55 protein-coding genes (1 of these 55 cut by a window edge) are annotated in these 57,671 nt (G+C 62.3%); 28 read left to right on the top strand and 27 right to left on the bottom strand.

Going from position 1 to position 57,671, the window contains the following annotated elements; translation table 11 throughout:
• The 4 genes from recF to dnaA all read right to left on the bottom strand — a co-directional run.
• Positions 1-660 carry the 5' portion of a DNA replication/repair protein RecF gene (gene recF, locus ACFQ6H_RS16990; protein ID WP_378647408.1) on the bottom strand. Its footprint begins 570 nt before the window's first position, so the window shows 660 of its 1,230 coding nt (coding positions 1-660); it begins with the start codon at positions 658-660; its stop codon lies beyond the left edge, outside the window.
• The gene (gnd, locus tag ACFQ6H_RS16985; RefSeq protein WP_378647406.1) at positions 661-1,569 is read right to left on the bottom strand and encodes a phosphogluconate dehydrogenase (NAD(+)-dependent, decarboxylating); all 909 of its coding nucleotides are present in this window, start codon (positions 1,567-1,569) and stop codon (positions 661-663) included. It lies immediately after the preceding gene.
• A gap of 44 nt (positions 1,570-1,613) precedes the next feature.
• Positions 1,614-2,798, bottom strand: coding sequence for a DNA polymerase III subunit beta (gene dnaN / locus ACFQ6H_RS16980; RefSeq protein WP_007729165.1), 1,185 nt, complete (start codon positions 2,796-2,798; stop codon positions 1,614-1,616).
• A 584-nt stretch (positions 2,799-3,382) separates the two neighbouring features.
• Positions 3,383-4,945, bottom strand: coding sequence for a chromosomal replication initiator protein DnaA (gene dnaA, locus ACFQ6H_RS16975; protein ID WP_003942491.1), 1,563 nt, complete (start codon positions 4,943-4,945; stop codon positions 3,383-3,385).
• A gap of 780 nt (positions 4,946-5,725) precedes the next feature.
• Here dnaA and rpmH point away from each other — a divergent pair.
• The 7 genes from rpmH to ACFQ6H_RS16940 all read left to right on the top strand — a co-directional run bounded on the left by rpmH (position 5,726) and on the right by ACFQ6H_RS16940 (position 9,553).
• Complete coding sequence (rpmH, locus tag ACFQ6H_RS16970; RefSeq protein WP_003942540.1) at positions 5,726-5,869, top strand: 50S ribosomal protein L34; 144 nt, start codon at positions 5,726-5,728, stop codon at positions 5,867-5,869.
• Positions 5,870-5,895: 26 nt separating this feature from the next.
• Positions 5,896-6,276, top strand: coding sequence for a ribonuclease P protein component (gene rnpA / locus ACFQ6H_RS16965; protein WP_003942450.1), 381 nt, complete (start codon positions 5,896-5,898; stop codon positions 6,274-6,276).
• The gene (yidD, locus tag ACFQ6H_RS16960) at positions 6,273-6,653 is read left to right on the top strand and encodes a membrane protein insertion efficiency factor YidD (protein ID WP_378633070.1); all 381 of its coding nucleotides are present in this window, start codon (positions 6,273-6,275) and stop codon (positions 6,651-6,653) included. The genes rnpA and yidD overlap by 4 nt, the downstream gene beginning before the upstream one ends.
• Positions 6,654-6,657: 4 nt before the next feature.
• Positions 6,658-7,764 carry a membrane protein insertase YidC gene (yidC, locus tag ACFQ6H_RS16955; RefSeq protein ID WP_378539897.1) on the top strand — a complete coding sequence of 369 codons (1,107 nt, stop codon included), beginning with the start codon at positions 6,658-6,660 and terminating at the stop codon, positions 7,762-7,764.
• Positions 7,765-7,784: 20 nt separating this feature from the next.
• Positions 7,785-8,348, top strand: a complete 564-nt coding sequence (locus ACFQ6H_RS16950) for a protein jag (RefSeq protein WP_003942504.1) — start codon at positions 7,785-7,787, stop codon at positions 8,346-8,348.
• A 273-nt stretch (positions 8,349-8,621) separates the two neighbouring features.
• Positions 8,622-8,795: a hypothetical protein gene (locus ACFQ6H_RS16945; RefSeq protein ID WP_378647404.1), complete on the top strand. Its 174-nt coding sequence runs from the start codon at positions 8,622-8,624 to the stop codon at positions 8,793-8,795.
• Positions 8,796-9,052: 257 nt separating this feature from the next.
• Complete coding sequence (locus ACFQ6H_RS16940) at positions 9,053-9,553, top strand: DUF6301 family protein (protein ID WP_378647402.1); 501 nt, start codon at positions 9,053-9,055, stop codon at positions 9,551-9,553.
• 177 nt (positions 9,554-9,730) lie between these two features.
• On the opposite strand, the gene ACFQ6H_RS16935 is transcribed toward ACFQ6H_RS16940, so the two are convergent.
• Positions 9,731-9,982, bottom strand: coding sequence for a hypothetical protein (locus ACFQ6H_RS16935; RefSeq protein WP_378647400.1), 252 nt, complete (start codon positions 9,980-9,982; stop codon positions 9,731-9,733).
• 728 nt (positions 9,983-10,710) lie between these two features.
• On the opposite strand from ACFQ6H_RS16935, the gene rsmG reads away from it, so the two are divergent.
• The 4 genes from rsmG (at position 10,711) to ACFQ6H_RS16915 (ending at position 14,455) form a co-directional block, all read left to right on the top strand.
• Entirely contained in the window at positions 10,711-11,391 is a 681-nt protein-coding gene (gene rsmG, locus ACFQ6H_RS16930; protein WP_019746204.1) for a 16S rRNA (guanine(527)-N(7))-methyltransferase RsmG, read from the top strand.
• Positions 11,392-11,472: 81 nt separating this feature from the next.
• On the top strand, positions 11,473-12,474 hold the full coding sequence (locus ACFQ6H_RS16925; RefSeq protein ID WP_378633057.1) for a ParA family protein: 1,002 nt from the start codon (positions 11,473-11,475) through the stop codon (positions 12,472-12,474).
• 1 nt (position 12,475) lies between these two features.
• Positions 12,476-13,516, top strand: coding sequence for a ParB/RepB/Spo0J family partition protein (locus ACFQ6H_RS16920; protein ID WP_003942563.1), 1,041 nt, complete (start codon positions 12,476-12,478; stop codon positions 13,514-13,516).
• Positions 13,517-13,771: 255 nt separating this feature from the next.
• Entirely contained in the window at positions 13,772-14,455 is a 684-nt protein-coding gene (locus ACFQ6H_RS16915; protein WP_283305626.1) for a GNAT family N-acetyltransferase, read from the top strand.
• A gap of 20 nt (positions 14,456-14,475) precedes the next feature.
• Here the strand turns inward: ACFQ6H_RS16915 and ACFQ6H_RS16910 are convergent, their stop codons facing one another.
• The 4 genes from ACFQ6H_RS16910 to nox form a co-directional block, all read right to left on the bottom strand.
• Complete coding sequence (locus ACFQ6H_RS16910; protein ID WP_020909860.1) at positions 14,476-15,666, bottom strand: N-acetylmuramoyl-L-alanine amidase; 1,191 nt, start codon at positions 15,664-15,666, stop codon at positions 14,476-14,478.
• Between the two features lie 128 nt (positions 15,667-15,794).
• Positions 15,795-16,118, bottom strand: a complete 324-nt coding sequence (trxA, locus tag ACFQ6H_RS16905) for a thioredoxin (protein WP_003942530.1) — start codon at positions 16,116-16,118, stop codon at positions 15,795-15,797.
• 38 nt (positions 16,119-16,156) lie between these two features.
• A complete protein-coding gene (trxB, locus tag ACFQ6H_RS16900) occupies positions 16,157-17,188 on the bottom strand; it encodes a thioredoxin-disulfide reductase (protein ID WP_378647398.1) in 1,032 nt (343 codons plus the stop codon).
• A gap of 131 nt (positions 17,189-17,319) precedes the next feature.
• A complete protein-coding gene (nox, locus tag ACFQ6H_RS16895) occupies positions 17,320-18,531 on the bottom strand; it encodes a 4,4'-dithiodibutanoate disulfide reductase (RefSeq protein WP_378541184.1) in 1,212 nt (403 codons plus the stop codon).
• 98 nt (positions 18,532-18,629) lie between these two features.
• On the opposite strand from nox, the gene ACFQ6H_RS16890 reads away from it, so the two are divergent.
• Entirely contained in the window at positions 18,630-19,196 is a 567-nt protein-coding gene (locus ACFQ6H_RS16890; RefSeq protein WP_378541186.1) for a helix-turn-helix domain-containing protein, read from the top strand.
• A 9-nt stretch (positions 19,197-19,205) separates the two neighbouring features.
• On the opposite strand, the gene ACFQ6H_RS16885 is transcribed toward ACFQ6H_RS16890, so the two are convergent.
• From ACFQ6H_RS16885 to ACFQ6H_RS16865, 5 genes are read right to left on the bottom strand one after another with little or no spacing between them, the layout of a single operon-like run.
• Positions 19,206-19,922, bottom strand: a complete 717-nt coding sequence (locus ACFQ6H_RS16885; RefSeq protein ID WP_378647396.1) for a hypothetical protein — start codon at positions 19,920-19,922, stop codon at positions 19,206-19,208.
• 53 nt (positions 19,923-19,975) lie between these two features.
• Positions 19,976-20,602, bottom strand: a complete 627-nt coding sequence (sigM, locus tag ACFQ6H_RS16880) for an RNA polymerase sigma factor SigM (protein ID WP_378445246.1) — start codon at positions 20,600-20,602, stop codon at positions 19,976-19,978.
• 47 nt (positions 20,603-20,649) lie between these two features.
• A complete protein-coding gene (locus tag ACFQ6H_RS16875; RefSeq protein WP_378647394.1) occupies positions 20,650-24,675 on the bottom strand; it encodes a lipid II flippase MurJ in 4,026 nt (1,341 codons plus the stop codon).
• Positions 24,672-27,026 (bottom strand): DUF6049 family protein, encoded by a 2,355-nt coding sequence (locus ACFQ6H_RS16870; protein WP_378647392.1) that lies wholly within the window; start codon positions 27,024-27,026, stop codon positions 24,672-24,674. Before ACFQ6H_RS16870 ends, ACFQ6H_RS16875 begins: the two co-directional genes overlap by 4 nt.
• A complete protein-coding gene (locus ACFQ6H_RS16865; protein WP_378633022.1) occupies positions 27,023-27,610 on the bottom strand; it encodes an NUDIX hydrolase in 588 nt (195 codons plus the stop codon). Before ACFQ6H_RS16865 ends, ACFQ6H_RS16870 begins: the two co-directional genes overlap by 4 nt.
• 111 nt (positions 27,611-27,721) lie before the next feature.
• Between ACFQ6H_RS16865 and ACFQ6H_RS16860 the strand changes: the two genes are divergently transcribed.
• Positions 27,722-29,173: a CCA tRNA nucleotidyltransferase gene (locus ACFQ6H_RS16860; protein WP_378539882.1), complete on the top strand. Its 1,452-nt coding sequence runs from the start codon at positions 27,722-27,724 to the stop codon at positions 29,171-29,173.
• On the opposite strand, the gene ACFQ6H_RS16855 is transcribed toward ACFQ6H_RS16860, so the two are convergent.
• From ACFQ6H_RS16855 to ACFQ6H_RS16840, 4 genes are read right to left on the bottom strand one after another with little or no spacing between them, the layout of a single operon-like run.
• On the bottom strand, positions 29,157-30,464 hold the full coding sequence (locus ACFQ6H_RS16855) for an MFS transporter (RefSeq protein WP_378647390.1): 1,308 nt from the start codon (positions 30,462-30,464) through the stop codon (positions 29,157-29,159). The genes ACFQ6H_RS16860 and ACFQ6H_RS16855 overlap by 17 nt on opposite strands.
• A gap of 23 nt (positions 30,465-30,487) precedes the next feature.
• The gene (locus ACFQ6H_RS16850; RefSeq protein WP_378647388.1) at positions 30,488-32,125 is read right to left on the bottom strand and encodes an acyl-CoA dehydrogenase family protein; all 1,638 of its coding nucleotides are present in this window, start codon (positions 32,123-32,125) and stop codon (positions 30,488-30,490) included.
• Positions 32,109-32,732, bottom strand: coding sequence for a TetR/AcrR family transcriptional regulator (locus ACFQ6H_RS16845; RefSeq protein WP_378647386.1), 624 nt, complete (start codon positions 32,730-32,732; stop codon positions 32,109-32,111). The genes ACFQ6H_RS16850 and ACFQ6H_RS16845 overlap by 17 nt, the downstream gene beginning before the upstream one ends.
• A 54-nt stretch (positions 32,733-32,786) precedes the next feature.
• Positions 32,787-33,728, bottom strand: a complete 942-nt coding sequence (locus ACFQ6H_RS16840; RefSeq protein WP_378647384.1) for an NAD-dependent epimerase/dehydratase family protein — start codon at positions 33,726-33,728, stop codon at positions 32,787-32,789.
• Positions 33,729-33,862: 134 nt separating this feature from the next.
• Between ACFQ6H_RS16840 and ACFQ6H_RS16835 the strand changes: the two genes are divergently transcribed.
• Positions 33,863-34,558: a TetR/AcrR family transcriptional regulator gene (locus ACFQ6H_RS16835; RefSeq protein ID WP_378647382.1), complete on the top strand. Its 696-nt coding sequence runs from the start codon at positions 33,863-33,865 to the stop codon at positions 34,556-34,558.
• 54 nt (positions 34,559-34,612) lie between these two features.
• Positions 34,613-35,218 carry a YqgE/AlgH family protein gene (locus tag ACFQ6H_RS16830; RefSeq protein ID WP_054831849.1) on the top strand — a complete coding sequence of 202 codons (606 nt, stop codon included), beginning with the start codon at positions 34,613-34,615 and terminating at the stop codon, positions 35,216-35,218.
• 266 nt (positions 35,219-35,484) lie between these two features.
• Here ACFQ6H_RS16830 and ACFQ6H_RS16825 read toward each other — a convergent pair whose 3' ends face one another.
• Positions 35,485-36,465 (bottom strand): bile acid:sodium symporter family protein, encoded by a 981-nt coding sequence (locus ACFQ6H_RS16825; protein WP_003942582.1) that lies wholly within the window; start codon positions 36,463-36,465, stop codon positions 35,485-35,487.
• A 4-nt stretch (positions 36,466-36,469) separates the two neighbouring features.
• The gene (locus tag ACFQ6H_RS16820; RefSeq protein WP_378647380.1) at positions 36,470-37,639 is read right to left on the bottom strand and encodes an MFS transporter; all 1,170 of its coding nucleotides are present in this window, start codon (positions 37,637-37,639) and stop codon (positions 36,470-36,472) included.
• 162 nt (positions 37,640-37,801) lie between these two features.
• Between ACFQ6H_RS16820 and ACFQ6H_RS16815 the strand changes: the two genes are divergently transcribed.
• Positions 37,802-38,497, top strand: coding sequence for a FadR/GntR family transcriptional regulator (locus ACFQ6H_RS16815; protein ID WP_378647378.1), 696 nt, complete (start codon positions 37,802-37,804; stop codon positions 38,495-38,497).
• Here ACFQ6H_RS16815 and ACFQ6H_RS16810 read toward each other — a convergent pair.
• On the bottom strand, positions 38,466-39,425 hold the full coding sequence (locus tag ACFQ6H_RS16810) for a DUF1648 domain-containing protein (protein ID WP_378647376.1): 960 nt from the start codon (positions 39,423-39,425) through the stop codon (positions 38,466-38,468). The genes ACFQ6H_RS16815 and ACFQ6H_RS16810 overlap by 32 nt on opposite strands.
• Positions 39,426-39,430: 5 nt before the next feature.
• Entirely contained in the window at positions 39,431-39,925 is a 495-nt protein-coding gene (locus tag ACFQ6H_RS16805) for an SdpI family protein (RefSeq protein WP_378632977.1), read from the bottom strand.
• 101 nt (positions 39,926-40,026) lie between these two features.
• Between ACFQ6H_RS16805 and leuS the strand changes: the two genes are divergently transcribed.
• The 3 genes from leuS (at position 40,027) to ACFQ6H_RS16790 (ending at position 45,226) form a co-directional block, all read left to right on the top strand.
• Positions 40,027-42,873, top strand: a complete 2,847-nt coding sequence (gene leuS / locus ACFQ6H_RS16800; protein ID WP_378647374.1) for a leucine--tRNA ligase — start codon at positions 40,027-40,029, stop codon at positions 42,871-42,873.
• 424 nt (positions 42,874-43,297) lie between these two features.
• Positions 43,298-44,803 (top strand): MFS transporter, encoded by a 1,506-nt coding sequence (locus ACFQ6H_RS16795; RefSeq protein WP_378647372.1) that lies wholly within the window; start codon positions 43,298-43,300, stop codon positions 44,801-44,803.
• A gap of 63 nt (positions 44,804-44,866) precedes the next feature.
• Complete coding sequence (locus tag ACFQ6H_RS16790) at positions 44,867-45,226, top strand: hypothetical protein (RefSeq protein WP_378647370.1); 360 nt, start codon at positions 44,867-44,869, stop codon at positions 45,224-45,226.
• Here ACFQ6H_RS16790 and ACFQ6H_RS16785 read toward each other — a convergent pair.
• Together ACFQ6H_RS16785 and ACFQ6H_RS16780 are read right to left on the bottom strand one after the other, a co-directional pair.
• Positions 45,114-45,599: a Fic family protein gene (locus ACFQ6H_RS16785; protein WP_378647444.1), complete on the bottom strand. Its 486-nt coding sequence runs from the start codon at positions 45,597-45,599 to the stop codon at positions 45,114-45,116. The two genes, ACFQ6H_RS16790 and ACFQ6H_RS16785, sit on opposite strands and share 113 nt — an antisense overlap.
• Positions 45,600-46,783: 1,184 nt before the next feature.
• Positions 46,784-47,200 (bottom strand): DUF732 domain-containing protein, encoded by a 417-nt coding sequence (locus tag ACFQ6H_RS16780; protein ID WP_378647368.1) that lies wholly within the window; start codon positions 47,198-47,200, stop codon positions 46,784-46,786.
• Positions 47,201-48,049: 849 nt separating this feature from the next.
• On the opposite strand from ACFQ6H_RS16780, the gene ACFQ6H_RS16775 reads away from it, so the two are divergent.
• The gene (locus ACFQ6H_RS16775; RefSeq protein WP_378647366.1) at positions 48,050-48,775 is read left to right on the top strand and encodes a DUF4352 domain-containing protein; all 726 of its coding nucleotides are present in this window, start codon (positions 48,050-48,052) and stop codon (positions 48,773-48,775) included.
• Between the two features lie 243 nt (positions 48,776-49,018).
• Here ACFQ6H_RS16775 and ACFQ6H_RS16770 read toward each other — a convergent pair whose 3' ends face one another.
• Complete coding sequence (locus ACFQ6H_RS16770) at positions 49,019-49,282, bottom strand: hypothetical protein (RefSeq protein ID WP_378647365.1); 264 nt, start codon at positions 49,280-49,282, stop codon at positions 49,019-49,021.
• A gap of 7 nt (positions 49,283-49,289) precedes the next feature.
• On the opposite strand from ACFQ6H_RS16770, the gene ACFQ6H_RS16765 reads away from it, so the two are divergent.
• The gene (locus ACFQ6H_RS16765) at positions 49,290-50,990 is read left to right on the top strand and encodes a hypothetical protein (RefSeq protein WP_378647363.1); all 1,701 of its coding nucleotides are present in this window, start codon (positions 49,290-49,292) and stop codon (positions 50,988-50,990) included.
• Between the two features lie 165 nt (positions 50,991-51,155).
• On the top strand, positions 51,156-51,647 hold the full coding sequence (locus tag ACFQ6H_RS16760; protein ID WP_378647361.1) for a hypothetical protein: 492 nt from the start codon (positions 51,156-51,158) through the stop codon (positions 51,645-51,647).
• A 439-nt stretch (positions 51,648-52,086) separates the two neighbouring features.
• Here ACFQ6H_RS16760 and ACFQ6H_RS16755 read toward each other — a convergent pair whose 3' ends face one another.
• Entirely contained in the window at positions 52,087-52,245 is a 159-nt protein-coding gene (locus tag ACFQ6H_RS16755) for a hypothetical protein (protein ID WP_378647359.1), read from the bottom strand.
• A gap of 191 nt (positions 52,246-52,436) precedes the next feature.
• Here ACFQ6H_RS16755 and ACFQ6H_RS16750 point away from each other — a divergent pair, with 191 nt between their 5' ends.
• The 6 genes from ACFQ6H_RS16750 to ACFQ6H_RS16725 all read left to right on the top strand — a co-directional run bounded on the left by ACFQ6H_RS16750 (position 52,437) and on the right by ACFQ6H_RS16725 (position 57,436).
• Entirely contained in the window at positions 52,437-53,117 is a 681-nt protein-coding gene (locus ACFQ6H_RS16750) for a hypothetical protein (protein ID WP_378647357.1), read from the top strand.
• 65 nt (positions 53,118-53,182) lie between these two features.
• Positions 53,183-53,557 carry a nuclear transport factor 2 family protein gene (locus ACFQ6H_RS16745; RefSeq protein WP_378647356.1) on the top strand — a complete coding sequence of 125 codons (375 nt, stop codon included), beginning with the start codon at positions 53,183-53,185 and terminating at the stop codon, positions 53,555-53,557.
• Between the two features lies 1 nt (position 53,558).
• Positions 53,559-54,515, top strand: a complete 957-nt coding sequence (locus ACFQ6H_RS16740; protein ID WP_378647354.1) for an alpha/beta fold hydrolase — start codon at positions 53,559-53,561, stop codon at positions 54,513-54,515.
• Positions 54,516-54,548: 33 nt separating this feature from the next.
• Positions 54,549-55,505: an SMP-30/gluconolactonase/LRE family protein gene (locus ACFQ6H_RS16735; protein WP_378647352.1), complete on the top strand. Its 957-nt coding sequence runs from the start codon at positions 54,549-54,551 to the stop codon at positions 55,503-55,505.
• Between the two features lie 81 nt (positions 55,506-55,586).
• Entirely contained in the window at positions 55,587-56,645 is a 1,059-nt protein-coding gene (locus ACFQ6H_RS16730; RefSeq protein ID WP_042447536.1) for a Dyp-type peroxidase, read from the top strand.
• Positions 56,642-57,436, top strand: a complete 795-nt coding sequence (locus tag ACFQ6H_RS16725) for a family 1 encapsulin nanocompartment shell protein (protein ID WP_230816233.1) — start codon at positions 56,642-56,644, stop codon at positions 57,434-57,436. The genes ACFQ6H_RS16730 and ACFQ6H_RS16725 overlap by 4 nt, the downstream gene beginning before the upstream one ends.
• On the opposite strand, the gene ACFQ6H_RS16720 is transcribed toward ACFQ6H_RS16725, so the two are convergent.
• Positions 57,425-57,671, bottom strand: a 247-nt coding sequence (locus tag ACFQ6H_RS16720) for a hypothetical protein (RefSeq protein WP_378647346.1), incomplete at its 5' end; no start/stop codon positions are given. The genes ACFQ6H_RS16725 and ACFQ6H_RS16720 overlap by 12 nt on opposite strands.

The raw sequence follows: 57,671 nt of genomic DNA, 5'->3' as shown, positions 1-57,671 counted from the left end.
CGACTCTGCCAGGTGCGGCGCCAGATCGTGGACCAACTCGAGGCGCCCGGCCAACAATTGTGCGCCGTGAGCGGCCAGATGCCCGTCCCACACCTCGAGGGTGGAGAGGACGTTGTCGGACTCGCCACCTCGAGAACCTCTGCGCAAAGCCGCACCGGCAGTTTTGAGCAGCGCCGAACGCTGGCGCAACACCTTGTCGTAATCCGCACGGACAGCGGCCATTCGGGGAATCCGGGACGTCAACAACTCGTCTAGATAGCGTCGACGATCACCAGGATCGCCGCGTACCAACGACAAATCCTCCGGCGCGAACATCACCGACTGCAGAATCCCCAGCACTTCACGCGGACGACGCGTCGGAGACTGATTTATCCTGGCGCGGTTGGACTTTCCCTCGATCAGTTCGACATCGATGGTCAGTTCGCGCCCGTTGTTGACCACCGTTGCACCGGCAAAGGCACTGGCGGAACCGCTGCGGATCATCGGTGCATCCGCGGACACTCGATGTGACGACAGCGTCGACAGATACCCGAGCGACTCGAGGACGTTCGTTTTTCCGTGCCCGTTCGAACCGAGAAACACGGTTGTTCCCGGCGTGAGGTCGAGCGTCAGCGAATCCCAGGATCGGAAGTCACGCAGCGAAAATCTACGAACGAACACTTAGCTTCCAGAAGCCGAATTCTTGGGCGAAGCACTCTTGACCGCGTGACCACCGAACTGATTGCGCAAGGCCGACACCGCCTTCATGGCCGGTGAATCATCCTGTCGTGAAGCAAATCTCGCGAACAGAGCAGCGGAGATGACTGGAGCGGGGACCGCGTGCTTGATGGCTTCCTCTACCGTCCAGCGGCCCTCACCGGAATCCTCGGTATAGCCCGTGATCTGCGCGAGCTCCGGATCTTCCTCGAGGGCGTCGACAAGCAGATCGAGCAACCACGAACGTACGACGGTTCCCTTCGACCAAGCTCGGAGCACGCCCGGAACGTCCGCGATCAGGCTTTCCGCCTCGAGGAGCTCGTACCCTTCGGCATACGCCTGCATCAGCCCGTATTCGATGCCGTTGTGCACCATTTTCGCGTAGTGACCAGCACCGACCGGGCCGGCATGGACAAAACCGTCGGCAGCGTCGCCGTCGGGGCGCAGAGCGTCGAAGATCGGCATTGCCTTCGCCACGTCGGGCTCGGATCCGCCCACCATCAGGCCGTAGCCGTTCTCACGGCCCCAGATGCCACCGGAGACACCGCAGTCGAGGAAACCGATCCCACGGGCGCCCAACAGCTCCGCATGGACAGCGTCGTCGGTGTAGCGAGAGTTTCCACCGTCGATGACCAGATCGCCGCCCTCGAGGGAATCCGCCAGTTCGGCAATGGTGCTCTGGGTGATTTCACCAGCCGGAACCATCACCCAGACGACTCGAGGTCCCTCGAGGGAAGCAGCGAGTTCGGCAAGTGACCCGACATCGGTGACCTCCGGTCGAGGGTCGTATCCGACTACCTCGAGGCCATGCGCGCGCAAGCGCTCACGCATGTTGAAACCCATCTTGCCGAGACCTACGAGTCCGATCTTCATACTGTTCTCCCTGGTCAGGCGCGAACTGAAGTGCGGGGTACCACTCAGCCCGGAAGGCGAACCGGCATCAGCAGGTACGTGTATTCGCTCGAGGGCGCAGCGAAGTTACCGGACTCGTCTGCCGTGGGCTCTTCCTCGGCCGCGGGGCGAAGAACAGCCGGACGGCTGGGAGTGGTGAAGCCGAACAGAACATTTTCGCTGTGAAGCGAGTTCAACCCGTCGATCAGGTAACCGGGGTTGAAGGCAATGGTGAGTGCTTCGCCCTGGAACGACGCGTTGAGCGTCTCTTCTGCGCGGCCGGCGTCGTCGCCACCAGCGGAGAGGAGCAGGCCGTCAGCGGAGAACTGCATGCGAACCTGTGCGCCACGCTCGGCGACGAGTGCTACACGCTTGATGGCCTCGATGAGAGGCGTGACCTCGACGGTTGCCATCGCGGTGTGCTGAGCGGGCAGCAGCTGACGGAACTTCGGGAACTCGGCGTCGAGGAGACGCGTCGTGGTGCGGCGTCCGTCGTTGACGATGCCGAGGAGTCCGTCGTTTCCGATGGTCGTACCGGAACCGAGAGCCAACTCGACCGGCGAATTTGCATTGCCGGCAAGCGTTTTCGCGGACTCGGACAGAGTCTTGGCCGGGATGAGAACAGCAGCTTGGACGTCGGGATTGGCCGGAGTCCACTCGAGTTCACGCACAGCGAGACGGAAGCGGTCGGTAGCGGCGAGGACGATCGAATTCTGTTCGATCTCGACACGGATACCCGTGAGCATCGGAAGGGTGTCGTCCTTGCCGGCTGCAACGGCTACCTGGCTGATGGCTTCGGAGAACAGGTCGACGGGAATGGACCCGGACTGCTGCGGAAGCGTCGGAAGCTGCGGGTAGTCCTCGACCGGCATCGTGGGCAGGGAGAACTTGGCGCTTCCGCACGAGATGAGCACGCGAGTGCCCTCGAGGGTCACATCGACCGGCTTGTTGGGAAGCGACTTGGTGATATCGGCAAGGAGGCGACCGGAGACGAGTGCCTGACCTGCAGTTGTGACATCTGCCGAGACGCGGACCTGCGCGGATACCTCGTAGTCGAACCCGGAAACAGTGAGGCCGGCTTCGGTTGCGTCGAGAAGAACTCCGCCGAGAACCGGCACGGGCGGCCTCGAGGGCAGGCTACGAGCAACCCACGCTACTGAATCAGCGAACTCTTCCCGGGAAACGCGAAACTTCAGGCTTCCAAGCTCCATCGCCGGGTTATTCCTCTCGGTAGGCATGTTCGTCTGCTGCGGATCTGCATCAGCTCACTTGAAGTCTGACACAGACCAAGCGATGCCCACCGTATGCCCTCGAGGGCGCAAGTGGAAAGCCGAAGCCGGGATGAGCGCAGCCTGAGGCGAGGTTCTCAACAGGAGTTGTCCCCAGAACTATTTTCAAAGAGCTTTTCCTAGGAAATTCTCAGTAGTAGTAATAAGTCCTGTGCAATCTGTGGAGCAACGGTTGTCGACGCTGGTAGGTCCCCTCGAGGGCCTGTGCACTTCTCGAGGACAGACTCGAGGACCAATCGACCCCCTCTGTGCACTCTCTGAAAGTTTTCGGATTCCTCCTCGAGAACTCCACAGACTTCGAGAGTTATCAACACAGTTATCCACAGATGTGAATACTTTTCACAAGAAACGAAGAGTTTGTTCTCATCGGCGTGTCCAACTCCGGCGTGTCGTCCCTCGAGGCGGACAACCGCCCTCGAGGGGATCGCACATAAACCCTTCGAATACACCGATGCCGCTCGAGGGAAACCTCTGCCTCGAGCGGCATCGATCGAAATAAGTGCAGGTCAACGCTTGGAGCGCTGCTTGATCCTTGCGGTCAACTCCTGAACCTGGTCGTACACCTTGCGGCGTTCCGTCATTTCCTTACGGATCTTCTTGTCGGCGTACATGACCGTCGTGTGGTCACGGCCGAACGTCTGACCGATCTTCGGCAATGACAAATCAGTGAGCTCACGGCACAGATACATCGAGATCTGGCGGGCCTGAGCGAGCGGCCGGGCCTTACCCGGCCCACACAGGTCGTCGATCGACATGTTGAAGTATTCGGCCGTCACAGCCATGATCGTCGCCGCGTTGATCTCGAGGCTCGACGAATCGGGCATCAGATCTCGCAGGACCACCTCGGCCAACGTCAGATCCAACGGCTGACGGTTGAGCGAGGCAAAAGCGGTGACGCGGATCAACGCGCCCTCGAGTTCACGAATGTTGCGCTCGATACGGCTGGCGATCAGCTCGAGGACGTCGTGCGGGACCTCGAGGCGATCCATCCTCGCCTTCTTGCTCAGAATCGCGATACGCGTCTCGAGCTCAGGCGGCTGAACGTCGGTGATCAGGCCCCATTCGAAGCGCGTTCGCAGACGCTCCTCGAGGGTTGCCAACTGCTTGGGCGGACGGTCCGAGGAAACGACGATCTGCTTGTTCGCGTTGTGCAAGGTGTTGAAGGTATGGAAGAACTCCTCCTGGATACCTTCCTTGCCCTCGATGAACTGGATGTCGTCGACCAGCAGGACGTCCGTTTCCCGGTAGCGACGCTTGAACGCGACCTTGCGGTCGTCACGAAGACTGTTGATGAAGTCGTTGGTGAATTCTTCGGTCGAGACGTACTTGACCCGCATTCCGGGGAACAGACGCTGTGCGTAGTGGCCGGCGGCGTGAAGAAGGTGCGTCTTGCCCAGTCCCGAAGCTCCCCAGATGAACAAGGGGTTGTAGGCACGCGCCGGCGCCTCCGCGATCGCGACCGCAGCGGCATGGGCGAATCGGTTGGACGAACCGATCACAAAAGTGTCGAAGGTGTACTTCGCGTTGAGGCTGTTGGCGCCGGACCCCGAAGCAGAAGGAGTAGCGGGCGGCTTCGTGAAGTACGACGGCCACGATTCGTGAACGCTCGCGAGTGCTTCGCGGTCGTCGTCGACTTCTTCGGTCTCGGCGGTCTCGGAGTCCGAGGGTTCGCCGTCACCTTCGGTGAATCTGCGACGACGGTATGCGCCCGAGCTGTTGACCGACTCGAACTGACGGCTGCCCGTGCGCTCCTCGACCGGTTCGGCGGGTGCGTCGGCATCGTCTTCGAGTGCGATGCGGACACCGAGTCCTTCGACCTGGCCGCCGAGATGGCGTCCGAGTGCCTGCAGGATCGGCTCGCGTAGATCGCGCTCGATCGTTTCTTGAGCAAATGGCGATGGAACCGAGAGGAGTGCAAAACCCTGAGCAAGTGTGAGAGGCCTCACCAGACGGACAAACGCCTTCTGCTTACTGCTCAAAGCCGGAAGATTACTTCCGGGGTCATCACTCGTGAGTTCTGCAACCACGTCGACCCAGACCCGTGCGAGCGCGTTGGGATCGTCGTTCACGTGGTTCCTTCCCGTGTTTCGCCGACAGTGGGTGTGCTGCAGCTGCCGAGCGTATGGCTGCGGCGTCGAATGATTCGGTGGATTACCACCCGGGGTGAGAACCCCGTAACAGGCTACGAATATGCCACCTGGGCTGTGTTTCCACACAATTATCCACAGATGTGGACAAACCTGCACTGAGTCGGTTTTTTCGTCAACCAAATTCGCTGAAGTGACCGAGAAATTGATCTACCTGCAACTTTGTCGGAACTCGAGGCGTTCGCCACTTGGTGTCGGGGATGCGTCAACACTCACAGCCCTGTGGATGAATGTGGAAACTCGGGATTCGGGGTCGCGTCCGGCACTCGTGCCCGTATGTGCTGATGAGGCCTTGTCGAGAGCATGCGCAGGTGGAACTGTCCGGCTTGCCTTCAGGCCGCCTGCAGTCCGTAGCGGAACTGTTGCCAAGGTCACACTTGCCGCCTCGCTCGAGGTCACGGCCGTATGCACACGGGAATTGGAATCTGCGGAATAATGCAACTATCGGCGTGTCGTCGCTGTTGCCGCGGAAGGACCTCGAATCGGGCTGGTTTGACCTTGGCAACGGTGGTAAGTAACCTCGAACGGTCACCCGCTGGTGGTGATCGCTTCGTGCTGGCTACATATGTCAGGTCGGATCGGTCTTCCAAGCCACAACGAGTGAAGTTGATTGTTCTGTACCTGTTGGATCCAAAGGCGCCGTAAGGCGTCGATCACTGAATGACGCCGGGAGGCGTCAATGAACTTCGAGGAGTGTTGACCGTGGCCAAGGGCAAGCGGACGTTCCAGCCGAATAATCGCCGCCGCGCGCGTGTTCACGGCTTCCGTCTTCGTATGCGTACCCGTGCGGGTCGTGCAATCGTTTCGGCGCGTCGCCGTAAGGGCCGCGATTCCCTCACCGCCTGATCTGATTTCGAGTTCAGGAGCTCGGGGTGTTGCCTGAGCCGTTCCGGTTGCGTCGCCACGCGGATTTCTCCGTGGCGGTGCGACGTGGGCGTCGTATGGGAAGACGCGACCTTGTCGTGCACGCGTTCGATCGCGAGCAAGTAGAGGCGCTGGTAGTAACAAATCACGGTCCCCGGTTCGGGCTGATCGTGAGCAAGGCTGTCGGGCCGGCGGTGATTCGACATCGAGTCGCACGCCGGCTTCGTCATATCTGTGCAGATTTCGTCGGACAGGTTTCGCCGGAGACAGACGTGGTTATCCGCGCACTTCCGGGCGCAGCTACCGCCAGTTCAGCCGAACTGGCCAAGCAGTTGCGTGGGGGCCTGACCAAAATGAACCTATTGGTGTCGGTAAGTGAAGAGCCATGAGTACTCCGCTCTCTGAGCAGATCGAGACTCCCAGAGCCTCCCGTGTCATCACGGTGTTGAAGGCTGTGCGTCGCGCTCCCGCCACTGTTCTTATCTTCTGTATCGAGTTGTACCGGACGTATGTGTCGCCCTTGAGGATGCCGACCTGCCGGTTCACCCCCACCTGCAGTGAATACGCGGTCGAAGCGTTGCGCACTCACGGGGCGATCAAAGGCCTTTTCTTGACTGTGGTGCGGTTGGCGAAGTGTGCCCCCTGGCATTCTGGAGGGTGGGACCCTGTCCCTGCCCGTCGTGACCGTGATGCGGGTAGCCGCCATAGCTGTCCGGAAGCACGCGCAGCGTGTCACAGTCCGACGGAAGAACAGAGGAGTACTTAGAGCCGTGCTCAATTTCATCTACTATCCGGTATCCGCGATTCTGTGGGTCTGGCACAAGGTCTTCGGGTTCATTCTCGGCCCGGACAACGGAATAGCCTGGGCGCTCTCCGTGGTGTTCCTGGTGTTCACCTTGCGTGCGGTTCTGTACAAGCCGTTCGTGAAGCAGGTCCGCACGACCCGCCAGATGCAGGAACTGCAGCCGCAGATCAAGGCATTGCAGAAGAAGTATTCGGGCGACCGTCAGCGCCAGGCCGTCGAGATGCAGAAGCTCCAGAAGGAGCACGGATTCAACCCGATCATGGGCTGTCTCCCGGTCTTGGCTCAGGCTCCGGTGTTCATCGGTCTGTTCCACGTCCTGCGCTCGTTCAACCGCACCGGCACCGGCATGGGCCAGCTGGGCATGAGCGCCGAGGACAACCTCAACACCCCGAACTACGTCTTCTCGGCCACTGACGTCCAGTCGTTCCTGGATGCTCGTCTGTTCGGCGCGCCCATCTCGGCCGCGATCACGACGCCGGTTGCGCAGCTTCAGGCTTACGTCACCGAGAACGTTCCCGAGCTTCCGTCACGGCTGAACATCATTCTCGTGGCCGCTCCGCTGATGATCATCGCCAGCATCGCGACGCACTTCAACTCACGCGCTTCCGTTGCCCGTCAGAGCGAAGCAGCTGCCGCGAACCCGCAGTCCGCGATCATGAACAAGCTCGCGCTGTACGTCTTCCCGCTCGGTGTTCTGGTCGGTGGACCGTTCCTCCCGATCGCGATCCTCCTGTACTGGGTGTCGAACAACATCTGGACCTACGGTCAGCAGCACCTCGTCTTCCGCAAGATCGACGCCGAAGAAGAAGCCAAGAAGCAGGAAGCGATCACTCGCCGAAACGACAATGCGCCCAAGCCCGGTGCCCGTCCGGATCCCAATAAGAAGAAGGGATCCCCGGCTGCGCTGAAGACCGCGGAATCAGCTGACGACGACGGCGACGCCCCGGAAGTTTCGCTCAAGAAGCCACAGCCGAAGCCCTCGGGTTCCAGTGGTGGTTCCACGTCGAAACCCAAACAGAACCGGCCACAGAGCAACCGCGGCAACTCCCCCAAGCGCAATAAACGGCGCTGATCCAGGAAAGAGAACGACCAATGTCCAGTGAAGCTGACATCGTTGTGGATGGAGAGAACGCAGACGTGAGCACCGAGACCACTGCGCCGGTTACCGATGTGGATGTAGACATCGACGATTCCGATGACGACCTGATCGAAGAGGGCGAGATCGCCGGCGACTACCTCGAGCAGTTGCTCGACGTGCTCGATTTCGACGGAGACATCGACCTTGACGTCGAGGGCGATCGGGCGATCGTCAGCATCGACGGCGGCGACGACCTGACCAAGCTCGTGGGACGCAAGGGTGAGGTTCTGGATGCCCTCCAGGAGCTGACTCGTCTGGCAGTTCAGCAGTCGACCGGAGAGCGCAGCCGCTTGATGCTCGACATCGCCGGCTGGCGTGCGGGCCGTCGTGAGGCACTCAGTGCTCTCGGTGCGGAAGCTGCACAGCGTGTTCTCGAGACCGGCGAACGCGAAGAGCTTGCTCCGATGACGCCGTTCGAACGCAAGATCGTGCACGACGCCGTCGCCAAGGTCGCCGGTGTTTCCAGCGAGAGCGAAGGCGCTGAGCCGTCTCGCCGAGTGGTTGTCCTCAAGGACTGACACTCCCCCTTGATCGAATGCGGGCCCCGGATTTCCGGGGCCCGCTTTTGTGTCCGAGAGGTGTTTCACGTGAAACCGAATCCGGCGGCACGGTGAAGGTCAGGTGCCTATCGTTGTCGACATGTCCCACGAGCGCTCCGGATTCCCTCTCGGATTGATGACCCTTGGGGCCTTGATAGGGATGCTCGTGTGCGGCCTGAGCTATTGGCCCGTGGTCTTCGAACTACAGCAGAAAATGGAAGTCCAGTCCTTTCCGCCGGGCGGTCTGAAGTATTGGCTCTGCTGGTTGTTGCGCTGGGAGTAGTCGCCGTCGTATTCATTCCACTTGCACTGGCATGGCGATCCGGGAGACCGGTCATGCTCAGCTTCGCGATTGCCTTCTTGTTCGTCGGGGGTGCACTGTGCATGTTCGGATATTCGATCGACAACATGCCGTACTACATGTGAGCCCCTCCCCTCCCCCAGGAGGAATAGTCGGCCTTCGTTTCACGTGAAACCGGATCGATGGTTGTTGCCCCGAGCCCTCGAACTCCGCCCCAGATTGCCGCCACAATGGATCACCGACCTGATGTCGTCAGGCCTGCTGGCAAGGTCGTCACCTTCGGCGCTGGCATCCGATGACCGACAACCCGCCAGCCCTCACTTCGACGACCCCCGGATTGCGGCGTCGTCAACAACGATCACGAAGGAAGTAGCATCCACACATGCACGTCGACATCGAAGGCGCCACCCGGATCGCCCGCCTCGCCGCAGAATTCGACTGGACCTGGGCCGTCGACGACCTGGAACCATTCTGCGCACAAGCCGGATGGGAACTCGTCGAACTCAGGCAAGGTGGCGCCTCGATACGGACGAACCTGCATGTCAGCCGGCCGAAGGCGCACATGTTCGGGCGGCAACACAGAATGAATTGGATCTCGATCTACGTCACGGATCTGGCTGATGCTGCTACTGCTGCTACGCCCATGACAGTGGTGCGTCCGCTGCTGGACGAAGGGTTCGCGAATCTCACTGCGGCACTGACTTCCGTCCTTCCGATACCCACGTACTCCGAGCCCGGACCTGAGGCAACTATCCGGTGGGACCTGCCTAAAGTGGTCGTCGAACTCGGTATGAGCCCCCGCGCGATCCACCTGCAACTGACGAGTCCGAAGTATCAGGCATGGGTGGATGAGCCCGAACCGGAGTACGAGGACGAGGACTAGCGATCGAGGTCGGCGAGATCGCACCCGGTGCGGAAACAGGTTTGTGCGCTCCTCACACGAATCGGACCAATCACATCGAATGGGCTTCGTCGCCACGCAAAGTCGATGATGCTGTTGCGGGCTTCGGGGTGAGATCGGCGGCGACTACTTTGCCAAGCGAACCGGAATCGACATCGCCTACACGGGCTCCGGTCCATAGACTGCGGACCGCGTCGGGGTAATCACGGGACCGCCCTGAGTTCGGTTGACTCGCGGGGTGTGCGCGATCGGCGCCGCGCCCACACCTGCTGTCGGTCTCGTCATGGGGGCGGATCCGGGCTGTTCGAGGTGGAAGGACTTCGCGGTGCCCGGATCGAACTGGTAAGCGGTGATCTTGTTGGTTCCGGGTTCGGTATGCACCAACAGGTAGTCGTAGTTGTTGCCGTCCACTCCTGCACCCAACGCGGATCTTAATCGCGCATAGCGTGCAGCGCTTTCGAGTCCAGGCGCAGGAATTCATCCTGCGCATCGGCAGGTCACCTGCTCGACTTTGATCTTCCCGCCGACACCGGTATCCACATCGAAGGCGAACTCTCCATGCGCACCTGTGGTGTGAAGCCCCTTGGATTGATTCGCGGTTTGTGATGCGAAGTCCGGTCTGCCGCACCAAGTGAATCAAGTCGATTGATGTATGGCTGGCAACAACTGGCGATGAGATACCGAAGCTGTCCGAGTTCTGGAATCGAAGACTGTTTTCCGAGTCGACCTACTGAGAGGATCTGACTGACCGAGTCCGTTCTGCAGTCCGTCGCCGGTGATCTTTTGCAACGACTTTTTTATCGAAAATTAGTCTTTTTGGGTCAGAATTCCATCCATGTAACTACCCACGGCAGTTTCGTCACTGTGATGATACTCAGAATTGCGCTGCTATCGGCATTCGGCCGGCCGGCTATGTTTCACGTGAAACGCGTCAGAATTGGAAGATTTGTCAGCGCGAGGTTTCACGTGGAACGTGAACCCCTCCCCTCCCCCGCTTGAATTTTGGGCCGAATACTTCCCAAAGAATGAACGAGTCGGCAGACTCACAGCGAGTCGGTGTGCAGAAGCGAACACATGTCGGCTCTAGAGCGGATAATGATTTCGGTCTTGATTGTTGATTTCGCGGTTTACGCGGGAGGATGTTTCACGTGGAACAGAATGGTGCGGCGTCGGTTGACTGGGACGAACAAGAGACTGCGCGCGCAGTGTTCGGTGACAGATATGAGATCGCGGAACGGTATTACCAATCCCTGGCGACAGATGGTGTCGAGCGCGGGCTGATTGGTCCCCGTGAAGTTCCTCGACTGTGGGAGCGTCACCTTCTCAATTGCGCCGTCATCGGTGAGTTGATCGCCGAAGGCGAGTCGGTTGTGGACGTAGGAAGCGGCGCCGGCCTACCCGGTATCCCTCTCGCAATCGCCCGCCCGGACTTGAAGGTGACTCTGGTAGAACCGTTGCTTCGACGCTCGGTGTACCTCGCGGAGTTCATCGAGTCCAACGGTTTGGACGTCTTGGTTGTCCGAGGGCGAGCCGAGGAATCGGGTGTCGTGAAGGAAGCGGGCGGCGCGGACGTGGTCACCTCGCGCGCTGTGGCGCCCCTCGAGAAGCTCGCGCGTTGGTCCCTTCCACTCATCCACGAGCACGGTCGGATGCTTGCACTCAAGGGCTCCAGCGCCGCCGAGGAGATCGAGCGGGACCGTACGGCGCTCACCAAGCTGGGCGCAGGTAAGTTGGAAATACTCGAATGTGGAGCCAAGATTCTCCGCACCCCCACTGTTGTGGTGAAGGCCGAACGTCTCCCGAAGCGCCGCCAGCGTTGATGATTTACACGCATGCAATCGAGAACAATGTACAGATGATGAGAGCACCTAGTGATCGATTCCCAATCGAAGGAGCAGTCAATGTCGGGTCGATCTGAATCCGCCGTTTCACGTGAAACACCGAAGCAGCAAACGAGCGCGGGTGCGGATCAGATCGTCAACGACGACGACAATTTCACCGCCCCCTATGCGGCGATCTCTTCGGAGGAGACTCCCATCGGGGCCGCCGCACATCGAGCGAGCCAGGTGCTTCATCCCCATTCGGTGACACTGCCGAAGCCGGCGTTCCGCCGCGTGATCACCATCGCCAACCAGAAGGGTGGCGTCGGTAAGACGACGACCACAGTGAACCTTGCGTCGGCGCTCGCTCTTCAAGGCCTCACGGTCCTGGTGGTCGATTTGGACCCTCAGGGCAACGCCAGCACAGCCCTGGGTGTCGTCCATACCTCGGGCACCCCCTCCAGCTATGAGTTGCTCATAGGCGAAGTGAAAGCCCCGGAGGCGATCCAGACCAGCCCGCACAGTGAGCGGCTTCTCTGCATCCCCGCGACGATCGATCTGGCGGGCGCTGAGATCGAATTGGTCTCCATGGTTGCCCGCGAGAATCGACTCAAAGGCGCGCTCAACGACAAGGTGCTCGCAGAACTCGACGTCGACTTCGTCCTCATCGACTGCCCGCCTTCGCTGGGACTGCTGACCGTCAACGCGATGGTCGCTGCCAAGGAAGTTCTGATCCCGATCCAGTGCGAGTACTACGCCCTCGAGGGGGTCGGTCAGTTGCTCCGCAACATCGAACTCGTCCAGGCTCATCTCAACCCGGATCTGCATGTCTCCACCGTCCTTCTGACGATGTACGACGGACGGACCAAGCTGGCCGACCAGGTCGCCGAAGAAGTACGCAAACACTTCGGTGAGGCCGTCCTGCGCGCTGTGATTCCACGCAGCGTGAAGGTGTCCGAGGCTCCCGGATACGGGATGACAGTTCTCGACTACGACCCGGGTTCACGTGGCGCCATGAGTTACCTCGACGCCGGCCGTGAACTTGCCGCCCGCTCTGCCACCACGACGACCCAGGAGCAGTGAGATGAGTCAAGCACGCAAAGGTGGATTGGGCCGCGGCTTGGCTGCTCTCATCCCCACTGGGCCAGCCACGGCGCCGGGTCTGGGATCGGCTGCAGCGGACGTCGTAATCGGCGTCGACAAGCGCAACCCCTCCCCTCCCCCACCGACCAAGGCGGCCCCGAAAACGCCGAAAGCCACCAAGGCGTCGGCTGCGAAGGCTCCGGTGGAAGCTGAGCCGGAGACCGAACTCGAGCCGACCGGCGCGGTCTATCTCGAGATCGAACCGAGCCTGATCGAGACGAACCCGAAGCAGCCTCGCAGCGTTTTCGACGAGGAAGCGCTCGCGGAGTTGGTTCACTCGATCCGCGAGTTCGGCTTGATGCAGCCGATCGTGGTCCGTCGTCACGGCGACAAGTACCAACTTGTCATGGGTGAGCGTCGCTGGCGCGCGAGCCAGGAAGCCGGGCTGGAGAAGATTCCGGCGATCATTCGTGAAACCGATGACGACTCGATGCTGCGCGACGCGCTCCTCGAGAACATCCATCGTGTGCAGTTGAACCCCCTCGAGGAGGCAGCGGCGTATCAGCAGTTGCTCGAGGAGTTCGAAGTAACTCACGAAGAGTTGGCCAATCGGATCGGACGTTCGCGTCCCGTCGTGACCAACATGATTCGTCTGCTGAAGCTGCCGGTGGCGGTTCAGCGCCGCGTTGCGGCCGGTGTGCTTTCGGCCGGCCATGCGCGCGCACTGTTGTCCCTCGAGGCGGGTGCCGACGCTCAGGAAGTCATGGCGGCGCGCATCGTCGCCGAAGGAATGTCGGTTCGCGCGACGGAGGAAGCAGTCACTCTGGCCAACCGGGCGGATAATGAGATCGCTCCCCCACAGAAGCGGAAGCCGATCGTGATGCCGGGTCTGCAGGATGTGGCCGAGCGGTTGTCGGACTCGTTCGACACCCGGGTGACTGTCAGTCTGGGCAAGCGGAAGGGAAAGATTGTGGTCGAATTCGGTTCGGTCGACGACCTGCAACGCATCGTCGGGATGATGGAAGCGCAGAAATCCACGTAGTGAACTCGGAAGCCCGTTTGGTGACGTAATGACGATGACCGGGCACACCACCTATTTTCGTCACTGTGACAAATCTAGGTGGTCCGAGCTTCTCGAAATCTTGAACCGGGACGAAAGATGTTGAACAGCAATACATTAGGGCGATCAACTCTCGTGCCACTGCCGACTTGTCGCAGCTGGCCTATCCTGGAGAAGAGAAAAGCGGCGGGCGAGCATCGAAACCGCTTCGGGGACCTACGGAGAGTGAGTTAGTCAGTGTCGACTCACGTCATCACCTCGCTCACGCTCGACACCCTCGATCAGCTTTCCGCCCATGCGCGTCGTTGCGTGTTCTGGGAGATGGATCCGGGCGCGCTTCACGACGCCCGAGGATTCTGCGATCAGGAATTCGAGAAGGAAGCATGGCTGTCGATGGTCATGCTCGAGTGGGGTTCGTGCGGACAGGTCGCCGTCCGAGACGGCAAGCCGCTTGGTAGTGCGTTGTACGCCCCTCCCCGCACGATCCCGCGCGCGCAGCTGTTTCCGACCAGTCCGGTCAGTTCGGACGCAGTGCTTCTCACAAGCCTTCGGCTCGAGCCTTCGGGCATAGAAGAAGAACTTGGGCCGAGCCTGCTGGCCGCTGTCGTGACAGATCTGGTTCGACGCGGAGTTCGTGCGCTCGAGGCGTTCGGTATCCGCAGCGACGGCCTGGGACCCGCGTCCGACGTGGCCAGCGCAACCGCAGCTTTGGAATGTTCACCCGCAGAATGCATGATCAGTGCCGAGTTCCTCGAGGACTACGGTTTCGAGGTCGTGGCTCCGCACCATCGTTATCCGCGGCTTCGTCTCGAACTCAATCGAGACCACGAATGGAAAGTCGACGTCGAAGAAGCCCTCGACCGTCTACTGAAGGCCGCAGCTCTCGAGATGGTGGAGATCAGCGAACTCGCCAGAGTGTGAGCAGGTGCCGACCGCAGGACCTACGAAATGCGGTCGGCTACCGAAAGTTCTTCTGCGAGAAGCTCGGCGAAGGTGAAGGTACCGGTCGGCTGATCATCTTGGCCCAACAGATACAGCCGCTTGACCGAGATCAAAATGGCTTCGGCGATGGTGTCACGCATCCGCGGATTCGTCAGTACCGCAACGTCGGACGCGTTGGACAGGTAGCCGAGATCGATCTGCACCGTCGGCATGTTGGTCAGGCGCAACAACTCCCACGTACGTCCGTGAGTTCTGCAGTCCCGCAACGGAGTTCGCGCAACGATCTCGCGCTGAACGAATCCGGTCAACACCTGCCCGATCATCGAGACCGAACCGTGCGAGTTACCGAAGTGGAAGCTTGCGACACCGTTTGCCGACGGGCTCGAGTTGCTGTCGCAACGCAAGGAGATCATGAGATCGGCGTCGAACGCGTTGGACGTCAGTGCGCGCTCGGCCTCGGTCGGATCGGCGTTGTGCGGGCGGGAGAGGAAAGTTTCCATCCCGGTTGCCGCCATCCGTCCCTCGAGGCGCATGGCCAGATCCCAGAGGATGTCGGCTTCGGAGATGCCGTTGACGATGTTGCCGGTGGACGGCCCACCGAGGCCTGGATCGATGACGATGCGCTTGCCGCCCAGCTGCGGGCCCTTGCGCCTCACCAATTCCTCTTCGCTGATGGCGTGCGGGGAACCACCGGTGACGCGGGTTCCCAACAGTTCCAGCGAACGCAGTGTCTGCGGACCGCAGATACCGTCGGCGGCGATACCGATTTCACGCTGGAAAGACGAGAGAGACTCGTGGGTCTGCGGACCGAAGAAACCGTCGACCCGGCCCGCATAGAAGCCGAGGTCCTGCAATTTTGCCTGCAGAGCTGCGACGTCGTCACCGTACAGCGGCGCGGACAGCTGGTAGATCAACGTACGGGCACCTAGGCGGTACGAGGCCTCGCGAAGTGAGCGATACGTTGCCGGACCCACAATGCCGTCGACGAGGAGCCCACGCTGCTGCTGGAAGGCGCGAACGGCGCTGTCGAGTTGATGATCGAAGATGGCGTCGGGTGCAACCCAGTGGGCACCGTCGGCGCTTTCACGTCGAATGCCGGAAGTTCCGTGATGGAGGTATCCCAGCTTCGTCAATGTGCCCCGAATCTCGGCGACGGCCGGGCCGTGATCGCCGTGTCGGAGTCTGTGCATGCGTGAAAGCCTCTCGGATCGGTTAACGAATTCGATCGATGTGCCTGGTCGTAGACCCGATCAGGCACATCGATCGATTATCTCAGAAATTCTGTGGATTGCGAGAATCCACGATGCTCAACCAGCCGTCAGAGAACGTCTGCGAGGTCCTTGAGCAGTGCAGCCTTGCCCTTGGCGCCGACGATCGTCTTGATCGGCTTGCCGTCCTTGAACAGGATCATCGTCGGGATCGACATGACCTGGAAATCGCGGGCGGCCGCCGGGTTGGCGTCGATGTCGAGCTTCGCGACGGTCAGCTTCTCGCTGTTCTCGCCGGCGATCTCCTCGAGTACCGGGGCGACCATCTTGCATGGGCCGCACCAGGTTGCCCAGAAATCGACCAGAACGGGCTTGTCGCTGCCCAGGACGTCCTGCTTGAAGGAATCGTCGGTGATGGTGACGGTATTCGACACTGTTACTCCTCGAGGGTTGGGTTCGACAGCTTGATGAATCAGGGAGCGCCGACGGTGGCATTGTCGGCTACGCCTTCGACGTCGACCGTGTGGCCGGCAGCGTCGAGCGTGTTGGCGGTGATGTCGCCGCGGTCGGCCAGCCAGCGTTCGGCGTCGATTGCTGCGGAGCATCCGGTGCCGGCAGCGGTGATCGCCTGACGGTACGTGTGATCGACCAGGTCACCGGCAGCGAAGACGCCGTCGACGGAGGTCGCGGTAGAACCGGGAGCGACGCGCACGTATCCGGCGTCGTCGAGATCGACCTGGCCCTTCACGAGCTCACTGCGCGGGTCGTGGCCGATGGCGACGAACATGCCGGTGATCTCAAGTGTGGAGGTCTCACCCGTGACGGTGTCACGAACGACGAGCCCGGTGACGCTGTTCTCACCGAGGACCTCGACGGGCTCGGCGTTGGTCAGGAAGCGGATCTTCTCGTTCGCCTTGGCGCGCTCGAGCATGATCCGTGAGGCGCGGAACTCCTCGCGGCGGTGCACCAGGGTGACCGAGCGAGCGAAACGGGTCAGGAATGTTGCTTCCTCCATCGCGGAGTCGCCGCCGCCGACCACGACGATGTCCTGGTCGCGGAAGAAGAACCCGTCGCAGGTGGCGCAGGCGCTGACGCCGCGGCCGAGGAGGCGTTCTTCACCGGGAATGCCGAGGTAACGGGCTGCCGCGCCCATGGCGAGGATGATCGCGTGCGCGGAGTACGTTTCGCCGTTCGCGACGACCGTCTTGATCGGGCCGCTGAGATCGATCTCTTCGACGTCCTCGGTGCGGATGTCGGTGTCGAAGCGCAGTGCCTGCTCACGCATCTGTTCCATCAGGTCCGGGCCCATGATTCCCTCACGGAATCCGGGGAAGTTCTCGACCTCGGTGGTGGTCATGAGGGCGCCACCGAACTGGGTGCCCTCGAAGAGCACGGGCTGGAGCTCAGCACGCGCGGTGTAGACACCAGCGGTGTAACCGGCCGGTCCGGAACCGACAATGATGACGTCATGGACCGCGGGCGTGTTTTCCAGCTGGGTGGTCATGCGAGCCTTCCAATAGTGAGTGCAGACCCTCCGCTTCTTGGAGAGCCGTACCGATCAACACCAGGATAAGGGGTGTTGTTCCCGCACCCGGCTGGAAAGTGGCTCACAGTCCGCAGCTCACAGCGCGGGGTTCATTGGGCAGGGCGCAGTGCCTCCCGAACGACCAGCGCGTCCCGAACCACACAGCGCGTGCCGGTGTAGATGGTGGGCATGCACTTGTTGCAGTGAATGCACAGCCCCTCGTCGACGCTCTCGGCCTGGAATTTGTTGACCAGTTGTGGGTCCCTGAGGAGCGCACGCGCCATGGCGACGAACTCGAATCCTTCATCCAGTGCGTGCTCGATGGTGTCGACGCGGTTGATGCCGCCGAGCAGGATCAGCGGCATGTTCAGCGCTTGCCGGAACTGACGGGCGAAGGGAAGGAAGAATCCCTCTTCGAACGGGTAAGTCGGAAAGATTTTGGGACCGTAGAACTTCAGCCCGTACCCGACGAGCTTGGGTTGGGAAGCAACAAATTCTGCGAGTGGGACCTCGCCGCGGAAGAAGTACATTCCGTTGAGAAGTGAACTGCCACCGGTCAATTGCATCGCGTCAAGATGCCCGTCGTCTTCGAGGATCTGTGCAATCGGCAGGCTCTGGTCGAGCCACAGACCCTTCGGAACCCCGTCGGACATGTTGAATTTCGCGGTGACCGCCACGGTGGATCCAGCAGCTCGTCGCACCGCTTCGATGACTCGACGCGGATATTCCGCGCGCTTGGCGACGCTGCCGCCGTATCGATCATGGCGTTTGTTCAAATTGGGGCTCATGAACGAACTGAGTAGGTAGTTGTGACCGAGATGGACCTCGATGGCGTCGAATCCCGCGTCCACGGCGACGCGGGCGGTCCGTTCGAAGTCGGCGACGACACCGTCGAGTTCGGCAAGTGTCGCGCCTTTGACGAGGCCCATCGCCGGCGGACTCAGCCGGGTCGACGGCGCCAGAGTCTTCGTCTTGTTGGAGAGCGTGTTGGCGACGAGCCCCGCGTGGCCGATCTGTGCCGCGGCCAGTGCGCCTTCGGCGTGGACGGCATCGGTCAGTCTGCGTAGTCCCGGTAGTGCGCGCTCGTCCATGACAAGGGTGTCGCGGTGCACTCGTCCACCTGGTGAGACGGCGCAGTAGGCGACGGTGGTCATCGCGGCTCCGCCGCGGGCGACTTCGGCGTGGAAGTTGATCAGATCGTCGGAGACCGCTCCCCTGGGCATGACGCCCTCGAACGTCGCAGCTTTGACGATGCGGTTGCGCAAGGTCAGAGGGCCGAGACGTGCGGGTTCGAATATCGACGGTGTGGGCGCTGTGGTCATTTTCTGCTTCCTGCGGCGGCCTGATCATTACGATGCCAGTGGACTCGTATATGTGACGATATAGCGCCTACTCCCAATCTGTCCGACAATTCGACACGATGAATGCCACAGGATCAGGTCGCCCACGAGACCCACGCATCGACGACACAGTTCTCGATGTCACCCGAGCGATGCTCCTCGAGGTCGGTTGGGAGCAACTCAGTCTCCGCGCGATCGCGGCACGGGCAGGGGTCAGTCGGGCCTCGATGTCGCGGCGATGGCCGTCGAAGGCGCATCTTGTGCTCGGATCGATCCTGGGCGCAACACCTGACCTGACGCCGTTCGAGGGCACCGATCGCGACGGCTGGATCCGTTGGGTGGTGGAGGGAAGTGCCCAACTCTTCTCGCGGCCCGAGGTTCGTGCCGCGTCGCCGGGACTGTTGGCAGCATTGCGCGACCATGACGATCTGCGCAACGAATTGTGGCGAGGGTTCAGTGGGCCGAGTACGCAACTCTTCCTTCAGAACGCCGAAGATCCCGAATCGGCGCTGCTCGACGCCAAGGCCGTGCTGGTTTTGGCGGCCGGAGCAGCTATGTTCTCGAGCCTGATAGCGGTCGAGGACGATACGGATGCATTGCGCGGGAGAATTCTCGAACTCCTGCTACCCGCAGCCGCGCCGCGCTGACCGTCGAACTCAGCCGATGTTCTTGACCGACAACGTATTCGGATTGCCCTCGCTGCAGTCGGTGCCGACAGTCAGAGCGGTGATCTGACGTGGTTGCGATCCTGTGAAGAGCAGGACTATCGCCGGCGCCCCGTCGATGCGAATCTCACCGGAACCTAGCAGAGGCCTGCCCTCGTCGATGCCGTTGGCGCGCAGACATCCGGCAAGTTTGGATGGATCATCCAGTGGTCCAAGGTTTTTGGATCCGACGAGTGAGAGCAAGGATGCCGAATCCGGATCTTCGACAGCAGACGTCGCCGGTGTGCTCGGTTGAGCGACAACGCTTTCGGCAGGTTCGGAATCTCGGGTTCCGATCACAACGATCACGAAAGCCACCGCTACGGCTGCAGCGGCACCGAGAACCCACGCTTGTGGGCGACGCCGGAACGGCATGACGGTTGTCTCTGCAGGCGGATCGACGTGGCTGGACTGTGAATCGAGTGCCGAATTGATCCGCTCAGCAAGCGAATTCGGGATCCGGTCGTGAGGGGTCTCGCGTGAGTTCAGTGCCGCAAGCGAAGCTGTGACGCCGTCGAGAGTGGTGACAAATGCATGGGCGGCGGGGTCGGCGTGTACCAGCGGCCACAGAGATGCACTGGTTTCGGGATCGAGAACCCCGGCGTGAAGATCCGCCAAGAGGTCTTCCGAAAACGGAGGAGACGGAACGCGGACAGACGGATCTGTCATGAACCCTCCCTCGGCAGTCGGTGTGGACGCTTACAAGATAGGACGCGGCCGGTTCACGAATGGTTCCCGCCTTCGCGAAAGTCCTCCAACTGGGCGGCGAGGCGCTTTCGGGCGCGGGCGCAGCGACTCTTCACGGTCCCTACGGGCACTCCCAATCGTTCGGCGGCCTCGGCTACCGGATACCCCTCGACATCGACGGCGACGACGGCAGCGCGCTGCTCAGGGGGCAGCGATGCCAGTGCCTGTTCGACGGTCAGGCTCATGTCCACTGTCGCTGCGTAGTCGCGGTGATCTCGAGGTTCCTCCGCATTCTCGGAAGACAGAGAGAACGCGGCGCGTGATTTGTTGCGTCGGATCCGGTCAAGGCAGGCATTGACCACGATGGTGTGGAGCCAGCTTCGCACCGCCGCGTCGCCGCGGAACTTCGCCGCCTTGCGGTGCGCGGACAGCAGACCCTCCTGGAGCGCGTCTGCCGCGTCCTCGTCCGAGTAGCTCGTACGCCGGGCAACGTGCCATAGATGATCCTGATGCCGGGTCAGAAGTTCACGGAACGCATGGCGATCGCCTGCCACATGAGCAGTCAACAATTCGAAATCCGTCGTCTCGAGATTTGTGTTCTCGAAACTCCTGGATTCGAATTTTCCGGCTCCGCCCCCGGTGCCCCCCCGATAACTGTGCACGGGCGGATATTAGCCCAGTCGGTAGGTTTCAGAAGGGCCAAGGGCGATCACTTTGCAGCAGTGAATGCAATCTCCGAGATGGATGTCTGGTTTTGTCCGGATTCGGTGCTGAGCTGCGTAATCCAAACCAGGACATACTGACCCGAGCCGTCCGACGAGAGCGGAATGTCGGTCACACCGTTCTTCAGTACACCGGATCCGATTTCCTTGGTCTGATCCAACGAAGTATTCGCAGAAGGGGCAGAACGGATTTCAACGACGGTTCCGGGCGAATCAGACGTGATCGCAATGTTCTTCAGGTTTGCCGCATCGGCGAGCGTCACCATCAGGCCGACGCCGTTCTTCAGTGACGGGAAGGGCTGGAAGTACGAGTCCGACGACCATGCGGTGGCTGGATTGCCGTCGATGGCGTTCTTCGCCGTTGCCGGCTGGTCCGGCGTGCCCTGGGGTGAGAACACCGTTACGGCCGAGGCAGCTACCGGCACCGTTGCTGCCGCCGGTGCGGGCGCAGGTGAATTGTTATCGGGCGCAGTGGCTTCGGTGGTCAACCCGAAACTCTGCTCGCTGAGCGGGGTGTCGTTACTGCCGCCCGAGAGGAAGCTCGCAACCCACACCACAAGGAGAATCAAGACGATCACGGTGAAGACGCCGAGCGCCGTCAGTGCCGCGAGCATCCGCGTCGACTTCTTCTTCTCGGCCTCGATGGCTTCGGGGTCGTTCAGTGCATGACCCGACGCTCCCTGTTCGCGGTGGCCGAGACGAAGTGCCGGAATCATTTCCGTCTTGTCGTTGACGACGGACGCCTGATCGAGGATGTGCTGCACGGTGGCAGCTGTGCGGATTCCACTCTCCGACTGCAAAGCTCGAACCGCGACGGCCGAGATGTCGAACGGAACCTCCGGACGGACGACCCGAGGTTCGACGATGTTGCCGTCGGCGCCGCGGCCGGCGGGAAGCAGACCACCGACGGGACCGGCGGACGGTTCGGCGAGCGGCCAGCGCGCCGTGATGAGCGAGTACAGCATGGCGCCGAGGCCGCGGACGTCGCTGGTGGAATCGGCGTCGGCAAGCGTCGCCGGGAACGCCAGTACGGCGTCACCGTTGATGCTGATGCGAACGCGGTCAGGGTGATCGATGGACAGCGCACCACCGGTGCGGTGAGCGGCCTCGGCAGCGGCCGCGAGGGCGCGGATGGCGCGCGCTGCACCGATCGGCGACGGCGTCGTCTCGGCCATTTCACGCAGCGAGCGGCCGGGAGTCCATTCGGCGACGACGATGCCGCCCGAGCTTCCGCGGACGACGTCGAGGACGCGAGCCAGACCAGGCGAGTTGATTCGTCCCAGGCGCAGAGTGCGGGAGAGAACTGCCTGCGGTCCGGACTGGCTGTCGTCGTCGCCGCGCTGATCGGCGTCGACGAACGTCAGGGCTACTTCACGGTCGAGCTTGACGTCGAGAGCTTCCCAGAACTGCAGCCCGCGGGTTCCGCCGTGCGGGGCAAGCAGACGGTAGCGTCCGCCGGCGACAGATGCGCCAGGGATGAGCTTGGGTCCACGGGGCATCGGTCGCTGTGCCGGTCGTGATGCGGATCCGGCGGCAGATGTACGAGGCGCAGCGGGCGGTGGTGTCTGAGCGGCAGCCGTCTTCGGAGATTCGGGTGCCTTCTTGTCCGGAGCAGGCGTCTTCGGTGCGGGTGTCTTCGACACAGGTGCTGAAGGTGCCTTCGACACAGGTGCTGAAGGTGCCTTCGACACGGGCGCCGAAGGTGTCTTGGACACACTGACCGGAGGCACCGGCGGAGCGGCCTTCTGCACCGGCTGCTGTGGCTTCTGGACCGGCCGCTGGGCAGGCTGCTGTGGCTTCTGACCCTGCTGTGGCTTCTGTCCGGCAGGTGCGGAGGAACTCGTGGATGCAGGTGTGCCCGACGATGCCGTTGACTTCTGTTCGGACGCTTTCACGGCAGAAGTCCCGGCACTCTTGTTGCCGGAAACGTTGTCGTCGCTCACCCTCGCTCCTTCTCCATCGATAGCCCGTCCCCGAATACGCGCGGGTTGCGATCCTGTACGCCCATGACCAGGGTACGGGAGCGCACCCGGTCGTTCTTGCTCGTTTGATCCCGTTCTGATTGCAGGAATCAGCTCGGTGACGTCGTCGTCGGTGTTGTTACGTGTGTCCGGTTCGGCGCGACCTGTCAGTGAACGAATCTTGCGGGAGACCGCAACCGTTACCGACAGAACTTCCGGAACCTTCTTGAAGTAGAGAATCGTGAAGGTGATCGCGAGCATCAGAATGCCGCCGACGGCGACGCGAACCATCGAGCCAGGTCCGCCGAAACGCTCGGTGAGTTGATCGAATCCGAGGACCCGGTCGACCGCGAGCATGGTCAGCGAACCGGCCAGCGAGGCGAGTACTACGGACCAGACCGTCTTGCCCACGTTGGACATCTGCAGGTTTCCGAGGCTGCGATGCAGGAGGTATCCGCCGATGACGGCGCCGGTGATGTAGCCGAGGCCGTTGGCCGCACCGAGCAGGATCACGACCTGATCGCTGTTGGAGGCGAAGACCGGAGCCAGTGCCGAGAAAGCGATCTTCACTGCAGTGATGCCGAGAACGATCCACGTCGGCGTCCAGGCCTGTTCGCGGGCGTAGAACACTCGAAGTTGGATCAGGACGAGCGCATACGGAATCAACGTGAATGCCGACCAGCTCACGGCGGTGCCGAGACGTTCGGCCTGTTCGGGTCCGAAGCGGCCGTAACCGTAGAGCGCTTCACCGACCTGCGGACCCATGAAGGTCAGGAACATGATGATCGGAACCAGCGTGATCATGGTCAGACGCGTCGCGACCGACAGATCGTCCACGACGGCCGGGGTGTCGTCGGCTGCTGCGTTGCGGCTCAGGCGCGGCATGATCGCCGTCAGAACCGTCACTCCGAGCACGCCGTACGGGAGCTGCAGGAGCAACCAGGCCTGGCTGTAGATGGCGGGGCCTGCTTCGTCGGCATGTGAGGAAATCTTGGTCGCGAAGATCATGCCCATCTGGCTGACCAGGACGTACAAGACGATGGCGACGGCCATACCGCCGAACTGGCGCAGGCGATCGTCGAGACCCCACAGCGGCTTGAGTGAGATCTTCTCGCGGCGAAGCGCGGGGATCAGGCTGGCGGCCTGCACGATGACGCCGATGGTGATGCCGATACCGAGCGTGAGCAGTTTTGCATCGCCCATAGAGACCGGGTTCAGCGAGATCTCACCCGGAGTCAGGCGATAGACCACGAGCACCACGAGGACGACGACATTGTTGAGTACAGGCGCCCAGGCTCCGGGCTTGAAGATCTGCCTGGTGTTCAGAAACGCTGTGAACAGTGCCGACAGCCCGTAGAACAGGATTGCCGGCAGAAGCAGATACGACAACGCCGTGGTCAGGTCGGTGCTGACCTTGCCGTCTTCGGACAGGAAGACGTATTTGGTGAGTACGGGTGCTGCCAGGGTCGCGAGGAGCGCGGCCATGCCGAGTAGGACGAGCGACGCGGTGAAAAGGCGTCGGACAAACGCTTCGCCGTGATCGGTGTCCTCCCGTTCGGCGCGAACCAGCACGGGAACGACGATCGCGGTCAGCACGGCGCCCAGAACCAGTTCCGCGATCATGTTCGGGATCTGGCTGGCGACGGTGAACGAACTGGCGATGGCCGGACCGAGGACCATCAGGATCATCAACTGCTTGGCGAACCCAGTGATGCGGCTCGTCAGCGTCGCAATCGCGATGGAACCAGTTGCCGCGAGTAGTCGAGAGTTGGTCTCCTTGCGTTCCCCGACCTGAACATGGGCGTCGGTGTCGAACTCGTCCGACTTGGTCGTCTGCCGATCGGCGAATTCCATCTCGGCTTCGCGGTACCGGGGGTAGTCGCGGATCACCGGGATGGTCATGGTGGGTGCGTCGTCGAAACGTGCGTCCGGGTTGACCGGCTGAATCGGGTAGCCGCGCTCCCACGGTGGCATCCGAGGATGCGAACGGGTCGTTGCACTCTTGCGGGTGATCGCCGAGCGGCGACCCTCCTCGGGTGGATTCCCGGTCATGAGCGTTCGTACCCTTCATCTGCTGGGTCCGGCTGACCCTTGAATCGATGCCACAGCCGTCGCCCTGCCAGGAACAGCAGCAACCCTCCCGCTGTCGCCGTCACGGCGGCCAGGGGACGACCGTACGCATTCGACCGTACGGTCACGCTGGTCGGCGTACCCAATTGGCGGCCATCTGTCGTGGTCAGCGAGAAGTTGACTTCCAGCTTGCGAGAATCGTTCATTTCCGCGGGCACAGTCAACTGTCGGCTACCTCGCGGCGGCAGCTGTTTGGGACCGATGTCACTGATCTGCATCTCGGGTGGGGCCTCCACACGCAGGTCGACGTTGATGGCGATGGGCAGCTCGTTGCGCGCCACCAGCAGGAGCGGACTCTGCCCCGACGCGAGTGTGTAGACGCCGCCCGGCGACACGACACTGACGGCCCGGTACATCCCGTCGACGGCTTCGGTGACGTTGTCGGCGCGGATGGTCGCAGCGCGCTCCGCCCGATTGACCGACGCGGAGTCGACGTTGCGGCGATCGGCCAAGGTCATCGAGCGAAGCAGATCTTCGCGGAGCGGCGCTGTGAATCCACGGGGGGTGAGCGAAGCCGCCGGATCGTCCACGAGCGAAGCTTCGAGCCCGTCGATACGCGGAAGTTGGGTGGTTGCGGTCTCGACGACGGACGTCTGCGGACCGTCCTGGGTAGCCCGATCCGGGTAGTCGAGCGTTGCGGCGTCCGTCGCGCCCGGTTGTCTGCCGAGCAGCGCCGGCAGGGCCTGAGGTGAGGCGAGCCCGGAGCGGATGAGGGTCGCGAGCATCGAGAGCACCGCGGTGGCGTCGTTGCTGTCGGCGGTCCACAGTTGCGGCGGCGCGAAGATCTGATTGCGCGGCAGCGACGTCGGCGTCAGCGCGGCCCAGGCCATCGCTCCCAGCGCGTCCTGACGCCGGGCGCTGCGCGATTCGATGTCGATGGTCGGCGCGGTGTCGTCGGGGATGTACGACGGGACCTGCGGCTCCGAGCCGGTGGCGGCCAAGGCTGCGGCTGCCGAGGTGTCGAAGGCAAGCGCGTCGAGTGAGCCGGTTATCCGCGACGACAGCTGCGGGGCTGCGGAGTCGACGGAGGTGTCAGCCACCATCGCTGTGGTGGGATTCACGCTCAGTGCCTCTGCGGTGGCCGAGTCGAGGACACCTGAATCGGGCCAGACGAAATCTCGCAGTGAGGTCACGCCGAGGATGTTGTCGACGATGTCCGCCGGGCGTGCGAGCGCGGTAGCCGTCAACTCCGGATTGGCCACCGAGGTGACCGCGGCGAGATCGGCCTGCGCGAAGGGAACCGCCGTCGTGCACATCGTCGAGGCGAGCGTCTTCACCCGGCCGAGCCACTGGTTGGCGGCGTCGCTGCCGCGGCCTTCGTGCGACGGCCCGGTGGGGTCGGACGAGTTGTCGGCGACGAGGTACCCGCGAGTCATGTTCTCGACGGTGATCAGAAGGTCGGGGTCGATTGCCAGGCAGAGCGCATCCGTGACGCGGCGATCGGTATCGCTTTCGGGTTTGGTGGCGTTCTCCACCGCATCGACCAACGCGTCCAGACGTCCGCCGTCGGAAAGTTCGGTGGCAAGTTCGTCGTCGATCAGGCGTACGGGCTCGTTGACCGCGCCCGGGATTCCGCCGACGAGTCGGGGAGCGTCGGCCAGCGGCCACATCAGCGTGACGCCGATCGGGGCGGACGTGTCGGGGGGAACGACGGCCGTAGCCGACGAACTGGGGGTTCCGGCTGTGGCGTTCGATTCGGCTGCGGCCGGCACACCGAGGACGGGGAGCAGGAAGCGTGCGTCGTCGAGTCGGGCGGCACCGCCGTACTCCGGGGTCCCGTTCACGTTGACGAGCATCGGGTAGACGCCGGGTTCGGTGATGTCGAGGGACAACCCAGTTGTACTCCGGAGCGGCAGGGTGAGCGTGAACTGCTTGGACTGGCCGGTGTCGAGGGTGGTGGCGACGGTGTCGAATTCGCCGACCGTGTCGAAAACAGCCTGGTCGAAGTCGAGTGCTGCGCGCACGTCCGAACTGGAGTCGATCGCGGGAGCGCGTTGCAGCCTCACTCCGACGTCCTCGACGGGACGGTCACCGACGTTCTTCACCGTGCCCTTGACCACGACGATGCGGTCGCTGGTGGTCGTCACCGTGGTCGGTGCGGTGGAGTCGATGGTCAGTTGCAGAAATTTGGCATCGTTGGTGTTTCGCGCCGGGGCGCGCTCACTGGGCTGGCTGGACGGCGCTGCACCTGCGACGGCCGTCGTTGCAGGCCCGAAACCGACAGCGGCCATCACCAGAGCGGCCACACCGGCCCGCCGCAGAGCCATTCTCATCCGGCGTCCGGTTCCTTCGGGTGCTGTGTTCGCAGAATCTCAGGTCGCTGCATTTCAGGTCTCGGCATCTCGGCGATCATCTGGGACGCGAGTTCTGCGAGTTTGCGCTCGTCGGCGTAAGCGAGTCGCGAGTGCAGTTCCGTCAGCGGCACCCAGGCGACTTCGGTGACCTCGATGTCCTCGTCGGAGAGTTCACCGCCGAGAAAGCGGAGGAGGTAGTGGTGCACGGTCTTGTGGACGCGTCGACCTTCGGTCACGAACCAGTAGTCGATGCTGCCCAGCGGTGCCAGGACGGTTCCTTGGATACCGGTTTCTTCTTCGACCTCACGCATCGCGGTCTGCTCGGCGGTCTCACCTTGTTCGATATGGCCCTTGGGTAGCGACCAGAGCAGGCGTCCGCGCCGGTCGGTTCGGCCGATCAGTGCAGCGCAGAGGCGTTCGGGAGGTCCGCCCCAGCCGTCGACGACCAAGCCGCCCGCAGAAGTTTCACGGACGGTTCGCATCAGAGGTTTATCGGGGTTGCCGACGGCAGGTCGACGCCGCGGGTTGCGGCGACTCCTGTTTGTTCGTTCGGCACCAGACACCTCATCGATACTAGTTGGCCTTGCAGCGTTGCCCGGTAACCCGCGCAAAGCGGTCTATCGCGTTCGTATGCGCGTTCTGCTATTTGCGCACCTTAAGTAAGCTCCTTTCACGTGACTGTCCCTACCTCCGACGCTGATCGCCGCCTACGACTGCTTGCCGACGCCACTGCAACGCTCGGCACGTTGTCCGACGTGTTGAACCCGCTCGGTGAGCGTTTTGCTGCGGCCGGTCACGAGCTGTTCCTGGTGGGTGGCAGTGTTCGCGACGCAATTCTCGGCCGCTTCAGTGGCGATCTGGACTTCACGACGGACGCCAGGCCGGAGAAGGTGCAGGCTCTGCTCAAGGGCTGGGTGGACAAGCAGTGGGACACCGGCATCGAGTTCGGGACCATCAGCGCCATCAAGCACGGCCAGGAGATCGAGATCACGACCTTCCGGGCCGACGCGTACGACCGTGTCTCGCGTAACCCGATAGTCGAGTACGGCACGACGTTGGCCGACGATCTGGTGCGCCGCGATTTCACCGTCAACGCGATGGCGATGAAGATCGGCGCGGACGGTTCCTACACGTTTGTCGATCCGCTGAACGGCATGGACGCTCTGCTGGCCGGGGAACTCGATACGCCGTCGGCGCCGGAAAACTCGTTCAACGACGATCCGTTGCGGATGCTGCGCGCAGCCCGGTTCGTCTCGCAGCTTGGTTTCACGTTGAACAATCGCGTTTTCGAGGCCATCAAGGAGATGGCGTCGCAGATCGAGCGAATCACCGCCGAGCGCGTGCAGGTGGAACTGAACAAACTGATGCTGGGCATGTACCCGGTGGACGGCATCAACATGATGGTCGACTCCGGGCTGGCCGCGTACGTGCTGCCCGAGGTTCCGCAGATGAAGCTCGAGATCGACGAGCATCACCAGCACAAGGACGTCTACCAGCACTCCCTCACGGTGCTCCAGCAGGCGATCGATCTCGAAGAAGGCGATCCGGACCTCGTATTGCGTTGGGCCGCACTGCTTCACGACATCGGAAAGCCGGATACCAAGCGCAACGAGCCAGGCGGTGGCGTCAGCTTCCACCACCACGAGGTGGTCGGTGCCAAGCTGGTGCGCAAGCGCATGCGTGCCTTGAAGTTCTCGAAGCAGATGGTCGACGATGTTTCTCAGCTCGTGTTCCTGCACTTGCGTTTTCACGGCTACGGCAAGGGGCAGTGGACCGACTCGGCCGTGCGGCGGTACGTCACCGACGCGGGCGAGCTGCTCCCCCGGCTGCACAAGCTCGTCCGGGCCGACTGCACCACGCGTAACAAGCGCCGCGCTTCGCAGTTGCAGGCCACGTACGACGACATCGAAGAGCGGATCGCGCGCATCGCGGAGCAGGAAGACCTTGCTCGGGTGCGTCCGGACCTCGACGGTAACGCCATCATGGAACTGCTGAACATCCCGGCGGGCCCGCAGGTGGGCAAGGCATGGACGTTCCTCAAGGAACTGCGTCTGGATCGCGGCCCGCTCGATCGTGACGAGGCCGAAGCCGAACTGCTGAAGTGGTGGGCTACCCAGCAGGGGTAGTTTCTCGTTTCTTGCGGTTGATCAGCACCGCTGACAAGCCGGCGGCATAGACGCCCGCACCGGCAATGGCCAGGCCGCCGCTCTTGCCGTCGGGTGCGATCACTGTCGACGCTGCCGCGATAGCACCGATGAACGCGACGTTGAACACGGTGTCCTGCAAGGCGAATACCTGGCCCCGACGGTCGTCGTCGATGTCGATCTGCATGGCCGCGTCGCCGCTGAGTTTCACGGACTGCCCGGCGATGCCGAGCAGGAACGCAGCGATCAGCAGCGATCCCTGAGTCAGGGTGGTCACGAAGACGAGCTGGACGAGAACCGCGCACACCAGGGCGTAGGTGATCGTCCGTGAGCGGCCGATCCGCGGGATCAGGAACGGTGTGATCAATGCCGCGATCAACATTCCGATTGCCGTGGCGCCGACGGCGACGCCGAATCCGGCCATCCCTCCAGGCAATTGGGAGCCGTTCGAGGTGTCGCGTAGGACCAGCACCATGATGAGGGTGTTGATGCCGAAGCAGATGCGGTGCGCTCCGATTCCGATCATTGCCGTGGTGACGCCGGGCGCCTCCCAGACAGCGGTTGCACCGGTTCGCAGTCCGGCTGTCACCGAACGAACGGCGCTGGCACGGACCACTTCGTCGGCCACTGGACCAAGTGAGCGCGCGGTGAACCTGGCCGCGGCGAGGGCAGCGATCACCGATCCCAGTGCTGCGACGGCCACGGCTGCGCCCGACGCTCGATCGCCCGCGCCGATCACACCGATGATCGCCACCGCTGCCGAAGCGCCTAGGGCGGCCACCACCGAACCAGCCGTTGTGAGAACGGAATTGGTGGCCACCAACCACGATTGTCGGACGACCTTCGGTAGGGCTGCAGATACGCCTGCCCCGACAAAACGGCTTACTCCGATGGCAGCCAGTGCGCACGTCAACAAAAGTGTGTCGCCACCACCGGCGACCAGCAGCACCGCGGTGGTCAGGATGAAGAGCCCGCGGAGCACGCTCGCCCACAGGAGCACCAGTCGGCGGTCCCAGCGATCCAGCAGAGCTCCGGCGAAGGGCCCGATCACCGAATAGGGAAGGAGCAGTACGGCAAAGCCGGCCGCTATCGCCACCGGATCGGTTTCGCGTTCCGGGTTGAAGAGAATTGCGCCACCGAGCGCGGCCTGGAACATTCCGTCGCCGAACTGGCTGGAAAAGCGGACGAGCGCCAGCCTTCCGAGGCCGGGTGATTCACGCAGGGTGTGCAGTACGCGCTGCCAGGCCTCGCGGCGGTTCGAGGCTCGGTTCATAAGCGGTCACTGTAATGGGTGGGTCAGGCGCCGATCTTGACGGTGGCCCGCTCGAGGATCGGCGCGACGTCGACGCCCCTCGGCAGCGTTCCGAATACGCTCCCCCAGCTACTTCCGAGCCGACTCGCGCAGAACGCGTCGGCCACCGCAGGGTGCCCGTAACGGAGCAGCAGCGAGGCTTGCAGCGCGAGTGCCATGTCACCGACGATCTTTCGCGCCCGGTATTCGATGTCGTCGAAATCGCCGAATGCCGCCTCGATGTCCCGCACTGCCTGATCGAAGTGACTGTCCACTCCACTTGCTTGTTTCAGTTCGTCGAAGAACACCTGCAGCGTTTCGGGTTGCTTCGCCATTGCCCGCAGTGTGTCGAGCGCCGCGACGTTGCCGGACCCTTCCCACACCGAGAGCAGCGGAGCCTCGCGATAGAGGCGCGGCATCCGGGATTCCTCGACGTATCCGTTTCCGCCCAGACACTCGAGAGCTTCGGCGGCGTGGATCGGTCCGCGCTTGCAGACGAAGTACTTGCTCACGGCCAACGAAATGCGTCGCAGTGCGGTGGCGTGGGTATCGCCTGCCGTTGCGCGGTCGGTCAGAGCGGCCAGCCACATCGCGACGGTGGTCGACGCTTCCGATTCCACCGCCAGATCTGCCAGAACGTTTCGCATCAAGGGTTGGTCGATCAGGTTGGCGCCGAAAGCACTTCGATGCGTCGCGTGGTGAACTGCCTGCATGGTGCCGACGCGCATGCCGGTGGCCGTGCCGATCGTGCAGTCCAACCGGGTCATGTTGACCATCTCGATGATGGTGCGCACGCCCCGGCCTTCTTCGCCGACCATCCACGCGAGAGCGTCGCGGTACTCGACCTCACTACTCGCGTTGGAATGATTGCCCAACTTGTCCTTCAGACGCTGCAGATACATGTTGTTGAGCGAGCCGTCCGGCAGGACCCGAGGCAGGAAGAAGCACGACAGACCACCCGGTGCCTGGGCGAGGACGAGGAACACGTCCGACATCGGCGCGGAGGTGAACCACTTGTGGCCCGTCAGCAGGTAGCTTCCGTCGGATTGTGGCACTGCCCTTGTGGTTCCGGCACGAACATCCGAACCGCCCTGTTTTTCCGTCATCGACATACCGGCGATCAATCCGGGTTTGGTGAGGGGAGCTTTCAGCGCCGGATCGTAGTGCCGCGTGGTCAGGAGGGGTTCGTACTGCGCGGCCAGATCCGCGTTGTGTCGCAGCGCGGGGATCACGGCGTACGTCATGGAGATGGGACAGCCGTGACCGGCGTCGGTTTGACCCCACACGGTCATCTTCGCGGCGCGGACGAGGTGTGCGTGTGGATTCGGGTCAACCCATGGAGCGCCGTGCAGTCCCAATTCCACTGCGGTGCTCATGAGTTGGTGATAGGCGGGGTTGTAACGGACCTCGTCGATACGGTTGCCGTAGCGGTCGTGGGTTCTCAGGACAGGTGGGTGCTCCTCGGCCAGATCGCCCCACTCCTGGGCCTGAGCACTGCCGGCGCGGATCCCGACGCGATGAACCTCCTCGAGTGCGTCCGATGCTCCTTCGCGGTGTAGTGCCTCGAGAAGCGGCGCGTATTCGGCTGCGTCGTAATCGATCAGGGGCGGAACCTGATTGGTGACTTCATGCGTGGGTGTCATCGAAGCTCCCTAACGATCGAAGGGTGAAGGCGAGAATGGCGTCGATCGCAGCGGGATCGGTGGTGCCGCCGCGCAGTGGAAGGACCAGGGCCTCACCGATTGCCCCGACGATGCACGCTGCCGTCAGAGTGGCGTCCTGTGGCGGTATCTCACCGGATTCGGCTGCCGAGCGGATTGCGGTGGCCAGGCAATCGCGGAACGATTCGCGAAACATCAACCGCTGTTCGTCGACGAGAGGATCTACCGGTTCCACCAGCAGTGCATAGGCGAGAACCGGTGCACGCATGGCACGTTCGGCGAAGATCCGAACCGACGCCGATACCGCGGAGCAATGATTGCCTGCCAGGCTTCGGGCGCTGTCTCCGGCGTCCCGGGCCGCGGATACCTCACGGCTGCAGACTGATTGGAACACTTCGGCGAACAATTCGCCCTTGCCGTCGAAATGTCGATACAGCGTCCCGGTGCCGACGCCGGCGTTCTTGGCCACCGCGGCGATGGAACATCCCGCATAACCGTGGGTTGCCACTGCCGTCGTGGCGGCCTCGAGCAGTCGGGCGCGTTGGGCGTCCAGTCTTTCCTGTACTGCCGGAGTGCGGCGATAGGCCATGTGAAGAAGTGAACACCCGTTCCGTTCTTGCGTCAAGAGCCCCCACCTGCAGGTTCAGGCAGCAGCGGTGCGAGCCTGTTCCGCGCGCCACCACGCTACGGTCTCTTCGGCGGCCCGATCGAGCGGCGTAGGCGAGAGTCCGAGCAGCACTTCGCTGGCGCTCGAATCCATGACGAACGGCTTGGTGAACTGGTAGTTCATCTCCGCGAGTTCACGGCTGTCGGTGTTGATCTTGCCGACGGCGTCGAGCACCCAGGCGGGCAGGACGCCCACCTTGGCGGGGGACGCCCCGGCGGCGCGGGCGAAGGCCTCGGCGATCTTGCGTTGGGTGAGCGCGGGGCCGGTGGGCGCGTGGAGGACGGAGTTCCAGAGTTCGGGGTTGTGTGCCGCCGCGATCATCGCTGCTGCGAGATCGGGAATGTAGGTGAAGGAGTGTGGCTGATCTGCGGAACCGATGACTCGAATCTTCTTACCTGCCATGACCTTCGGAACCATGCGCTCGCCGGCGTGAGCGGTCCGGACACGAGGACCGAAGAAGTCCGAGGCCACGACGCTGACGGTGGGTGTTGCCGAGGCCTCGCGAGCACGCAGCAGTGCGGTGCGCACTCCGCGCTTGCCGCCAGTGGCGTTGCGCGGGTCGGATTCGGTCATCAGGGTGTCGGAGTTGTAGGCGTAGAGGCTTTCGGGGAAGACCACGACGGCACCGATGGATGCGGCCGCGTCGAGCACAACCTTCTCGGCCGCCGGGAGTTCCCTCTCCCAATCGGCTGCGTTGTAGGCGGCGTGGATGCAGTGGTAGATCGCCGTGGCGCCCTCGCTGACCGAGCGAAGGGCCTCGGAATCCGAGACGTCGACGCGTCGGCGGTCGATCAGCGGGTGCTCGGGCCCGCTGCCGGACCTGGTCAGGAGCCGGACGTTGATTCCCTGCTCGGCGAGCTGTAGCGCGACGGCGGATCCGACGGGTCCTGCTCCGGTGACGATTTCGAGGTTCGACATGGTGTGCTCCTTCTTGTTTCGAGCGAACTGAGAGCACTGCTCTCGTTTTCAAGAATGCACCCGCGCTCCAGTGCTGTCAAGAGCAGTGCTCTCTTTTGTTGATACTGCTCTCGGGAATGGGGCAAGATGGACTCATGGTTGGAACTCCCCGTGAGCGGGCGCGCGAACAGACGCTGCAGGACATCACCCGGATCGGGCGCGAGCATCTCGCTGCCGTCGGCGCTGCAGCCTTGTCCCTGCGGGCTGTCGCACGTGATCTGGGAGTCGTTTCGTCAGCGGTGTACCGCTATGTCGCCAGTCGCGACGAACTGCTGACCTTGTTGGTGGTGGACGGGTACACGGAACTGGGCGCGGAGGTAGACGCTGCCGTGGATGCCGTTGCAGCAGAAGACTTCCGCGGGCAGTTCATGGCTCTCGGGCGCGCTGTCCGGAGCTGGGCGATCCGGGAACCGGCCCGCTACGGTCTGTTGTTCGGCAGCCCAGTCCCCGGTTACGACGCTCCGGGCGAGCAGACCACCGGCCCTGGCACCCTCGTTGTGACCCGGCTGATCGGGATCATCGACGCCGCCCATCGCGCGGGTGCACTCACGGTGCGAGAGGGCCCGGACCTGAGTGACACGTTGGCAGCGGACCTGGAGGGAGTGCGGAAAGAACTGGGCACCGACCTGCCGCCGGATGCCGCAGTGCGCGCAACTCTCGTCTGGGTATCGCTGTTCGGTTCGGTGAACTTCGAGGTGTTCGGGCAGTACGGAAGCGATACGTTCACCGATGCGAGTGAGATTTTCGAGCGGCATCTGGCACTACTTGCCGATGTGGCGGGTCTGACCTGAACACGCCTGTGTCTGCTTTCCACTGCATGCAGTCGTCGGTGAGATGATATCTTTGTGGCGCACGCAGAAGAACCCGAGGATCGAATGGCCTGGATAGAACCGGAGGTTCGTCCGGGCAGTTTGTTGGTGTCGTCGACCGATCTCACGGAACCTGCATTTCGCCGCACCGTCATCTACATGATCGAGCACAACGACGCCGGGAGTTTGGGCGTCGTCGTCAATCGGCCGAGTGAGACGGCCGTGCAGAACGTGCTGCCGCAGTGGTCGCCGCTGACCGCGCATCCTTCGGCCCTGTACATCGGTGGCCCCGTCAAGCGTGACTCGGCGTTGTGCCTGGGGATCGCTCGTAACGGTGCACGGATCGACGGCGTCGCGGGCCTGCGGCGGGTGGACGGCAAAGTTGTCATGGTGGACCTTGACTCGGACCCAGCGGTCATCGCACCGCTGGTCGAAGGGATCCGCATTTTTGCCGGTTACTCGGGTTGGACTCTGGGGCAGCTTGATTCGGAGCTCGAGCGTGAGGACTGGATGGTGATCAGCTCACTGCCCTCGGATGTGCTGACGCCGCCACGTGTCGACGTCTGGGCGCGGGTGCTACGACGCCAACCGCTCCCCGTAGCGATGCTGGCCAGCCACCCCATCGAGGTTGAACGGAACTGACCTGTCGGAGGTCGATGATATTCCTGTGTCATCGTTTTCGAGAGAGGTGGCAGCAATGATCGTTGAGCGTCAGATCCAGTGCGCAGACTGTGTTTCGGATGTCGATCACTGCCACGATTGTCTACTGCGACATGCCGACGGATCACTCGAATGCACCGGCGTGAACTGCGTCGACTTGGCATCGGTCCGCCATGCGTTGTCCATCGATTGTGCTCAACTGCAGGGTGGTTGTGGCTGTGTCGATTCGACCCGAGACGAGTTGCTCGCTAGCTGACGCTGACCGGATCCCGATTCGCGAAGCGCTGCGCCATCGCAGCACAGACGATCAGTTGGATCTGATGGAAGATCATCAGCGGCAACACGATCAGGCCGACGGGCTGGCCCGCGAACAGCACAGCTGCCATCGGTAGGCCCGTTGCCAAGGACTTCTTCGAGCCGCAGAAGATGATGACGATCTGATCGGGAAGATCGAACCCGAGCTTGCGCCCCGCGAGAGTGGTCACGCCGAGAACCAGCGCGAGAATCAGGCAGCACACGATTGTGAGGATCACGATCTGCCAGATCGTGATGGTGCTCCAGATCCCCTCCTTCATGCTTTCGCTGAAGGCGGCGAAGACAACGAGGAGGATCGATCCGCGATCGACGTACTTGGTGGGTTCGGCGTACTTCTGCAGCCATCCGATCACCAGCGGGCGGATCAGCTGACCGACGATGAACGGGATCAGCAACTGCACGACGATGTCGAGGATCGACGAGAAGTCGACCGTCGCCTGGCCGGTGGTGTTCATCAGCAGAACCACCAGCAGCGGTGTGACGAAGACGCCGATCAGGTTGGAGAACGACGCACTGACGATCGCGCCCGCGACATTCCCCTTGGCGATCGAGGTGAACGCGATCGACGACTGAACCGTCGACGGAACCAGGCACATGTAGAGGATGCCGGTGTAGAGCTCGTCGCTGATCAGCGTCGGCGACAGGAATCGCAGTGCTAGGCCGATCAGTGGGAACAGCACGAACGTCGCGGCGAGGACGACGGTGTGCAGTCGCCAGTGCTTGACGCCCTTCCAGGCTTCCTGCGGCGAGAGTCGCGCGCCGTAGAGCAGGAACAAGAAGCCGATGGCGATCTTGGTGGCCCAGTTCAGAATGCTCTCCGCGGTACCCGATACCGGGAACACACTTCCGAGCACGCCGGCGATGATGATGCCGAGGATGAACCCGTCGATGTAGAACCTACTGAGAAACTTCACCTGGCTAAGGATAACGGCGAGCTTCAGCGGGCTCTCGAGCCCCACGAAGGTTGAAGCCCATCACGGCCAGGCACAGCAGCGTTCCGATGATCGACAGCTCGATGATGGCCGTCTGCATTCCCTGGATCGTGATGGCGATACCCGCGATGATCGACGGGATCGCCAGTCCCGCGTAGCTGACGGTGAAGAACGCGGCCAGAACTCCGCCGTGGCTCTCGCGGGCGTGGGTTCGGGCGGCGGCGTTGACGCGCTTCATGCCGCCGGCAAAGGCCAGACCGTGTCCGGTGCCGACGACGACGGTGATGCCGCTCAGCAGTGCCAGGCTCGGGACGAGGTCGACCACGAGCAACCCGATCATTCCGAGGGCGAGGATTCCCAGGCCGACGGTGACGGACGTGCGTGGGTCCATGCGACTTCCGCCGAGTTGCGCGATCACCGAACAGATCATCACCAGCGCAGCCGCCCCACCGCCGAGGAGAAGGTTGTCGATGTTCAGCAGGTCGGTCATCCATGACGGGACCACCGACTGGAAGAGCCCGACTGCGCCCCACGACAGAGCGACGGCGAGCGAGCTCAGCCAGAACGTCTCTCGGATGGCGGCGGGAACATGTGGCATCTGGAAGAACCGCTTCGGGCGTGTGACGTCCCCGATCCGCGGCAGCAGCAGCAACACGATCAGTGCCGGGATGAACGCGACGAGGAAGATCAGATACGGCAACCGCAGAGGTTGCGGAAGATACTGGGCGATCGCACCGGACACGAGTGGTCCGAGTGCACCGCCCAAAGCGCCCGTCACCGTCGAGACGAGCGCGGCCCGTCGGTGATCGAACTTCGGTTCCTGCTCCACCAGCGCGGCACTGCCTGCGGCACTCGCCGCGCCCACCGCGATTCCCTGAGCGACACGGCCGACGAACAACCACACCGTCGCGTCGGCGAATGCCAGAACGAGCGTGCCGACGACGCTCAGTGCGAGTGCAGTCAGAAGCACGGTGCGTCGGCCGAGGGCGTCGGACAGCGGTCCGAAGAACAGCAACGCCGGAACGAGGCCGGCGACGTAGACGCCGTAGATGAGCGTCTGGATGGTGGGCGTGAATCCGAACTCGGTCCGGTACAGCCCGTAGACGGAGGTGGGCATGTTCGCGCCCAAGAGGATCACGGTGAGGACGTAGCCCACGCCGTAGAAGTGTCGATTGGTGCGGCGTGTGCGTTCTTCGGTGGCGACAGCAGTGGCGGACGTGGGAAGCCCCTCCTCAGGACAGAGTTCGAAAATACATGGGTCGTCCTACGTATCGTAGGTGAGTGGAATGATCGCCGCGAATGCTGTGAGGATGAGTAGATGACCGTTGTTCGCAAGGAGTCCGCGTACGAGCAATCCCTCGACTGGATGCGCGCGCAGATCTCCGACGGCGCCTGGACCGTCGGCAACCGTGTTCCGACCGAGCCGGAGCTGATGAGTGTTCTGGGCGTAGGCCGGAACACCGTGCGCGAAGCGATCAAGACACTGACCTCGACGGGAGTCCTGGAGATCCGTCGAGGATCAGGGACCTTCGTGCGCGCTCGGACCGACATCGGCGGACTGCTCGGCAAACACGCGTCCGTCGACGAGATGAAATACGTCTTCGAAGTGCGTCGTGCGCTCGAGATGGAAGCAGTCCGCTTGGCGTGCGAGCGTCGCAGCGACGACGACGTCCGGATACTTCGTGAGCTGGCCGCCAGACGTGACGTCCCGGCCGAGAACTTCGTCGACGTCGATCTCGCGTTTCACATTGCCGTCGTCGATGCCGCCCACAATCCCGTGCTGAAAGATCTGTTTGCCGGAATCCTCGAAACCGTCCGCGCCACGTACGAGGTGACCGAAGGGGTGCATCCGCCGTCGCTGACGTCCTCGCATCATCAGGGAGTCGCCGAAGCCATTGCCGAACGCGATGTCATGAAAGCCAGAGCGGCGGCATGTGGGTATCTCGAGAAGACTCAGGAAGCGATCGGTTCAGGCTCGGCGGTTACCGAGAGCGGGCGTCGGCCAATCGATTGAGGGACCCGGCGATGTCTTCGGCCTTCGGCGTCGTGATCGTGAGTCGGTCGCCACCGGCGAACGTGATGACAACCGCGGGTCCGGTGCGGGTGACGACGCCGTAGTTGCGACGACCCTTGGTCTTGACTCCCCAGCCGCCGAAGTCCGCGAACGGTTTGATCTCCGCCACGTCGGCGCCGACAACTTCGTCGATGTCGTAGGTCATCGCAGCCATCCCCATGTTGATCACCCGGATCTCCCGGTCGTCGACGATCACCCGGAAGCGAACCAGGCTGACGACGAGTAGGCCGAGTGCCCCGAAGATGAACAGCGGCCAGAGTGACCGTGTCCCCAGTGCCATGACAACTCCGGGCGACAGAGTGATCGCCGTGAGGATCACCGACCCCTTGGCGCTGAATCCGACGTCGTCGGAGATGGGTAGAGGGCCGCTGCTTCGCGGCAACCCAGCCGAGGGTGTGGTTGCGGCACCCGTGCGGACGCGGTAGTCACGCAGGAACGAGGCGCCGATCCACCCCAGCACCCCGCCCACGCCAAAACCGACACCGATAGACCACAGTGGGAGTGACGTCGTGGACGGATCGGCGACATCGAGTTGGTTGTAGAGCAAAGCGAAGTTCACGCTCGTGATGAGCCCGACCACGCTCAGCCCGACGACCAACATGAATCGACGCATCATCAACATCGCGGGTGCAAGAGCGGCAATCGCGCTGAGACCGCCACCGAAAAGCAGGGTCAGAAGTGCAATCGTCCATGCGTTGGCCGACGGGGTGGAGAAGCCGTCCGGCGAGGTGGTGGTCCAGTGAGTTGCGATCTGTTCCGGGAGGCGAGGCTCCCAAATCTTTGTCAGGACGAAGCCGAAGACCGCACACAGCAGCGGAACCACTAGCCCGAATACGACCCCGGCCGGGTCGATCACGCGATGTTTCACGTGAATCAATGAGCCGGCTGGCAAGCATCCTTGAGCGCGCAGGCACCGCAGGAAGCGGTACCGCAAGCGGCAGCGTTCGCCTTGGCATCGGGGGTCTCTGCCACCGGCTCGTCTGCGGCAGGCTCGGAGTGGCCGCCGCAGTTGCAGTCGTTACCGCATCCGCTCTGCTGCGGGAGTGCGGCGGCTGCGCGCGCGCCGATGCCTCCACCGAAACCGGCAGTGAGGACGGCGACGACGACGGCGATGATCGCGACTGCGACACCGAAGACTCCGCCGATGGTCAGTGCTGCGACTCCGCCGATGACCAACATTCCGGCGGCCGCGAGCATTGTCGGACCGGCCACCTTGTTGGCGAGAGCGAACGACTCATCGCTCCGCAGGGAATCCTCGGTGCGGACACCGGCCCAGCGGTTGCGCGGGAGTTTGCCGATCAGTCCGGCGACAGCAACTCCACCGACGGCGACAGCGAGCACGAATAGCACCACAGCGACAACGATCACCCATACAGGATAGGCGCGAGTGGAGTTGATGGTATGCCCGGGTCGCACAGGCTCTACCCTGGTTATCGGTATTTCCGTCAGCCAAGTAGATAGCGACCACAGTGACCGAGTCTCCGCAGTCCCCCGATTCACCAGCCGACGCAACTCCGCAGCACCGCTACACCGCGGAGCTCGCCGGCCAGATCGAGCAGCACTGGCAGGACCGCTGGAGTGAGGACGGCACGTTCAACGCGCCCAATCCGGTCGGTCCGCTCTCCTCGCCCGACGGTGTTCCCGCCGACAAGCTCTTCGTTCAGGACATGTTCCCGTACCCCTCGGGTTCGGGCCTGCACGTCGGTCACCCGCTCGGATACATCGCTACGGACGTCTTCGCGCGCTTCCATCGCATGCAGGGCCGCAATGTTCTGCACACCCTCGGCTACGACGCCTTCGGGCTCCCGGCCGAGCAGTACGCGGTGCAGACGGGTACCCACCCGCGGACCACCACCGAGTCCAACATCGCCAACATGAAGCGCCAGCTGCGACGCCTGGGTCTGGGCCACGACGAGCGTCGTAGCCTCGCGACGACGGATGTCGACTTCTACCACTGGACGCAGTGGATCTTCCTGCAGATCCATGGCGCTTGGTACGACAAGGAAGCCGGCAAGGCGCGTCGTATCTCCGAGTTGGAAGCCGAGTTCGATTCCGGTGAGCGCGCTCTGGAAGACGGACGCGAGTGGGCTTCGTTGGACGTGGCCGCGAAGGCCAAGGTTCTGGACTCGTACCGCCTTGTCTACCAGTCGGATTCGATGGTCAACTGGTGCCCCGGTTTGGGCACCGTGCTGGCCAACGAGGAAGTCACCGCCGACGGTCGTAGTGACCGCGGAAACTTCCCCGTGTTCCGTAAGCACCTCCAGCAGTGGATGATGCGCATCACCGCGTACTCCGATCGCCTGGTCGACGATCTCGAGTACCTGGATTGGCCGGACAAGGTCAAGGCCATGCAGCGTAACTGGATCGGACGCTCCTACGGTGCCGAAGTTACCTTTGCCGCAGGCGAGTACGGCGTCGATGTGTTCACTACCCGTCCGGACACGCTGTTCGGCGCCACCTACGTGACGCTGGCTCCTGAGCACGACTTGGTGGACAAGCTCGTCGCGGACGAGTGGCCCGAAGGTGTCGACGCACGCTGGACTGGCGGTGCCACGACTCCGGCGGAAGCTGTTGCTGCATACCGTAAGTCGATTGCCGCCAAGACCGACCTGGAGCGCCAGGAAAACAAGGAGAAGACGGGCGTCTTCCTCGGTTCCTACGCCGTCAATCCGGTCAACGGACACAAGGTTCCGATCTTCATCGCCGACTACGTTCTGACGGGCTACGGCACCGGCGCGATCATGGCAGTTCCGGGACACGATCACCGTGACTGGGAGTTCGCGAACGCATTCGGACTGGACATTCTCGAAGTTATTGCCGGTGGCGATGTTTCGGAGGCTGCGTACTCCGGTGACGGCCCGCTGGTGAACTCCGACTACCTCGACGGTCTGGACGTGGCCGAGGCCAAGGCGACCGTCATCAGCCGCCTCGAGGAGAGCGGCCAGGGCAAGGGCACCATCCAGTACAAGCTGCGCGACTGGCTCTTCGCGCGTCAGCGTTACTGGGGCGAGCCTTTCCCGATCGTCTACGACGCGGACGGCAACGCGCACGCTCTGCCGGATTCGGCTCTGCCCGTGGTGCTTCCGGAAGTCGAGGACTACGCACCCGTGTCCTTCGATCCGGACGATGCCAACTCCGAGCCCTCTCCCCCGCTGAACAAGGCGACCGAATGGGTCAACGTCGAGCTCGATCTCGGCGATGGTCTGCAGACCTACCACCGCGACACCAACGTCATGCCGCAGTGGGCAGGTAGCTCGTGGTACCAGCTGCGCTACATCGACCCCACCAACCAGGACGCCTTCTGCGACCCGCAGAACGAGGCGTACTGGACGGGCCCGCGTCCGGAACTGCACGGCCCCAACGACCCCGGTGGAGTTGACCTCTACGTCGGCGGCGTCGAGCATGCGGTGCTGCACCTGCTGTACTCGCGCTTCTGGCACAAGGTTCTGTTCGACCTGGGCTACGTGTCCTCGAGCGAGCCGTACCGTCGCCTGTACAACCAGGGCTACATCCAGGCATTCGCGTACACCAACGCCCGCGGCGTCTACGTGCCCGCAGAAGAGGTCGTCGAGCGTGACGGCAAGTTCTTCTACGAGGGCGCCGAGGTCAACCGCGAGTACGGCAAGATGGGCAAGAGCCTGAAGAATGCCGTTGCGCCGGACGAGATCTGCGCCGAGTTCGGTGCAGACACTCTGCGTGTGTACGAGATGTCGATGGGTCCGCTGGACACCTCGCGTCCGTGGGCGACCAAGGACGTCGTCGGTGCTGCTCGATTCCTGCAGCGAGTGTGGCGCGTCGTCATCGACGAGGAGACCGGCAAGCCTCGTGTCACCGACGAAGCACCCGGTGAAGAGACTCTGCGAGCGCTCAACAAGGCGATTTCCGGTGTCATCGAGGATTACACGGCCCTGCGCGACAACACGGCGGCTGCGAAGCTGATCGAGTACAACAACCACCTCACCAAGGCGTTCCCGGGCGGTGCGCCGCGTGCTGCTGTCGAACCGTTGGTGCTGATGCTCGCTCCCCTGGCGCCGCACCTCGCGGAAGAGCTGTGGTCGCGTCTGGGGCACACGGAATCCCTTGCGCACGGACCCTTCCCGGCAGTCGAGGAGAAGTGGCTCGTAGAAGACACCGTCGAGTACCCGATCCAGGTCAACGGCAAGGTCCGTAGCCGCATCAGCGTCCCGGCGGATGCCGATCGCAAGGTTGTCGAGGAGATCGCGCTGGCGGACGAGAAGATCGTCGCTCTGCTCGAGGGCAACGCACCGCGCAAGGTGATCGTTGTGCCGAGCAAGATGGTGAACATAGTTCTGTAGGGCCTTCGGCCCCTGTGCGCCGTTTTGGTAGTTACCGCTACCGAAACGGCGCACAGTCGTATCTGGGGATGATTCCCGACGTTGACACCGAGGGAGAACCTCAGAGGCGGGATCGTCAAGTACTGGGTGGTCGGTATTTCGAAGGTAGGAATGGCTCCACGTTCAAGTTCGAACCGAAAATCGTTGCCGTTGCTCATAATCCATGGTCGAGTTCGAATTCGTGACGCCAATCAGTCGTTGTCCTGAATGTCCCGCTCCGCGGAACATTCCGTAGCGCGCGTTCGAAGCGAGGGCTGTGATGCAGGTAACACGTTACCGAGATCGGTAGCTGTCGTTCCACTGCACTTCCCGGCAAGGCCCCCGTCGACGGTATTCGACAGGGGGTCAATCGAATTCGTAGGTGTCCCGAAAGGATCTTCCAGCCATGGCGTCTCATGTCCACAGCGACGGTTCGTCTCCCAGTTTGCCCGAACCGACATCGATACCGGAGCGGTGGACTCCGCGACTGGTGTTCTCCCTGGCGTCGATTGTTCTACTTCTCGAGATGCTTGCAGTGAGCTACATGATGATCTCCACTGCTCTCCCTGCCATCTCGGTGCACTATCAAACGACGCAGGGAGCCTGGTTGCTCACCTCGTTCCTGCTGCTGGGCGCGGTCGCGTCTCCTCTGCTCGGCAAGCTCGCCGACATGTACGGCAAACGAAAAGTCCTGCTCTTTGCTGTCGCCGGCGCAGCGGTCGGATCCTTCATTTCGGCGATAGCGCCGAGCTACGCGATCCTGATTCTGGGCCGGTCGCTGACGGGTCTGCTCGTTCCCTGCCTGTTCCTGAGTTACTCCCTCATTCGAGATGTTTTTCCGCCGAAAACTGTTGCCTTGGCCGTCAGTATCGCGACTTCCGGTATGGGTTTGATTGCGATCCCGGCGCCGTTCCTGACCGGTTGGCTGATCGATAATCACGGTTTCCGGAGCATCTTCTGGTTCTTCGTCATCGGGCTGGTTCTCCTCGGCGGCATGATCTTCGCTTCGACGGCGGAATCAGCTGTGCGACTGCGCTCTTCGCTGGACCTGGTCGGTGCGCTGCTGCTTGGATCGGGCATCGCCGGAATTCTGATCGGCGTAAGCTTCGGACCGACCTGGGGCTGGAAGAACGGCTCGACACTGGCCTACCTGATCGGCGGCGTCGCACTGTTGGTGGCTTGGGTTGCCTCTGCCCGTGCCATCCGCGAGCCCTTGATCGACCTGCGCTACTTCGGCAAGCGTTCGGTGATGCTCACCGCCGTCGGTGCCGGGTTCTGCTACGGCGCGTCGGGAGTCTTCACGATTTTGCTGCCGATGATGGTGATGACCCCCGCAGTTCTCGGCCTGGGATACGGATTCGGCGTCACGGCAGAGGGATTCGCGATCTTCCAGGCGCCGCTTGGCGGCATGGTGGTGGTCGGTGGGTTGATTGTGGGCTTCCTCGTGGGACGCAACATCCGACCGCGTCTGCTGATGATCACCGGAATGATCCTCATGGCAGTCGGATTCACCTTGACGGCCACCATTCACGACAACAAGCCGCTGCTCATCATCTTTGCCGGAATCTTCGGTGTCGGTATGGGTATGGGCTACGCTTCCATCCCGAACCTGCTCATCGAAGCAGTGCCGCCGCAGTTGCAGGCAACCACGGCGAGCATGGTTGCGGTCTTCCAGAGCATCTTCCCCGCAGTGCTTCCTGTCATCGCTTTCACAGTCTTGAACTCGCACATCGCGATGGCGATGGAGGGCGCTGTGTTCTACACCGACGAGGGCATGCGCATCGCGTTCCTGATCGGTGCTGCTGCAGCAGTTCTCGGCGCGATCGCGGCCGTGTTCCTGCCGCGAAATATCGTCCAGATCGGCGCAGAGGACGGCGCGGCGCAGGAGGCGTCCCTCCTACCTGCTCACTGATCGGAAAGGCTGCGCGTGTAAATCCGTGATGACAGGATTGGGTGTACCGACGAAAGGACTCCCATGACGTTCGCGGATCTGGACGGCGATGAACTGTGGAGTTACCTGACGGAGCGTTCAGGACTGCCCGGCCCGCGCGCGAACCTTGGGCTCATGCTCGAGTTCGCGCGCGGCGCCGATGACGACGACATCCTGCAGGCGGCGGAGTCCGAGGACGAATACATCCGCTGCTGTGGGATCGTCGGGCTCGGGTTCATCCTTGTTCGTTCACGCGGCAAGGCTGTCCTGAACAGTCTGACGGAGGCAACCACTAGTACGTCCTGGCGTGCACGTGAAGCTGCCGCGATGGCCGTTCAGGCGATAGGTGACACGGATCCGGAATTGTCGACGGTGCCGGGAAAGCCAGGCGGGTGGTGCGCGTGAAGTCGCCGAGTTCACCGCATTCGGCGGACTCCGCCGAAACCTGCGGCCGGGTGTCGGTGAGCGCTTTGTCCAGCAATACTTCCAGGCGGTCTGCTCGGGTGGTGGATTGATTGTAGAAGCGTGCGTGAACGAATTTTGCTCGCAGTGACCGGTTTTCGGTGAACTGCGTGATGTCGAGTTCGTACCCGGCGTGGCGGGCGAGTTCGGAGAAGAACACGAATTGTGTTCTGGTGTTTCCTTCTCGGAAGCTGTGGATGGTGTTGATTTCTACCCAGTGTTCGGCGAGGCCGGATAGGAATTCTTCGCGGTCTCGGCCGCGCAGGCGATCGTGTTTGGCGAGTCGAAGAAATTGGAGGTTGGCGGCGTCAGCAATGGCCGGGGCTGGGTAGTAGCCGCTTGCGTTCGTTTCGTTCGTTCAATGCTGCGCCGAGGGCGCGTTCGACGGCTTCGTCGCCGGTGATTTCCCCGCGTAGTTGTCGGCGCCCGATGTCGATGTCCGCGGCGCTGGGCTCTATACCGCCATGCGCGATTTCGTGTTGGATGCGTTGCTCACCGATGCTCCTTCGCCGTCTCGGGGGGGCAGTGTGGTCACACAGAAGGGAGCTGCGCACTGGTTACTATTCCACCTGATCATTGCTGCTCTCCTGCGGTACCCAGGCCTTGTGGAGATAGTCGCAACCAGGTGAATTGGGGCAGGCAGCGGCGGTGCGACGCACTCCTCACAAAGAGGCGCCGGCGGGCGCTCGCCACCGTGGTGTCACCAGCAGATCTGCCCGCGCGGTCGTGATGCAGAATCAGGTCGCCGCGGAGACCGAACTGCACGGGTGTGCAGACCGGACTTCAGCTTTCGCTGCGGTCAGGTCAGAGTGCCGACCCGCTGCTCGTCGTGGTCCTCAAGAATAGTTCAGGTCCGACAGGGCCGCTGTTCGTAGTCCCTGATTGCCGTACCTCTAGGTGTACCTGTCGCCGCATAGCGGGGCGTCTTCGCCGTGTGTGTTCTCTGTCCGAAATACTTTCTGTGCCCAGAGCTTGCACTGTAACGCGCCACTATCAGGCGCGATGGACGAAGTAAGGCGCGGGAAGGAGAGACACATGATCGGACGCCTACCTGATTTTCCCGAAGAAGTGCTGTTCTGGTATGCATTCTTGCTGCCACTGGCAGCCTGTTGGAATCCACTCTGAGGAGACGAACGATGATCGGATACTTCCCCGACCTGTTTGTCATGCCACCCGTGTGGGGGTGGGCTAGCACAGCCTGGAACGCATTTGCCACATGGTGGAATCAGTTCTGACTTCGCTTAATCACCACCAACCCCGCCGAATTGTCGACGTGAAACATGCCATTAATCAAACCAACGGTTGGTTTGCGCTGGTGATTTCAAGAGGCTAAGCGAGGCGGTATTGGTCTGGTAGTCGAATATTCCGAAGAGGGACCGTGCTCTTCCCGTGTCTTCCTGGATTTTGGCGTGGTGGACGGTAAAAGACTGGGATTCGGCCGCGGCGGACGCAGACAGCCCTGGTGACACCGAGTCCCTCGCGCTAACGCCTACCGAAGGGTTAGGCCGCTGGCAACAGACCGGCATTCTCCGGGCAGTACGCCTCGACGGATGCACGAAGAAATGCTTCTGCTGCAGCTCTCTCTTGCAGCCAGGTTTTTCCTTGCATCTTCGCGAGCTGCATCGACAACTCAGTCATCTTGTCGAACTTTTGATCGTCGGGGACGGTCATCGACACAAGCGCATCACAATTTCCGATTGCTGCCGGGATCAGCAGTGGTATCTGGTCGCCAGTTGGGTAGATCCCGTAAACCTTCAACTGCGCAGCGAACTTCTCATCCTTGGTCAAAACCTTGGTTGTCGTAGTCGCCGCAGCGGATGTCGTCGTTGATGCAGCCACCTCAACCGTTCCGTCACTCCCACACCCTGCGAGAAGTAGAGCGCCGGCACCGAGGACAGCCACAAATGTCTTGTTCATCCGCTATGGATACCAGACCGGTCGGACGGAAAGTACTTACACCGCCTCGCACGGTCGAAGGTTGTCCAGATGTGGCGTGGTGAGTCCATCGAAAACTGCATCCATTGATCCCGTCGGGAGGTAGACGCGGGTATCAGTCATATCGTGGAATCCCGTCGAGCGCTTGGCCATAGCCGCGACGCTTCAAGCCTTTGACCAGGCCATCACTCGGCTCATGGGTCTTGAGCCACTCGCGAATTCCAGCGACCTGCTCGTCACGATACGCAAGAGTGAGAACCAGTTTGTGCAGAAGTAGGCCAGCAGTCGCCGGCGGCGGCATCGAAGACCCGATAGGCAAGAAGGCTTGACGCTCGTGGTCGATACCCTCGCGCGATATGCGTATCGGTCCGGACAGCAAGTAACCACACTCTCGCGTGCATTGCCATGCGGGGACTACGAACTGAGCGTCGATGATCGGATGGTCGCCTCGGTGGAACGCAATTCGTAGCCCGATCTGGGGACGAGCCTGACTAGCGAAAAATGCGTATCCCCCTCGCAGAACTAACCACTGTCGCGCGTTGCCCGGCGGCATACCCACGCATACTCGGATTCGATGTTCGGGTGTGCTTGGCCCACAACAGGTCCTGGTGCGAAGTATCGGTTCAGTCAACCGGGGGGGTTAGCGGCAGGTTGTGTCGTGTCGGTAATCTGCTCAGCGTAAAGTTCAAATCCGCGTCATCATTCTTTTCTGGAAAAAGTAATTTTGAGGACAAACGAGGTATTTGTCGCATCGCGATGGTAGAACTAATCGAATTTTAAACCGCAAGGGAGCTGCGAGCGAACTCTGCGAACAAATAAGAAGAAGGACACATGAATCCCGACCCGAACAACCCAGCTAACAGCAGCGACCCACAAAAAGCGCCGCAGCAGCCGTACGGACAACAACCCCCGCAGTACGGGATGCCGCAGCAGCCGTACGGACAACAACCCCCGCAATACGGGATGCCGCAGCAGCCGTACGGACCGCCACCGCAACCGCCGAAAAAGAAGCGATGGGGTTTGTGGATCATCCTGGCGATCGTTGCATTGTTGTTCGCAGGTTGCGTGGCCGCAGTCGCTGGTGGGGGTGACGAGCAAGCGACAGTAGTGGATAACAACGGATCAAGTTCTGCGGATTCAGAAAGCGCAGCCAGCCTGGATTTCCCAGGAAAGACAAGCAAGGACACCGGTGCCGACGCCGGAGCTACCGTCGATAAAAAGGGCGTTCAAATTACCGCTGCACCCCTGGAGTCGGCAGAGCGTTCATACGGTGGTTCTCTTCTATGCACGAACGTAACCATCGTCAACGGCACTGACAAGCAGCAACGTTTCAATGGTTACTTGGATTGGAAATTGCAGGATCCTAACGGTGTCTCAAAAGACGCGACGTTCGTCACCGACCGCTCCACTCTGGAATCGGGTGAGTTGGCTCCCGGAGGTCGGGTCGCTGGCGACGTTTGTTTCGACGATCCGGCCGCCTCCGGACAGTACGTAGTGCTCATGGAAACACTGCTCTCCTTCGACAGCTCACGCATCGGGTGGATCAACCAGATCTGAACGCCCGATCCAACCCTGGGGCAGGCGAGCGTTTATTGACGCTCACCTGCCCCAGCCCGATAAGTATGCAAGCCACGTCATAGCCGTGGCCCCGGACCTGGCCGGACAAGCTCTCTCGCGTACACATGGTCGGGAACCCACCGCAGCAACCGCAGCGAATACGAGCTCCGGCGACGCAACAGCGCCAGCCCACTCGCCGACGTTCGAGGACCCGAGGGTCTCAGCCGCATTGGTACCGACGAATTACCAGGTGTGCGCCGGGCACCGCAGCTTAGGCAGTGCAGTCCATCCACTCGCGGTGGGCCACTGCTGCACCGGACTCGAAGGGGTGCCATTTCGTGCGGTCTGCGCGAAATCGCCCGGCGGACGGGAACGATTCGACGCCGCCATCACCGACATCGCCAGGATGCTTTCCACCGGAAACCACCACACCAGCAGAAAGCGGACATCGATGAACGAGACACCCTCGTCGAACAGTTCACCATCAGAGCCCACTCGACCAGGCACTGCTGCAATGGACCTGTTCGAGGGCGCCGGCCCTGGCAGCGAACTCACTGTCTCCGTCGAGCCGGAAGGAATTCTCGTTGCCGGGGACCCGGAGGTCGTAGCCGGATACCTCGCTCGCCTGACCGATCTCGCCGGCGAAGCGCTCACCGTGTCCGGAGTCAGCAAAACCTCGATGGCCAATGTCGCCGCCGCTGCCGTCGGAGTGATATCTATTGCCGCCCAGGCCGGTCAGTTCGTGCGGTTGTCCCCGAACAGCGTCCAGGCATTGAAGACGTACAAAGCGTTGCCGGGTGACAGCGGGTTCTTCCGAATGACCGTCGTCGACCAAGCAGGGAAGTTCCGTCAGCAACTGCAATGGCAGAAAGTGTCCCTTGGCCCCACCCAAGCACTGTCCTTCCAACTCATCGCGGTGCAGGTCGCCCTCTCGGTGGCCATCGCGTCGGTGAACGAATCGATCGCCCGCGTCGACGGTAAAGTCGAACAAGTCCTCGTCCTCGCCCAAGCTTCCCGTGTCGGTGACGTGGTCGGTCATTTCACAACCTTGGATCGGCTCGTCACCACCCTCGACGAACACGGAACACTGCCGACCGCAGACTGGGAATCTGTTGCCGGACTCCGCCCTACGCTGAGTGTGACGATCGAACGACTCCGAGAACACGTCAAACGCACCTTGGCCGGGTTCGATGCCACTCGCCCGGTCCAGGATCGCGCCGACTATCTCCGCCGCGCAATCGAAGAGAACCGGCTCGGCGAATCCCTGCACCTGTTGGTGGTCGGTGAGCAGTCGCTCTATCTGTGGCAACGGTTGCGGATCGCGCGCGTGCAGGCCACCGAGCCGCAGCATCTGCAAGTGGTGCTCGACGACGCACGCACAGTGCTGGCAGAGCATTTCGAACGCGACGGCGAACTGTTGCTGCACGCGCGGTCGGAACTGTCGAACTTTGCAAAAATGCACCGACTCGACGGGTTCCGGTGGGGCGCCGCCCACAATCTCAAACACGACATCGTCAAACTCAAGGACGACCTCGACGACTTCGCGCAGGCACGTGGCAGTCAGGTCATGGGCTGGACCGAACACGAGAGTCCCAGCGTCGTCGACGCCCTGGCGGAAGTCGGAAGTCGGGCAGCGTCCGCAGGCAGCGCTGTCGCCGGCGCGGCTGGCAAAGCGATCGGTGCCGGTGTCTCAGGAGTCGGATCCGGGCTCGGGTGGGTGGGCCGCGGGATCGGAAACCTCGTGGGCTCGGGAAACCAACACGCAGACAAAGTCGAGATACCGACACCCACAACGGAACATCATCTCGAGGGTGCAGTCACTGCAACCACACAACCTGACGAGCCGAATCCGAACTCGTGCGACGGCGGCGATTCGACATCCGAATCCTCAATGCTCACAAACCAACCCGATCGAATCATGCCGTCTTCCGCCCCGATCGCTTACGACGATGACATCTTGCAGCTCATGCTCTTCGGCCATCTACAGGTCGGCGACCAGCTGACGTATCACGACGGCGGCCGCGGACTCACCTACGTCGCAACGATCACGCGGGACGGGGCCCTCGAAGTCGACGGGAAACGCTACGGGCCACCCTCGGCGCCGTTGACGGACATCATGGGCCGGCAACGGCACGGTTGGAGGGACTGGCAACTGGCCGACGGGCGGCAACTTCGACAGCTGCGGCGCCAGGCGTACGCAGAAATGTCTAGTTGACACCCGTCCTAGCTCTGCCACCACACGCCGACCCGGCCACAGAATGAAGCGATCGCAATGAAAATGAAAAAGTTTTGGCTAGCAGCGCCGGTCCTCCTTCTCGCGCTCAGTGCGTGCAGCGCCCAGGGCTCGTCTACTGAACCTGCCTCGTATGAGGGAACAACTGTGACCGCCACAGCACCGATCTCGTCGGGGACACTCGCACCGGTTTCCAGTGCCACGATTGTGGAGATCACGACGGAAACCCTCGTCGAACCGCCCACAGCGGAGGCAACATTCATCGACACGCCAACGCCGGTGGGGACCAAGCACATCGACTACTGCACTTCGCCCGGTCCGAACACCGCGTTCACGGACGGAACACACGGTTGGACGGACGAATGCGCCGGCCCCGCAGCGATCAACCGGGTCAGCGAAATCACCGCCAACGGAGGATCCTGCGACGGAACCACATGCACCAACTCACTCGGAATGACCTTCCCCGACCCTCGGGCCGAAGCCGGAATGACCGATGCACCGCCAACAGTTGGCACTCCACGGACCACGACAAGCACGCCGACCGTAACGAATCCGCCGAATCACCCCCAGGTCCTGTGGTCGGATTGCCTACGGCAAGGCAACACCCCGGAACAATGCCGCGAAATACTCGACAACTGATGTCACGGCCAGGGAAAGTCCGGCCAGTCCTGAGCACTTCGGAGCTGCAATTCCGGGGGCGGTCTTCGACACTCTCGCCCGACTTTGATCCACACATTCACTGAGACGTACGAGACTGGACAGTTCAAGATCGAAACACTCTGCAGAATCACGGTCCCCCGAATTCCATTGTGATTTTCGCGTTCTGGCATGAAATGCGGTCAACCGAGTGTGAAGTGCAGGTGCGCTGCGACGAGGTCCTCGATGCGGGAAGTGATGTCGATGTGCAGTGCAGCGGCGCCGTGAGCGGCTCCGATGGTGCTCGCCACAGGGTCCAGGCGAGTCGGCGAACAGTGGGAGTGTCATTGAATTCGGCTGAGGTGATGGCATTTTCGGCGATGCCGATGATGGCTGGGTTTTGCGCGCTCAGCGCTTCCGCGTATCCGGTCCTTGGCGTTACTCATGCCGCATCCTCGGTTCCGATCTCCAAAAGCTCTTCTACTGCATCGCTGTAGGCGGTGTTCGCTGCGTTGTCGATCGGGAGGCTGAATTCCCGAGCGAACTGCTCGCGCCGGTCGACTGTCGCTTTGAGGATGTGATCGCCTGGCTCAGTGATCATTTCGCGGAACACTTCGTTGGAACCGGCGTTTCGGTGCGATCGCAGCCGTGTTCCTGCCGCGAAACATCGTCCAGATCGGCGCAGAAGACGGCGCGGCGCAGGAGACGTCCCTCCTACCTGCTCACTGATCGGAAAGGCTGCGCGTGTAAATCCGTGATGACAGGATTGGGCGTACCGACGAAAGGACTCCCATGACATTCGCGGACCTGGACAGCGATGAACTGTGGAGCTACCTGACGGAGCGTTCAGGACTGCCCGGCCCGCGCGCGAACCTTGGGCTCATGCTCGAGTTCGCGCGCGGCGCCGATGACGACGACATCCTGCAGGCGGCGGAGTCCGAGGACGAATACATCCGCTGCTGTGGGATCGTCGGGCTTGGATTCATCCTTGTTCGTTCACGCGACAAGGCTGTTCTGAACAGTCTGACGGAGGCAACCACCAGTGCGTCGTGGCGTGCACGTGAAGCTGCCGCGATGGCTGTTCAAGCGGTTGGTGACGCGGATCCGGAGCTGGTGCGGACGATCATCGAGAAGTGGGCACGCTCCACCCATCCATTGACGCTGCGCGCGGCCGCTGCCGGGATCTGCGAGCCGAGGTTACTGAAGGACAAGGCCAACGCTGCGCTGGCCGTTCAGGTGTGCCGAGACGCTACCGAGTGGATCGTCTCGCAACCAGCTGATGCCCGTCGTGACGCCGACACACGGACTCTCCGGCAGGCGCTCGGATACTGCTGGAGCGTCGCGGTCGCAGCGGATCCGGAGAATGCGGTGCCGGCGTTCGTCTCCCTGGAGGCGTCGGACGACGCAGATGTCGTCTGGATCGTGCGGGAGAACCGGAAGAAGGCCCGGCTGCGCAAGGTGCTCGAAACCTGACCCGTGGATCAGGGACGTAGGTTATCCTCAGAATTAGAACCTGTTCTAACTACGAGGGGTAGACCATGGCACCGTCCGCAGAGGTAATCCGCAACACCGTCGACGCCTACATCGAGACAGTTGCCACGGGCACTGCCGCCCAGGTTGTGGCCCTGTATGCCGAGGGTGCAACGGTCGAAGATCCGGTGGGCACCGACGTGCGCACCACCCGCGAGTCCATTCTCGAGTTCTACTCCGTGATCGAGAACTTCGACCAGGAAGCTCACCTTCAGACCCTCCGCATTGCCGGAAACGAAGCGGCATTCCACTTCTCGCTGATCACCAAGCTCGGCGAGCAGACCCTGACCATCGCACCCATCGACGTCATGACCTTCGACGACGACGGCAAGATCCTGTCGATGCGCGCATTCTGGAACCAGGAAGACATGATCACCTCCTGACATGACGGTGAAGATGATCGATGTCGACGGATTCCGTTGGCAGATTGACGATTCCGGTTCCGGGACAGCCGTGGTTATGTGTCACGGCTTTCCCGGCCTCGGGTACAGCTATCGGCATCAGTCGACAGCGTTGGCGGAAGCGGGTTTTCGAGCGATTGCACTCGACATGCCCGGGTACGGCGGCACCACCCGCCCGGAGGCCGTCGACGACTACACCAACGACGCCGTCGCGAACCGGCTGATCGACCTACTCGACGCTCTCGGAATCGACAAGGCGGTGTTCGTCGGTCACGATTTCGGCGCTCCGGTCGCGTGGACCACCGCTCTGCGCCACCCGGATCGTGTCGCGGGACTGGTCTCGTTGGCAGTCCCGTATGCGCCGGACAGGTTCCCGGCCAAGCCCTCGACGATCTACGCCGCATTGGCGCGCAAGCACTTTCTGCACATTCACTATTTCCAGGAACCGGGTGTCGCGGAGCGCGAACTCGACGCCCGCCCACGTGAATTCCTTCAGCGACTCTTTCACGCTTTGTCCGGGGCTTACCGGTACCTCGACGTCTGGAAGAACCCGTCCGAAGGCAACGGCTACCTCGACGTACTTCCCGAGGCGCCTGCGCTGCCCTGGTCGTGGCTCACCGAGGACGACCTGGACGTTTATGTAAAAAGCTTTGCTGCAACAGGTTTCACCGGAGGGTTGAACTGGTATCGAGCGTACGACGCCAATTGGGAACGTAGCGCGGATCTGGACGGTGCGCACGTCAACGTTCCGACGCTCTTCGTCGCGGGCGCCGAAGACCCGGTCATCGCGATGAGTGGCCCCAAGGCACTGGACCGGATGAAGGACACCGTCCCCGACCTGCGGGGCGTACATCTCCTCGGCGGTGCGGGGCACTTCGTACAACAAGAACGGGCTGGCGAGGTCAATGAACTTTTGATCTCTTTCCTTCGGTCGCTCTAGGCGAAATCGGGCAGAGGGTCTAGCGTTGCGCAGATGCGCACCCAGATCTTCGATCGCGGTATTCGTGTTGGTATCACCGGTGCTCTTGTTGCCGGTTCGCTTCTGGCTCTGGGCGTGTCCGGTGCCGCGGCCGCTCCACTCTGTCCGGGATCGTCGCCCGCGATACTCAGCGCCCAGATTCCGGGCGCGGCTCTCGAGGGTGTCACGGTGGACGGACAGGGCCGCCTGTACACGACGGACCTGGTGAGTGGGCGGATCTTCCGCGTCGATGCGCCTGGCCAGGCTGCAGTCCCGATCGCGACGGTTCCCGGCGGTGCGGGGGCGCTCGCGTGGAGCCCGGACGGTTCACTGCTGGTGGGTACCGGAGCAAACGCAAGTGTTCTGATCGGCGATCTGACGCGGGCAGCGTCGGTCGCGCGGGTCGACGTGAACTCGGGTGCAGTGACGCCGATAGCCGGTGGTCTGAGCGCTGCAAACGGCCTCGCCGTCGCGCACGACGGAACGATCTACGCCACCAACGATTTCGGCGCGCTGATCGGAAAGGTCAGCCCAGGCGGCGCAGTCGATCCGGCGTGGGCAACCTTCCCGAGTGCAAACGGCGCTGCCCTGAGTGCCGACAATCGCTGGCTCTACGTCTCGCGCACGTTCGCAAACCCGGGTGTCAGCCGCATCTCCGTGGACAATCCGGGATATTCGGAGTCGTTGGTCGACCTCGGTGGTTTCGAAACCTTCTCTGCCCCAGATGGTTTGACCTTGGACTCGCGAGATCGCGCCATTGTCCCCACCGACATCAGTGGTGAGGTGTGGCGTATCGACGGCCCCGGCCAGTACTGCTCGCTCACCAGCGGACTGCAGGCGTCGAGCGTGTTGACCTACGGGCGCGGCAATTCCGGTTTCGCGGCCGGGCATCTCTACCGTGCTGGGTTCGACGGAAAGATCTTCGAGATTCCGGCGGGCTTCGACGCGGGTGCCCAGGCCGCAACACCGTAACGCGACACCCTCACCCGACACCCTGTCTCTACTTACCCACTACTGATGCCGGGACTGCCGGAATCGTCCATACTGGTCTGCATGGCGGAAACGAGTGAGATCGACGAGGCCGAAGTGGCCCTTCCCGCGATACCGCAGCCGTTGCTGACCCCGCTCACGGAAGCTGCGATCTTCCTGGTTTTCACCATCGACGAGGGTGGTGAGCAGGCAGTTCACGACGTTCTGGCGGATATTTCCGGGCTGCAGCGCTCAATCGGATTCCGGGTTCCTGCAGGTGGCTTGGCCGCCGTCGTGGGCATCGGTTCGGATGCGTGGGACCGGCTTTTCGACGGCCCACGGCCCGCGGAATTGCATCCCTTTGTCGAGTTGACCGGTGACAAACACCACGCCCCGCGCACGCCGGGTGATCTGTTGTTCCACATCCGGGCCCGTCAGATGGACCTGTGTTTCGAGTTCGCCACGGTCGTGACCAACAGGTTGGCCGGGGCCGCGTCCGTGATCGACGAGGTCCACGGGTTCAAGTACTTCGAGCAACGCGATCTCATGGGTTTCGTCGACGGCACCGAGAACCCGTCCGGGCAGGCCGCATACGTCGCGGTCACCGTCGGCGACGAGGATCCGGACTTCGCGGGCAGCAGTTACGTCATCGTCCAGAAGTACCTCCACGACATGTCGGAGTGGAATTCCCTGCCCGTCGAGGAGCAGGAGAACGTCATCGGACGCTCCAAGCTCGAAGATCTCGAGATGGACGACGACACCAAGCCGGCCAACTCCCACACCGCTCTCACCGTCATCGAAGACGAATCTGGTGAGCAGATCCAGATCTTGCGCGACAACATGCCGTTCGGCCACGTCGGCTCCGCTGAGATGGGTACCTATTTCATCGGTTACTCGGCGTCGCCGACGGTCACCGAGCAGATGCTCACCAACATGTTCATCGGGAATCCCGTCGGCAATTACGACCGCATTCTCGATTTCTCCACCGCCGTCACCGGAATCAACTTCTTCGTTCCGACGGCGGACTTTCTCGACGATCCCCCGGACTTGCCGACCAGGCTCGTTCCCGAAGCGACGTTCACAGCGCCCATCTCTGACGGTTCTCTCGGAATCGGCAGCCTCAAAAGGAGTGCCCAGCAATGACAAACCTGCACCGCGACCTAGCACCCATTTCGGCAGCAGCCTGGGCCGAGATCGAGGAAGAGGCCAGCCGTACCTTCAAGCGTCACGTCGCCGGTCGTCGTGTCGTGGACGTGGAGGGACCGTCGGGTGACGATCTCGCGGCCATCCCGCTCGGGCATCAGGTGCCGATCAATCCCCTGGCCGACGGCGTCATCGCACATGCTCGTCAGTCGCAGCCGATCATCGAACTGCGGGTTCCGTTCACCATCAGCCGACAGGCCATCGACGATGTCGAGCGCGGCGCCAAGGACTCCGACTGGCAGCCCGTCAAGGACGCAGCCAAGCAGATCGCTTTCGCCGAGGACCGCGCCATCTTCGAGGGATACCCCGCAGCCAGCATCACCGGTGTGCGGGCCAGCGGTTCCAACCCGGAACTCAAGCTCCCCATCGACGCCAAGGACTACCCGGAGGCCATCAGCCAGGCGATCACGTCGCTGCGCCTGGCCGGTGTCAACGGACCGTACTCACTGCTCCTGAACGCCGACGCGTTCACCGCGATCAACGAGACCTCCGATCACGGCTACCCCATCCGCGAGCACCTGCGACGCGTCCTCGACGGTGAGATCATCTGGGCCCCGGCCATCGACGGCGCTTTCCTGCTCTCGACGCGTGGCGGTGACTACGAACTGCATCTGGGTCAGGACCTGTCCATCGGCTATCTCTCGCACGATGCGAATTCCGTGGAGCTGTACTTCCAGGAATCGATGACGTTCCTCATGTACACCAGCGAAGCTGTTGTCTCACTTGCGTAAGCGCCTTCGAAATCTCTGATACCAGGGCGGGCCAGGCAGTTCGCCGATGTCCTGGAGATGGGCGACAAATGCGTGGGCGTCCGCATGCGAAGACGTCTTCGGTCGCCCGTCCGCCCACGCTGTGAACAACTGAAGATAACGATCGCCGAGAGTGTGGCGCACCACCGGAAGGTGGTGCGCCACATCTCCAGCGCGCATTAGGAGCAGTTGCGTCGGGTCAACCGCCGCAACGGCT

This window comes from Rhodococcus sp. NPDC056506, assembly GCF_042794945.1.
Taxonomy (GTDB): domain Bacteria; phylum Actinomycetota; class Actinomycetes; order Mycobacteriales; family Mycobacteriaceae; genus Rhodococcus_F.
This window is presented reverse-complemented; position numbering and strand designations above follow the sequence as displayed.

Bases quoted from the DNA above. Each gene is read 5' to 3' on its own strand.
- trxB (WP_378647398.1), bottom strand. From the start codon at position 17,188: ATGACCACCCAGCTGGAAAACACGCCCGCGGTCCATGACGTCATCATT.
- ACFQ6H_RS16815 (WP_378647378.1), top strand. From the start codon at position 37,802: ATGACCGTTGTTCGCAAGGAGTCCGCGTACGAGCAATCCCTCGACTGG.
- ACFQ6H_RS16740 (WP_378647354.1), top strand. From the start codon at position 53,559: ATGACGGTGAAGATGATCGATGTCGACGGATTCCGTTGGCAGATTGAC.
- ACFQ6H_RS16845 (WP_378647386.1), bottom strand. From the start codon at position 32,732: ATGGCCTATCGCCGCACTCCGGCAGTACAGGAAAGACTGGACGCCCAA.
- ACFQ6H_RS16775 (WP_378647366.1), top strand. From the start codon at position 48,050: ATGAATCCCGACCCGAACAACCCAGCTAACAGCAGCGACCCACAAAAA.
- yidD (WP_378633070.1), top strand. From the start codon at position 6,273: ATGAGTACTCCGCTCTCTGAGCAGATCGAGACTCCCAGAGCCTCCCGT.
- ACFQ6H_RS16735 (WP_378647352.1), top strand. From the start codon at position 54,549: ATGCGCACCCAGATCTTCGATCGCGGTATTCGTGTTGGTATCACCGGT.
- nox (WP_378541184.1), bottom strand. From the start codon at position 18,531: ATGACCACAGCGCCCACACCGTCGATATTCGAACCCGCACGTCTCGGC.
- ACFQ6H_RS16725 (WP_230816233.1), top strand. From the start codon at position 56,642: ATGACAAACCTGCACCGCGACCTAGCACCCATTTCGGCAGCAGCCTGG.
- ACFQ6H_RS16910 (WP_020909860.1), bottom strand. From the start codon at position 15,666: ATGCACAGACTCCGACACGGCGATCACGGCCCGGCCGTCGCCGAGATT.
- ACFQ6H_RS16750 (WP_378647357.1), top strand. From the start codon at position 52,437: ATGACATTCGCGGACCTGGACAGCGATGAACTGTGGAGCTACCTGACG.
- dnaN (WP_007729165.1), bottom strand. From the start codon at position 2,798: ATGGAGCTTGGAAGCCTGAAGTTTCGCGTTTCCCGGGAAGAGTTCGCT.
- ACFQ6H_RS16835 (WP_378647382.1), top strand. From the start codon at position 33,863: ATGGTTGGAACTCCCCGTGAGCGGGCGCGCGAACAGACGCTGCAGGAC.
- ACFQ6H_RS16855 (WP_378647390.1), bottom strand. From the start codon at position 30,464: ATGAACCGAGCCTCGAACCGCCGCGAGGCCTGGCAGCGCGTACTGCAC.
- ACFQ6H_RS16780 (WP_378647368.1), bottom strand. From the start codon at position 47,200: ATGAACAAGACATTTGTGGCTGTCCTCGGTGCCGGCGCTCTACTTCTC.
- ACFQ6H_RS16790 (WP_378647370.1), top strand. From the start codon at position 44,867: ATGACGTTCGCGGATCTGGACGGCGATGAACTGTGGAGTTACCTGACG.
- ACFQ6H_RS16730 (WP_042447536.1), top strand. From the start codon at position 55,587: ATGGCGGAAACGAGTGAGATCGACGAGGCCGAAGTGGCCCTTCCCGCG.
- ACFQ6H_RS16745 (WP_378647356.1), top strand. From the start codon at position 53,183: ATGGCACCGTCCGCAGAGGTAATCCGCAACACCGTCGACGCCTACATC.
- ACFQ6H_RS16765 (WP_378647363.1), top strand. From the start codon at position 49,290: ATGGACCTGTTCGAGGGCGCCGGCCCTGGCAGCGAACTCACTGTCTCC.
- ACFQ6H_RS16925 (WP_378633057.1), top strand. From the start codon at position 11,473: ATGTCGGGTCGATCTGAATCCGCCGTTTCACGTGAAACACCGAAGCAG.
- ACFQ6H_RS16885 (WP_378647396.1), bottom strand. From the start codon at position 19,922: ATGACAGATCCGTCTGTCCGCGTTCCGTCTCCTCCGTTTTCGGAAGAC.
- rsmG (WP_019746204.1), top strand. From the start codon at position 10,711: ATGTTTCACGTGGAACAGAATGGTGCGGCGTCGGTTGACTGGGACGAA.
- ACFQ6H_RS16850 (WP_378647388.1), bottom strand. From the start codon at position 32,125: ATGACACCCACGCATGAAGTCACCAATCAGGTTCCGCCCCTGATCGAT.
- ACFQ6H_RS16755 (WP_378647359.1), bottom strand. From the start codon at position 52,245: ATGATCACTGAGCCAGGCGATCACATCCTCAAAGCGACAGTCGACCGG.
- ACFQ6H_RS16795 (WP_378647372.1), top strand. From the start codon at position 43,298: ATGGCGTCTCATGTCCACAGCGACGGTTCGTCTCCCAGTTTGCCCGAA.
- ACFQ6H_RS16875 (WP_378647394.1), bottom strand. From the start codon at position 24,675: ATGACCGGGAATCCACCCGAGGAGGGTCGCCGCTCGGCGATCACCCGC.
- ACFQ6H_RS16950 (WP_003942504.1), top strand. From the start codon at position 7,785: ATGTCCAGTGAAGCTGACATCGTTGTGGATGGAGAGAACGCAGACGTG.
- gnd (WP_378647406.1), bottom strand. From the start codon at position 1,569: ATGAAGATCGGACTCGTAGGTCTCGGCAAGATGGGTTTCAACATGCGT.
- ACFQ6H_RS16920 (WP_003942563.1), top strand. From the start codon at position 12,476: ATGAGTCAAGCACGCAAAGGTGGATTGGGCCGCGGCTTGGCTGCTCTC.
- ACFQ6H_RS16870 (WP_378647392.1), bottom strand. From the start codon at position 27,026: ATGAGAATGGCTCTGCGGCGGGCCGGTGTGGCCGCTCTGGTGATGGCC.
- ACFQ6H_RS16940 (WP_378647402.1), top strand. From the start codon at position 9,053: ATGCACGTCGACATCGAAGGCGCCACCCGGATCGCCCGCCTCGCCGCA.
- ACFQ6H_RS16890 (WP_378541186.1), top strand. From the start codon at position 18,630: ATGAATGCCACAGGATCAGGTCGCCCACGAGACCCACGCATCGACGAC.
- ACFQ6H_RS16840 (WP_378647384.1), bottom strand. From the start codon at position 33,728: ATGTCGAACCTCGAAATCGTCACCGGAGCAGGACCCGTCGGATCCGCC.